This window comes from Alishewanella sp. HH-ZS, from assembly GCF_001704375.1.
GTDB lineage: Bacteria > Pseudomonadota > Gammaproteobacteria > Enterobacterales > Alteromonadaceae > Alishewanella > Alishewanella aestuarii.
This window is the reverse complement of the sequence record NZ_LZEJ01000004.1, coordinates 56,976-113,966: the sequence shown is the minus strand read 5'-3', so window position 1 is coordinate 113,966 and position 56,991 is coordinate 56,976. Positions and strand designations below refer to the sequence as shown.

General features: G+C 49.6%; 59 protein-coding genes and 1 tRNA gene (2 of these 60 running past the window's edge). 47 read left to right on the top strand and 13 right to left on the bottom strand.

What is annotated here, in order from left to right:
- Nucleotides 1-6: the beginning of a DNA mismatch repair endonuclease MutH gene (gene mutH / locus A9165_RS02960; protein ID WP_065954859.1), read on the bottom strand. 672 nt of this gene lie to the left of the window's left edge; 6 of the gene's 678 nt are visible here — the first part of the coding sequence; its start codon is at nucleotides 4-6; its stop codon lies off the left edge, out of view.
- A gap of 380 nt (nucleotides 7-386) precedes the next feature.
- On the opposite strand from mutH, the gene rppH reads away from it, so the two are divergent.
- The 8 genes from rppH to A9165_RS02920 all read left to right on the top strand — a co-directional run bounded on the left by rppH (nucleotide 387) and on the right by A9165_RS02920 (nucleotide 7,988).
- Nucleotides 387-893, top strand: coding sequence for an RNA pyrophosphohydrolase (gene rppH, locus A9165_RS02955; protein ID WP_039925610.1), 507 nt, complete (start codon nucleotides 387-389; stop codon nucleotides 891-893).
- Nucleotides 894-919: 26 nt separating this feature from the next.
- Nucleotides 920-3,178: a phosphoenolpyruvate--protein phosphotransferase gene (gene ptsP / locus A9165_RS02950; RefSeq protein WP_065954858.1), complete on the top strand. Its 2,259-nt coding sequence runs from the start codon at nucleotides 920-922 to the stop codon at nucleotides 3,176-3,178.
- 150 nt (nucleotides 3,179-3,328) lie between these two features.
- Nucleotides 3,329-4,123 carry a sulfite exporter TauE/SafE family protein gene (locus tag A9165_RS02945; RefSeq protein ID WP_008609918.1) on the top strand — a complete coding sequence of 265 codons (795 nt, stop codon included), beginning with the start codon at nucleotides 3,329-3,331 and terminating at the stop codon, nucleotides 4,121-4,123.
- A gap of 30 nt (nucleotides 4,124-4,153) precedes the next feature.
- Complete coding sequence (gene lgt / locus A9165_RS02940) at nucleotides 4,154-4,963, top strand: prolipoprotein diacylglyceryl transferase (protein ID WP_065954857.1); 810 nt, start codon at nucleotides 4,154-4,156, stop codon at nucleotides 4,961-4,963.
- On the top strand, nucleotides 4,960-5,808 hold the full coding sequence (locus tag A9165_RS02935) for a thymidylate synthase (protein ID WP_065954856.1): 849 nt from the start codon (nucleotides 4,960-4,962) through the stop codon (nucleotides 5,806-5,808). Before lgt ends, A9165_RS02935 begins: the two co-directional genes overlap by 4 nt.
- A 69-nt stretch (nucleotides 5,809-5,877) precedes the next feature.
- The gene (locus A9165_RS02930) at nucleotides 5,878-6,501 is read left to right on the top strand and encodes a FlgO family outer membrane protein (RefSeq protein WP_008949738.1); all 624 of its coding nucleotides are present in this window, start codon (nucleotides 5,878-5,880) and stop codon (nucleotides 6,499-6,501) included.
- Complete coding sequence (locus A9165_RS02925) at nucleotides 6,498-7,157, top strand: FlgO family outer membrane protein (RefSeq protein ID WP_065954855.1); 660 nt, start codon at nucleotides 6,498-6,500, stop codon at nucleotides 7,155-7,157. Before A9165_RS02930 ends, A9165_RS02925 begins: the two co-directional genes overlap by 4 nt.
- 150 nt (nucleotides 7,158-7,307) lie before the next feature.
- Nucleotides 7,308-7,988, top strand: a complete 681-nt coding sequence (locus A9165_RS02920; RefSeq protein WP_065954854.1) for a FlgO family outer membrane protein — start codon at nucleotides 7,308-7,310, stop codon at nucleotides 7,986-7,988.
- Between the two features lie 4 nt (nucleotides 7,989-7,992).
- On the opposite strand, the gene A9165_RS02915 is transcribed toward A9165_RS02920, so the two are convergent.
- Nucleotides 7,993-8,067: transfer RNA gene (locus A9165_RS02915), tRNA-Arg, on the bottom strand.
- Nucleotides 8,068-8,121: 54 nt separating this feature from the next.
- Entirely contained in the window at nucleotides 8,122-9,264 is a 1,143-nt protein-coding gene (locus A9165_RS02910; RefSeq protein ID WP_065954866.1) for a flagellar assembly protein T N-terminal domain-containing protein, read from the bottom strand.
- Between the two features lie 210 nt (nucleotides 9,265-9,474).
- Here A9165_RS02910 and A9165_RS02905 point away from each other — a divergent pair, with 210 nt between their 5' ends.
- On the top strand, nucleotides 9,475-9,936 hold the full coding sequence (locus A9165_RS02905) for an LPP20 family lipoprotein (protein ID WP_065954853.1): 462 nt from the start codon (nucleotides 9,475-9,477) through the stop codon (nucleotides 9,934-9,936).
- A 6-nt stretch (nucleotides 9,937-9,942) separates the two neighbouring features.
- Here the strand turns inward: A9165_RS02905 and flgN are convergent, their stop codons facing one another.
- From flgN to flgA, 3 genes are all read right to left on the bottom strand, one after another.
- The gene (gene flgN / locus A9165_RS02900) at nucleotides 9,943-10,377 is read right to left on the bottom strand and encodes a flagellar export chaperone FlgN (protein WP_065954852.1); all 435 of its coding nucleotides are present in this window, start codon (nucleotides 10,375-10,377) and stop codon (nucleotides 9,943-9,945) included.
- Nucleotides 10,374-10,715: a flagellar biosynthesis anti-sigma factor FlgM gene (gene flgM / locus A9165_RS02895; RefSeq protein ID WP_008609927.1), complete on the bottom strand. Its 342-nt coding sequence runs from the start codon at nucleotides 10,713-10,715 to the stop codon at nucleotides 10,374-10,376. The genes flgN and flgM overlap by 4 nt, the downstream gene beginning before the upstream one ends.
- A gap of 84 nt (nucleotides 10,716-10,799) precedes the next feature.
- Nucleotides 10,800-11,501, bottom strand: a complete 702-nt coding sequence (flgA, locus tag A9165_RS02890) for a flagellar basal body P-ring formation chaperone FlgA (RefSeq protein ID WP_065954851.1) — start codon at nucleotides 11,499-11,501, stop codon at nucleotides 10,800-10,802.
- Nucleotides 11,502-11,628: 127 nt separating this feature from the next.
- Between flgA and A9165_RS02885 the strand changes: the two genes are divergently transcribed.
- From A9165_RS02885 to rffA, 28 genes are all read left to right on the top strand, one after another.
- A complete protein-coding gene (locus A9165_RS02885; RefSeq protein ID WP_008609929.1) occupies nucleotides 11,629-12,558 on the top strand; it encodes a chemotaxis protein CheV in 930 nt (309 codons plus the stop codon).
- A 16-nt stretch (nucleotides 12,559-12,574) separates the two neighbouring features.
- Nucleotides 12,575-13,408 (top strand): protein-glutamate O-methyltransferase CheR, encoded by an 834-nt coding sequence (locus A9165_RS02880; protein ID WP_065954850.1) that lies wholly within the window; start codon nucleotides 12,575-12,577, stop codon nucleotides 13,406-13,408.
- A gap of 63 nt (nucleotides 13,409-13,471) precedes the next feature.
- Nucleotides 13,472-13,873, top strand: coding sequence for a flagellar basal body rod protein FlgB (flgB, locus tag A9165_RS02875; RefSeq protein ID WP_008609931.1), 402 nt, complete (start codon nucleotides 13,472-13,474; stop codon nucleotides 13,871-13,873).
- Nucleotides 13,874-13,875: 2 nt separating this feature from the next.
- On the top strand, nucleotides 13,876-14,298 hold the full coding sequence (gene flgC / locus A9165_RS02870) for a flagellar basal body rod protein FlgC (RefSeq protein WP_065954849.1): 423 nt from the start codon (nucleotides 13,876-13,878) through the stop codon (nucleotides 14,296-14,298).
- A gap of 10 nt (nucleotides 14,299-14,308) precedes the next feature.
- Nucleotides 14,309-15,034 carry a flagellar hook assembly protein FlgD gene (locus A9165_RS02865; protein WP_065954848.1) on the top strand — a complete coding sequence of 242 codons (726 nt, stop codon included), beginning with the start codon at nucleotides 14,309-14,311 and terminating at the stop codon, nucleotides 15,032-15,034.
- 12 nt (nucleotides 15,035-15,046) lie between these two features.
- A complete protein-coding gene (gene flgE, locus A9165_RS02860; RefSeq protein WP_065954847.1) occupies nucleotides 15,047-16,351 on the top strand; it encodes a flagellar hook protein FlgE in 1,305 nt (434 codons plus the stop codon).
- Between the two features lie 185 nt (nucleotides 16,352-16,536).
- Nucleotides 16,537-17,283: a flagellar basal-body rod protein FlgF gene (gene flgF / locus A9165_RS02855; protein WP_065954846.1), complete on the top strand. Its 747-nt coding sequence runs from the start codon at nucleotides 16,537-16,539 to the stop codon at nucleotides 17,281-17,283.
- A gap of 69 nt (nucleotides 17,284-17,352) precedes the next feature.
- Complete coding sequence (gene flgG, locus A9165_RS02850) at nucleotides 17,353-18,141, top strand: flagellar basal-body rod protein FlgG (protein ID WP_065954845.1); 789 nt, start codon at nucleotides 17,353-17,355, stop codon at nucleotides 18,139-18,141.
- A gap of 11 nt (nucleotides 18,142-18,152) precedes the next feature.
- Nucleotides 18,153-18,833, top strand: a complete 681-nt coding sequence (gene flgH / locus A9165_RS02845) for a flagellar basal body L-ring protein FlgH (RefSeq protein ID WP_065954844.1) — start codon at nucleotides 18,153-18,155, stop codon at nucleotides 18,831-18,833.
- A 9-nt stretch (nucleotides 18,834-18,842) separates the two neighbouring features.
- Entirely contained in the window at nucleotides 18,843-19,946 is a 1,104-nt protein-coding gene (locus tag A9165_RS02840; protein ID WP_083216213.1) for a flagellar basal body P-ring protein FlgI, read from the top strand.
- A gap of 1 nt (nucleotide 19,947) precedes the next feature.
- Complete coding sequence (gene flgJ, locus A9165_RS02835) at nucleotides 19,948-21,069, top strand: flagellar assembly peptidoglycan hydrolase FlgJ (protein ID WP_008609939.1); 1,122 nt, start codon at nucleotides 19,948-19,950, stop codon at nucleotides 21,067-21,069.
- Nucleotides 21,070-21,103: 34 nt separating this feature from the next.
- The gene (gene flgK, locus A9165_RS02830; protein WP_065954843.1) at nucleotides 21,104-23,134 is read left to right on the top strand and encodes a flagellar hook-associated protein FlgK; all 2,031 of its coding nucleotides are present in this window, start codon (nucleotides 21,104-21,106) and stop codon (nucleotides 23,132-23,134) included.
- Between the two features lie 4 nt (nucleotides 23,135-23,138).
- Complete coding sequence (gene flgL, locus A9165_RS02825) at nucleotides 23,139-24,374, top strand: flagellar hook-associated protein FlgL (RefSeq protein WP_065954842.1); 1,236 nt, start codon at nucleotides 23,139-23,141, stop codon at nucleotides 24,372-24,374.
- Between the two features lie 166 nt (nucleotides 24,375-24,540).
- Nucleotides 24,541-25,368: a flagellin gene (locus A9165_RS02820; RefSeq protein WP_065954841.1), complete on the top strand. Its 828-nt coding sequence runs from the start codon at nucleotides 24,541-24,543 to the stop codon at nucleotides 25,366-25,368.
- A gap of 196 nt (nucleotides 25,369-25,564) precedes the next feature.
- Nucleotides 25,565-26,389 carry a flagellin gene (locus A9165_RS02815; RefSeq protein WP_065954840.1) on the top strand — a complete coding sequence of 275 codons (825 nt, stop codon included), beginning with the start codon at nucleotides 25,565-25,567 and terminating at the stop codon, nucleotides 26,387-26,389.
- A 65-nt stretch (nucleotides 26,390-26,454) separates the two neighbouring features.
- Nucleotides 26,455-27,282, top strand: a complete 828-nt coding sequence (locus A9165_RS02810; protein ID WP_065954839.1) for a flagellin — start codon at nucleotides 26,455-26,457, stop codon at nucleotides 27,280-27,282.
- 218 nt (nucleotides 27,283-27,500) lie between these two features.
- Nucleotides 27,501-28,325 (top strand): flagellin, encoded by an 825-nt coding sequence (locus tag A9165_RS02805; RefSeq protein ID WP_065954838.1) that lies wholly within the window; start codon nucleotides 27,501-27,503, stop codon nucleotides 28,323-28,325.
- Between the two features lie 67 nt (nucleotides 28,326-28,392).
- Complete coding sequence (locus tag A9165_RS02800; protein ID WP_065954837.1) at nucleotides 28,393-28,779, top strand: flagellar protein FlaG; 387 nt, start codon at nucleotides 28,393-28,395, stop codon at nucleotides 28,777-28,779.
- Between the two features lie 9 nt (nucleotides 28,780-28,788).
- Nucleotides 28,789-30,252, top strand: coding sequence for a flagellar filament capping protein FliD (fliD, locus tag A9165_RS02795; protein ID WP_065954836.1), 1,464 nt, complete (start codon nucleotides 28,789-28,791; stop codon nucleotides 30,250-30,252).
- Between the two features lie 11 nt (nucleotides 30,253-30,263).
- Entirely contained in the window at nucleotides 30,264-30,698 is a 435-nt protein-coding gene (fliS, locus tag A9165_RS02790; RefSeq protein WP_065954835.1) for a flagellar export chaperone FliS, read from the top strand.
- Nucleotides 30,698-31,006 (top strand): hypothetical protein, encoded by a 309-nt coding sequence (locus A9165_RS02785; RefSeq protein ID WP_065954834.1) that lies wholly within the window; start codon nucleotides 30,698-30,700, stop codon nucleotides 31,004-31,006. Before fliS ends, A9165_RS02785 begins: the two co-directional genes overlap by 1 nt.
- A gap of 21 nt (nucleotides 31,007-31,027) precedes the next feature.
- Nucleotides 31,028-33,844: a 6-hydroxymethylpterin diphosphokinase MptE-like protein gene (locus A9165_RS02780; protein WP_065954833.1), complete on the top strand. Its 2,817-nt coding sequence runs from the start codon at nucleotides 31,028-31,030 to the stop codon at nucleotides 33,842-33,844.
- Nucleotides 33,845-34,000: 156 nt separating this feature from the next.
- Nucleotides 34,001-35,914 (top strand): hypothetical protein, encoded by a 1,914-nt coding sequence (locus A9165_RS02775; protein WP_065954832.1) that lies wholly within the window; start codon nucleotides 34,001-34,003, stop codon nucleotides 35,912-35,914.
- A 17-nt stretch (nucleotides 35,915-35,931) separates the two neighbouring features.
- The gene (locus A9165_RS02770; protein ID WP_065954831.1) at nucleotides 35,932-36,789 is read left to right on the top strand and encodes a class I SAM-dependent methyltransferase; all 858 of its coding nucleotides are present in this window, start codon (nucleotides 35,932-35,934) and stop codon (nucleotides 36,787-36,789) included.
- An 18-nt stretch (nucleotides 36,790-36,807) separates the two neighbouring features.
- Nucleotides 36,808-37,572 (top strand): phytanoyl-CoA dioxygenase family protein, encoded by a 765-nt coding sequence (locus A9165_RS02765; RefSeq protein WP_065954830.1) that lies wholly within the window; start codon nucleotides 36,808-36,810, stop codon nucleotides 37,570-37,572.
- 3 nt (nucleotides 37,573-37,575) lie between these two features.
- A complete protein-coding gene (locus A9165_RS02760) occupies nucleotides 37,576-38,235 on the top strand; it encodes an acetyltransferase (RefSeq protein WP_065954829.1) in 660 nt (219 codons plus the stop codon).
- Nucleotides 38,232-38,906, top strand: coding sequence for a WbqC family protein (locus A9165_RS02755; protein ID WP_065954828.1), 675 nt, complete (start codon nucleotides 38,232-38,234; stop codon nucleotides 38,904-38,906). The genes A9165_RS02760 and A9165_RS02755 overlap by 4 nt, the downstream gene beginning before the upstream one ends.
- A gap of 12 nt (nucleotides 38,907-38,918) precedes the next feature.
- Nucleotides 38,919-40,049: a dTDP-4-amino-4,6-dideoxygalactose transaminase gene (gene rffA, locus A9165_RS02750; protein ID WP_065954827.1), complete on the top strand. Its 1,131-nt coding sequence runs from the start codon at nucleotides 38,919-38,921 to the stop codon at nucleotides 40,047-40,049.
- Nucleotides 40,050-40,077: 28 nt separating this feature from the next.
- On the opposite strand, the gene rfbA is transcribed toward rffA, so the two are convergent.
- The 7 genes from rfbA to pseB are packed head-to-tail and all read right to left on the bottom strand — an operon-like array spanning nucleotide 40,078 to nucleotide 46,372.
- On the bottom strand, nucleotides 40,078-40,950 hold the full coding sequence (gene rfbA / locus A9165_RS02745) for a glucose-1-phosphate thymidylyltransferase RfbA (protein WP_065954826.1): 873 nt from the start codon (nucleotides 40,948-40,950) through the stop codon (nucleotides 40,078-40,080).
- A gap of 30 nt (nucleotides 40,951-40,980) precedes the next feature.
- Entirely contained in the window at nucleotides 40,981-41,427 is a 447-nt protein-coding gene (locus A9165_RS02740) for a GNAT family N-acetyltransferase (protein ID WP_065954825.1), read from the bottom strand.
- 3 nt (nucleotides 41,428-41,430) lie between these two features.
- Nucleotides 41,431-42,480: a pseudaminic acid synthase gene (gene pseI / locus A9165_RS02735; protein ID WP_065954824.1), complete on the bottom strand. Its 1,050-nt coding sequence runs from the start codon at nucleotides 42,478-42,480 to the stop codon at nucleotides 41,431-41,433.
- Entirely contained in the window at nucleotides 42,480-43,511 is a 1,032-nt protein-coding gene (gene pseG / locus A9165_RS02730; protein WP_065954823.1) for a UDP-2,4-diacetamido-2,4,6-trideoxy-beta-L-altropyranose hydrolase, read from the bottom strand. Before pseG ends, pseI begins: the two co-directional genes overlap by 1 nt.
- A 1-nt stretch (nucleotide 43,512) precedes the next feature.
- Nucleotides 43,513-44,211 (bottom strand): pseudaminic acid cytidylyltransferase, encoded by a 699-nt coding sequence (pseF, locus tag A9165_RS02725; RefSeq protein ID WP_065954822.1) that lies wholly within the window; start codon nucleotides 44,209-44,211, stop codon nucleotides 43,513-43,515.
- A complete protein-coding gene (pseC, locus tag A9165_RS02720; RefSeq protein ID WP_065954821.1) occupies nucleotides 44,211-45,374 on the bottom strand; it encodes a UDP-4-amino-4,6-dideoxy-N-acetyl-beta-L-altrosamine transaminase in 1,164 nt (387 codons plus the stop codon). Before pseC ends, pseF begins: the two co-directional genes overlap by 1 nt.
- Nucleotides 45,371-46,372 carry a UDP-N-acetylglucosamine 4,6-dehydratase (inverting) gene (pseB, locus tag A9165_RS02715; protein WP_065954820.1) on the bottom strand — a complete coding sequence of 334 codons (1,002 nt, stop codon included), beginning with the start codon at nucleotides 46,370-46,372 and terminating at the stop codon, nucleotides 45,371-45,373. The genes pseC and pseB overlap by 4 nt, the downstream gene beginning before the upstream one ends.
- Nucleotides 46,373-46,569: 197 nt before the next feature.
- On the opposite strand from pseB, the gene A9165_RS02710 reads away from it, so the two are divergent.
- The 10 genes from A9165_RS02710 to fliJ form a co-directional block, all read left to right on the top strand.
- Complete coding sequence (locus A9165_RS02710) at nucleotides 46,570-47,364, top strand: flagellin (RefSeq protein ID WP_065954819.1); 795 nt, start codon at nucleotides 46,570-46,572, stop codon at nucleotides 47,362-47,364.
- A 131-nt stretch (nucleotides 47,365-47,495) separates the two neighbouring features.
- Nucleotides 47,496-48,986 (top strand): sigma-54 dependent transcriptional regulator, encoded by a 1,491-nt coding sequence (locus tag A9165_RS02705; protein WP_051030632.1) that lies wholly within the window; start codon nucleotides 47,496-47,498, stop codon nucleotides 48,984-48,986.
- A gap of 180 nt (nucleotides 48,987-49,166) precedes the next feature.
- A complete protein-coding gene (locus A9165_RS02700) occupies nucleotides 49,167-50,276 on the top strand; it encodes a PAS domain-containing sensor histidine kinase (protein WP_255365626.1) in 1,110 nt (369 codons plus the stop codon).
- Complete coding sequence (locus A9165_RS02695) at nucleotides 50,269-51,615, top strand: sigma-54 dependent transcriptional regulator (protein WP_065954818.1); 1,347 nt, start codon at nucleotides 50,269-50,271, stop codon at nucleotides 51,613-51,615. Before A9165_RS02700 ends, A9165_RS02695 begins: the two co-directional genes overlap by 8 nt.
- Before the next feature lie 50 nt (nucleotides 51,616-51,665).
- Nucleotides 51,666-52,004, top strand: coding sequence for a flagellar hook-basal body complex protein FliE (gene fliE / locus A9165_RS02690; protein ID WP_039925582.1), 339 nt, complete (start codon nucleotides 51,666-51,668; stop codon nucleotides 52,002-52,004).
- Between the two features lie 24 nt (nucleotides 52,005-52,028).
- Nucleotides 52,029-53,729, top strand: coding sequence for a flagellar basal-body MS-ring/collar protein FliF (gene fliF / locus A9165_RS02685; protein ID WP_008609976.1), 1,701 nt, complete (start codon nucleotides 52,029-52,031; stop codon nucleotides 53,727-53,729).
- Nucleotides 53,722-54,753, top strand: coding sequence for a flagellar motor switch protein FliG (gene fliG, locus A9165_RS02680; RefSeq protein WP_008609977.1), 1,032 nt, complete (start codon nucleotides 53,722-53,724; stop codon nucleotides 54,751-54,753). Before fliF ends, fliG begins: the two co-directional genes overlap by 8 nt.
- A 10-nt stretch (nucleotides 54,754-54,763) precedes the next feature.
- The gene (gene fliH, locus A9165_RS02675; RefSeq protein WP_065954817.1) at nucleotides 54,764-55,567 is read left to right on the top strand and encodes a flagellar assembly protein FliH; all 804 of its coding nucleotides are present in this window, start codon (nucleotides 54,764-54,766) and stop codon (nucleotides 55,565-55,567) included.
- A gap of 34 nt (nucleotides 55,568-55,601) precedes the next feature.
- On the top strand, nucleotides 55,602-56,945 hold the full coding sequence (gene fliI / locus A9165_RS02670) for a flagellar protein export ATPase FliI (RefSeq protein WP_065954816.1): 1,344 nt from the start codon (nucleotides 55,602-55,604) through the stop codon (nucleotides 56,943-56,945).
- Nucleotides 56,942-56,991, top strand: the beginning of a protein-coding gene (gene fliJ / locus A9165_RS02665; protein ID WP_008609981.1) for a flagellar export protein FliJ. The gene runs 403 nt beyond the window's last position; 50 of the gene's 453 nt are visible here — the first part of the coding sequence; the start codon lies at nucleotides 56,942-56,944; its stop codon lies beyond the right edge, outside the window. The genes fliI and fliJ overlap by 4 nt, the downstream gene beginning before the upstream one ends.

Sequence of the window (56,991 nt, the reverse complement as noted above, 5' to 3'; positions counted from 1 at the left end):
GGGCATATGACAATTCTTTGACTTAATGAATGATTACCCTAGCATTTTTTTACGTGGTCGGCTGCTTAAAAAGCCAACAAACTAACTTATGCACAGTCAGAATTTATAATCACACCTTGATTGATTCACTTAATGTTATGAATTTAATGGTAAAAAAGCATTTGTTTCGATACGTACTGCTAAAGTGTCTAAAGTTATTCAGTGATTAACTTAGGCTTATCCAGAGCGTTATGCACAGCAGCTGTGAAAAAACTCACAGCACCCTTGCTTATCTTCTGCTCATTGTGGATAAGTTGTGTGATGTTTGGCTGAAAATACCGTTTGCCGCCACGACAACTTTATGAAAGAATCCTTGTATAGCAGAAATTTAGATGCTTGAGGTTTGTGTGATCGATGCCGAGGGTTTCCGGCCCAATGTCGGCATAGTGATTTGTAACACCTTTGGACAGGTGTTTTGGGCGAAACGATACGGTCAGAATTCCTGGCAATATCCACAGGGTGGCATTGATGATGGCGAAACGCCGGAACAGGCCATGTACCGCGAACTGCACGAAGAAGTTGGGCTCAGGCCTGAAGATGTGGAAATTATAGCGACAACCAAACACTGGCTACGCTATAAGTTACCCAAGCGACTGATTCGTAAAGATAGTAACCCTGTGTGTATCGGGCAGAAGCAGAAGTGGTTTTTACTGCGGCTGACCTGTCGGGAAGAAGACGTCAATCTGGCGAAAACCAGTCACCCGGAGTTCGATAGCTGGCGTTGGGTCAGTTACTGGTATCCGGTTAGACAGGTGGTTTCCTTTAAACGGGAAGTCTATCGCAAGGTTATGAAAGAATTCGCTCCGGTCGCTTTGCCTTTTGTTCGTCGGGACAGCAGTAAACGTAAAGTATAAACAACCTTTAATGTGAAGAGGTTAGCATGCTAGGCCAGTTGCGGCGAATTGTTCAGGATGTGGCACAGGAGCCGATACTTAACAAGGCGCTCGCTGGCTTGGTAAGTAGTGTTAAGCATGCATTGGCAACCGAATGTTGTTCGGTTTATCTGGCTGATTATCAGCAACAGCACTTTATGCTGATGGCAACCGATGGTTTGAATCAGGATGCGGTCGGCAAAGTCTCCATTGGTTTTTCTGAAGGCTTGATTGGCTGGGTTGGCCAGCGTGAAGAGCCGATCAACCTGGCGCAGGCTCACCTGCATCCGCGTTTTAAAGTCACCCCCGAGGTCAGCGAGGATCGCTTTTCAGCTTTTCTTGGGTGTCCGATTATCCACCACCGCAAAGTATTAGGCGTACTGACGATCCAGCAATCAGCCGAGCGGGTATTTAGCGAAGATGAAGAGTCTTTTCTGGTTACCCTGGGCGTACAGTTGGCGTCGGTACTGGCTAACGCTGAGATGCGCGATGCGGCCAGTCGCAGTTCCGGTTATCAGCAGCAGGTTTCTCAGCTAGCTGGCTTGCCCGGTGCGCCCGGCATGGCCATTGGTCAGGCCTATGTGTTGCAACCTGCCAGTGATTTTGCGGCGATCTCGCTGAAAAAAGCCGAGGATCCGGAAAAAGAGCTGGCGCACTTTTACCGCGCTGTCAAAATCACCAAGGCGGAATTTAACCGGCTGGCCGAGCGTATGTCGCAGCATTTACCGGAAGATGCGCTGGCTATTTTTGATGTGTATCACCAACTGCTGGATGCCGCCAGCCTGGGACGGGAAATTGAAGCGCAGATTGCAGAGGGCTGGTGTGCAAAAAGCGCGCTAAAACGTGTGGTGGAGCGCTTTGCCCGCCAGTTTGATGATATGGAAGATCCCTATCTGCGCGAGCGCGGCCTGGATATCCGCGATCTGGGGCAGCGGGTATTGAATAATTTACTGGATACGGAACAGCGGCGTGCGAAACTACCCGAGCAGGTGGTGCTGGTCGCTGATGAAGTCACCGCAACCATGCTGGCGGAAATCCCGCGTGAACAACTGGTTGCAGTAGTGTCTTTACGTGGTTCGGTTAACTCACATGCTGCTATTATGGCCAGAGCACTGGGGATCCCGGCGGTAATGGGTGTCAGTGAGCTGCCGCTGTTGCATTGGCATGAGCAGAAACTGATTGTCGATGGTTATCAGGGGCTGATCCTGTTGTCGCCAACTGAGGCGTTGAGCAACGAATATTTACGCCTGATCAGTGAAGATCAGGCCATGCATGCCCGCTATCAGCAAGAAATCGCGCTGCCGTCACAATCACAATGTGGCGAACGTTTTAAGTTAATGGTCAACTCGGGTCTGGCGGTTGAGCTGGAGAATCAGCATGCGCAGTACACCGACGGCGTTGGTCTGTATCGAACCGAATTTCCTTTTATTATTCGCAGCCGCTTCCCAACCGAGCAAGAGCAAATCGAACTCTATGCCAAGGTGTTAAGCAGCTACCCGCAGAAAACGGTAGTGATGCGCACTCTGGATGTTGGGGGCGACAAGGCGTTACCTTATTTCAGTATTATTGAGGAGAATCCGTTTCTGGGGTGGCGGGGGATCCGTTTGACGCTGGATCATCCGGAAATTTTCCTGGTGCAGATCCGGGCGATGGTAAAAGCCAATGTCGGACAAGATAATCTACATATTTTATTGCCGATGGTGTCGGATCTGGCGGAAGTTGATGAAGCCATCCGACTGATCCGCCAAGCCTGCTTCGAGGTTGGTGACGAGTTAGGCATTGCGGTACCCCGGCCGAAAGTGGGGGTGATGATTGAAGTGCCTTCGGTACTTTATCTGTTGCCTGAGTTGGCGGCCCGGGTCGATTTTTGCTCCGTGGGTACCAACGATTTAACCCAATACTTATTAGCCGTTGACCGCAATAATGCCCGGGTGGCAAACCTGTATGATGCGCTGCATCCTGCCGTATTACGTGCCTTGAACCAATTAGGGCAACAGGCGCAGGCGCTGCAGTTTCCAATCAGTATTTGTGGTGAGCTTGGCGGTGAACCGGCTGGGGTCTTACTTTTGGCGGCGATGGGGTTTCGGCGCTTTAGTATGAACAGCAGCAATTTGGCGCGGATCAAATGGTTACTGCGCCGGGTAGAACTGTCTGAACTGGCGTTATTGCTGCCGGAAGTGCTGTGTTGTCATTCGCCAAAACAGGTACGGTTGCAGGTTCAACGTTTCCTCGAGCACAAGCAGTTGCTAACCCAGGTCAGAACCTGACAGTGCGGGAGCTAATGGTCAAGAAGCTGATAGCCCAGATGAATTTACGGTACCTCCAACCCGATAATGCTGACAAACAGAACGGCCAAGGCTCAACAAGCGCAGTCGCCTCTGCTACACTGGGCGTACTTTTCTAACTGAGTTGTCATTTTGCTATCCATTTTCCTGTTAACTGCCTTGTTGGGCGCACTGGTCGGGTTATTGGCCGGTTTGCTCGGTATCGGTGGCGGTTTGGTCATAGTGCCGGTGCTGGTGGTGATGCTGCCGGCTTTTGCAGTAGTGCCGGCTGAACATGCGATGTTGGTGGCCATTGCAACCTCGCTCGCTTCGATCATTATTACCTCCCTCTCGTCAGTGCGGGCGCATCACAAACGGAATAACGTCAGCTGGCATATCGCCGTGCCGGTGATGCTGGGGGCAGGGAGCGGCGCCTTATTGGTCGGCTATCTGGCGCACAATTTAAGTGGCAAGACGCTGCAACTTATTTTTGGTGTCGCTGTCGGTTTATTGGCGCTTAGAATGTTAAGTGCGCAAAGTGCCACCGGCAAGCTACCACTGCCGGCAAGGCCGCTGTTGGCCGTACTGTCGGCATTACTGGGCAGTTTCGCCGCCTTACTGGGGATTGGCGGTGGTGCGCTGATTGTGCCTATGCTGAACTATTTTAGTGTCGACATGCGCCGGGCTATCGGTTGTGCGGCGGCCAGCGGTATTGCGATAGCAGTATTTGGTACCGTCGGCTACGTCAGCGCAGGCTGGCAGCATTATAGCTTGCAGCAGGGCTTTATTGGTTATATCTATTTACCTGCATTACTGGGGGTAATCAGTACTTCGGTGTTTACCACCTCTGTCGGAGCCACGCTGACGCAGCGGTTGCCGGTGTTGACCATTAAGCGGGTATTTGGCGTATTTTTGTTACTGGTGGCGGCGCGGATGATACTGAGCTGAGATCGTCAACCGCATTAAAGTAGGGACATTATGACAACTGAAGTTTTTTACACCCATGCAATTAATCCGGTGGCACTTGACCTCGGGTTTTTGAAAATTCACTGGTATGGTGTGATGTATCTGGTGGCCTTTGCTATCGCCTGGTGGCTGGCGAATCGTCAGGCGGCGGAACCCGGTTCCGGCTGGGACAAGGAGCAAGTCAGCGATCTGTTGTTCTACGGCTTTCTCGGCGTGCTGCTGGGTGGCCGCCTGGGTTATATTCTGTTCTACCAGTTTAGTTATTTGCTGCAGGATCCGCTCTATCTGGTGCGGATCTGGGAAGGAGGCATGTCGTTCCATGGCGGCTTACTTGGGGTATTGGCGGCGATGGCACTGTTTGCCCGCAAATATCGCAAGTCTTACCTGGCTCTGGGCGATTTTGTTGCGCCATTGATCCCGCTTGGGCTGGCTGCAGGGCGGATCGGTAACTTTATCAACGGTGAATTATGGGGCCGGCCGACTGATGTGCCCTGGGCGATGGTTTTCCCTACCGGTGGTGACATCGGCCGCCATCCGTCACAACTCTATCATGTGGCGCTGGAAGGACTGTTGCTGTTTGCGATCATTATGCTGGTTCGCCGTGCTAAACCGGCAACCGGCACCCTGGGCGGCGTCTTTCTGGTCGGTTATGGTATGGCGCGCTTTACTGTCGAGTTTTTCCGTGAGCCGGATGCACATCTTGGCGTTTTATCCTTTGGTATGACGATGGGGCAGTGGCTATGCTTGCCGATGATGATTGCCGGCCTGGCAATTATTGTTTTCGCCCGCTCCCGTGCCGTGACTGCCGGAGCTAAAGCATGAAGCAGTATCTTCAATTATGTCAGCGGATCATTGAGCAGGGAACCTGGGTGGAGAATGCCCGCACCGGTACCCGCTGTTTAACCGTCGTTAATGCCGATCTGGAATATGATGTGGCAAATAATCAGTTTCCACTGCTGACTACCCGCAAAAGCTATTACAAGGCGGCGATTGCCGAGTTGCTGGGTTATTTGCGCGGCTATGACAGTGCGGCACAGTTCCGTGCACTTGGTTGCAATACCTGGAATGCCAATGCTAACGAAAATCGCGCCTGGCTGGCTAATCCACATCGTAAAGGTGAGGATGATATGGGGCGGGTGTACGGTGTGCAGGGCCGGCGTTGGCAGAAACCAGATGGTACCACCCTGGATCAGCTACAAAAGGTGGTGACTAATCTTAGTCAGCGTATTGATGACCGGGCAGAAATCCTGACCTTTTACAATCCGGGTGAGTTTGAATTAGGGTGTCTGCGGCCTTGTATGCATACCCATACCTTCAGCCTGCTTGGCGATACCCTGTATCTGACCTCCTACCAGCGTAGCTGTGATGTGCCGCTTGGCCTGAATTTTAATCAGGTACAATGCTTTGTGTTGCTGGCGCTAATGGCACAGATCACAGGTCTTAAACCGGGCAAGGTGTATCATAAGATCGTTAATGCCCATATTTATGAGAATCAACTGGAGCTGATGAAAATACAGCTGCAGCGCGAGCCTTACCCGTCACCGCGTTTGACTATAAACCCTGATATACGTAGCCTGGCCGATCTGGAAACCTGGGTCACACCGGATGATTTTGTGTTGCACGATTATCAGTGCCACCCGCCGATTAAATACCCTTTTAGCGTCTAGTCAAAAAATCATCTCTTGTTGTGGCCTGTTTTTTGCTTTAAGCAAGTTGATAACCAGCAAGAGGTGATTATGAACAAGTGTCTTGGCCTGCCGCTAGTGGCATTGCTTGCCAGCTGCGCGCATCAGCAACCTGAACCGACAGTGTCGATGCCGGTTCGTCAGGTCTCTGCCGTTGGCTTAAGCCCACAGCCCCTGGGTTTTTATACCCAGCGTCTGGCGGAACAGCTTTTTCAAACGCCTGCCGGACAACAACCTCAGTTGCGGCATAAAATTGCCATCAGTAGTTTTGTACCGGTGCGGCAATTGTCACTGGTCAATGCTGGTACAGAGCAAACGGATTTAGCCAATCAGCTGGCGGAAAGTCTACTCACCGAAGCGGTACAGCGCGGCTATGAAGTCGTCGATATCCGGTTACGTGCGGCGGTACTATTGCAACAGGATCATGAACAAGCCTTTTCCCGCTTATTACACGAGCTACAGCAACAACAGCAAGCCCGGGTGTTACTCAGTGGTACCTTTGTACCGCAGGAGGATGGCTGGATTGTTAATGCGCGGCTGATTGATATTCAAAGTCAGCAGGTGCTGGCTGCTGCCACCGACTATGTGCCAGATAATGTGTTGTGGAGTGCGGAGAAGATGCTGAAAAGAGGTAATTTTTTATATCGTAGCGATCGAATTGGAGAGCGCCCATGAACAAATCAGCTATCAGTGTCGCTATCTTGCTGGCATTGAGCGGTTGCGCCCAGCAAGCGGCACAACCCAAGGTAGTGCCAGAAAACGCGGTGTCAATGCGCGGTGACTTAGCAAGGCAAGAACGTATTTTACAGCAGAAGGCTTTTGCTGTTGAGTCTGCCCCGACGCAGCAGCGACAAACCCCGGTTATCACGCTGGACCATTATGCTCGTAATCTGGTACATGATTTGATGGCAAATCACCATCGGGTAGAAGAGCAAGCCATGGTCGCCGTGACGGATTTGGCATTTCTGGATTCTGATTTGCAGCACGGCTCGGTATTCACCAATCACCTGAGTGAAGCCATTATCTATGACTTGCATCTGTTTGGTGTGCCGGTACTGGATTTTAAAGTCACCGATTATATCCGGGTGACGGAGAAAGGTGACTTTGTACTGAGTCGTGATTTTAGCGAGTTATCGGCAGAGTTACCGATCAAATACGTGGTTACCGGTACTGTAACGCGGCATCAGGCTGGAGTGATGTTAAACGCCAGATTAATCCAGATTGACAACAAAAGAGTGATTTCGGCGGCTCGCACCTTTGTACCAGCGGCGGTTTATAACGCTATTCTGCAACAGCGTCAGGATAACAGTTTAAAATTAAAACAGGGTTGATTGCCGGTGTTGTACCGGTAATACGAAATCTGAGTAGTTAACATCAATACGCTCTGCACAAACCTCGTTATTTTTCTGAGGCTTTGCTAAAGTTTAAGCCAAGGCTGCCGACAAGTAGAGGTTAGCCTAATCTGGGGTCAGGAGCGTATGATGAAAAGCAACTATCTGGCATTGCTTGCCGGTGCCGTCTTGCTAAGCGGCTGTTACAGTTACCAAAGATCGGAGTGTGATAGCAAAGGCAATTGCCGGACTGAGGTCCGCCGCCAGGTACAGGACCAGTCAGCGGCCGATCGGGTTATGCCGGTATCTTCCGGTCAGACGACCAGCCCGCTTCGGCAAAATGGCTGGATGGTGCCGCATCAGTATGTCACCAGTTTAAATGCCAACAAGCAACTCAATGACTATGTGGCACAAATGGCCATGCAACTTGTTGAGACTTTCCATTATTTCCCTGTAGAGTCACGGGTTGCTGTGGCGTCTTTCGTCGATCTGGATAGTGAGTTAAATCGCACTAATGTCCTAGGTAACCAGCTGGCAGAAGCCTTTATTCATCAGTTCCAGCAATTTGGTATCCAGGTAGTGGATTTCAAAACGACTCGGGATATTCAGGTGACACCCAGCGGCGATTTTGTCTTCAGCCGGCAGCATAGTCAGCTTGATATGATGCAGCAGATTGATTATGTGTTATCCGGAACTATGGTGTTCTTGCCTCGTGGTATCATGATTAATGCCCGGGTAATCAATTTCCGCACTAAGGTTGTGGCAGCGAGTTCGCAGCAGCTGATCCCGCATTTTGTGGTTAGCTCGCTGTATCCGCAAATACTGCGCTAGGAGATGGCCGCCCCAACAGGAATCGAACCTGTAACTGCCCCTTAGGAGGGGGCCGTTATATCCATTTAACTATGGGGCGGGCGGCGCAGAGTCTAACAGACTGAAAAGATTCTGTGAATCTTTTCGATGGCGGCTAGTTTGCCGCCAGACTGACGATATCACCAGTTTGAATATGATTGAGTAATTGTTGTGACGGCGACGCTGCCCAAGCGCCATCTGGCGTCACTTCAGTTAGCAGCAGTTGCAGTGGACTGTGTAATAAGCGGCGTATCTGGGCATCCTGAGGATCACGTTGTAACTGAATAATCTGGATCTGGTCACCAACCTTTAAACCATGATTGGTGCCCAATGCGATCTGAATTTGTTGTTGGCGAACCTGTCGGATTTGGGTGAGTAAAGGCTGGCATTGCAGTTGTTGACTAATATCCTGTGCAGCAGTGCGCAATACCTGATCAATTTTCTGCCCATATGGCATCTGCCAGAATGCCATGCTGTGGCTGCCTGGGGTTGACTCTGCCGATGGCCAATAGCTGCCCGTACGATACTCCTGTTGATAGCGCACCCGGCGTTCAAAGGTGTCATATAGCCAAAGTTCAAAGGCAAAGAAACGCTCATGTTGCGCGCTTTGCCAGAATTTATGTAATGGTCTTCCCAGCGACAAATCGTTAATACTAGCCAGAAGCACAAATTGATGACCTCGGGCAAAAAGCGCATCTGCGCTAGCCTGATCTAGCATTTGTAACGGAATAATTTGGGGTGCGGGTTCAATCACTAAAGCAGGTGCATAGTCGCGGAGGTGGCGTTGTAGCTGCTTACTGCTGTCACTACCTAGCTGAAACAGCTGACCGATGATCGCATCCTGGCGTGCCTGAAGTTGCACGTCACTGACCAGTAACGGTATCCGGTATTGCCCCCGGCAAGCTTTACCCTCGGCTACGATATGGGCTTTCAGTGTTATTGTTACCTGGTTTTTACTTTGAACCTCCGACAGCAATTGCACCTCCTTCAGCTCGGCAGCACTACTAAGCGTGATCTGACTATGCTGCATAATGCCTTGAATCACCTGCTGCTGGCTTTGTAAACGAGCGCCGGCAAACAGGCTGGCACGTTGCAGAGCGTCTTCGATAGCTGCGCGTCGGGCGCTGTTCAAATCGCCACGCTCTATAGCGGCTTGCCCGGTCGCTTCATACCAGTTAGCCAGAGCGGCCGTATTCAACCCCAGACTGAGACAGCCCACAGCTGCCAGGATCGCGCCTTTGATTATTTTCAGTTTCATAACAAACCTGTTAATCACCACGTTGGTAATAACATGTATAAAGCAAAGTTTATGCCTAACTGGCATTTTTTTTGCTAATAACAATACAGCAGTTTGGAACGCATGCTGTTTCAGTGCAAGCTGGCGGTGTGTATTGGTTAACAGTAGGGCTCTCAAACTGTGCTGTCGTGAGTAGTTTGGCAGTGCAGGCTAAGACTAAAGGTAACTATTATGAACAGGTTAGGTATTGTTTTGCTCGGCGGTGTGCTCGTTACGGCTGGCTGTAGTCAGTTTGCCGATCGTCATATTGAGTACCAGCATGAGACACCAGTTAGCTTCCCAGTGATTACTGCGCTGGGTGCAGCGCCAATATCGTTACAGCAGGGCAGTAACGAGACGCAAAAGATGCTGCTGGCTATGCGGGCGTCAAAGCTTGAGGCCTATCGTGAGTTGGCGGAGCGGGTATATGGTCAAAGAATTGACAGCCAGAATACCGTCAGTGCTATGGTGGCAAAGAATGATATACTTGAAGCTTCAGTTCAGGGCTTGATCCGTGGTGCCAGGGTAGTGAAAAGCTATGCTGTAGATGATACTTACGTGACGGAGCTGGAGCTCAATTTTGCCGAAGTGTATGCCACCTTGCAACATACTCAACCAAAACAAAGTATCCGGAGTGTGCGCTACCTGTGGTAGCGCTGGTCAGGCTTTAATGCCTGGCCCTTTATTTTCAACAGCCGGTTGGCCTTTACTGGTATAAGTCAGGCCGGATTTGCCTTTCGCGCCCAATAATTCATTCTTAAAGCGTTGCAAAATAAGCTGGCTTTGCTCCAGCGCTTGCTGATTAACGGCGGTTTGAGCTTTGCAGTTGGCTAGTTTTTGTTCCAGCAGTGAACGTTGTTCCAAAAACCAGGCTTCAGTTTTTATCGCTGCTAGCTCTGGCAGTGTCGCAAGTTCAGCATCAGTGGCACTAATTTGTGTTAACAGCGCCGTTTTCTCGGCAATAACCTGCTCTAAGGTTTCAACCTGTCTTTCAGCGAGAGCGGTTAGTTCATTTTTTAAAAGCAGCAACAGCGCATCTAATTGCGCTGCTTGCTTGGTCAGGACAGTGATGATGGGCTCGTAGCTACTGTTCATTTGCGGTCGAATAAATCGCCTTCAAATTGCATAATGCGTTTCGCCAGCATCTCAACATTCACTTTATATTTGCCTTCGGCGATGGCTTGTTTGATTTTATTTACCCGCTCTTGGTCAATACCAGAGCTGTTAGCGGCTTTTTCCTGTAATTTGGAAAATTGCTGTGCCTGTGGGGTAATGGATACCGAATCCTGCTTTTGTACTGCCTGATTGCTGGCATTTTGTTGCACCGCCGTTTGCTGGCGTTGAACTAATTGCTCAGTGCTACCGGCATTGCCGGCCTTGTCAGTTTTGACCTGCGGTGCATTTTGCTGCAGGTTGTTGATATTTATAGCCATATTAGAACCTCATCACCTTAAACACAGTCCTTATGCTTAGGTTAACGGCAGTTTGCCTCTAAACTTTAGCACTTTTTTCAGAATTTAAAACCGGACCTTTACCTGATTGACACCGGTCACTTCGGTGCTAATGGCACGGCCAGATTGTTGATTACGCACCTGGATTACGTCACCCAGGGTACCATCCTGTTGTGCAACGCCTGTGGCGGATACGGCAAGGCCACCTTGGCTGATTTCTATTGTAACAATATCTCCCCGGCATACAAGACAAAGATCCTGTAAACTAAGGATTTGGCCCGCACTCAGGCTGCGTTTATTGCGACTGCCGGCAACTGCTGCGGTATCCTGCACGATATTGCCACGTACCAACCGACGTTCCCGGCGTTGCACTTCCAGCATATCGGCAGTGATGACGGTTCCTGGAGCAATATTTTGTCTGCTGACGACCAAGGTTAACCATTCCGTCAGCCGGGCGGGCAGAAACAACTGCCAGCTAGTTGGCTCAGTACAACTAATCTGTACCGTAGTTTGGCGCGGGTTGGCATTGGCCGGCAGACTGATTTGTGGCTGATGGGCGCAGTCTTTACTGCCAATCCGGCTATCAAGTGCCGTGACGTGGATTTCGCTCTCCAGCTCATCGACTGCCCATGCCGTTTGCAGCCAGTCCTTTACCGCATCAGTCAGTTGCGATGGACTAAATTGTTGCACTTGCGCCTGACACCAGGGACTGATGCTGAAGGCAAGTAGCAGGATGCCGCTGCGGATAAAATTTTCGTACTTTTTCATATGGTTTGGCTATGCTTTACGAATAAAGGGTTATAACATGCCTTAAGTTAGACAGCGCCGTACTTTTGACTACGACGTTACCACGATATGCAAATACCAAGCCGTTTGGCTGCCTAAGGAGAGCTTGATGTCCAGTATTCTCGATTCCGTTAACCAACGTACGCAGCTGGTTGGGCAGAACCGCCTGGAGTTATTGCTCTTTAAGCTCAATGGTCGCCAGCGCTACGGTATTAATGTGTTTAAAGTGCGGGAAGTTTTGCAATGTCCAAAGCTTACGGCTATGCCGAAGCGAAATCCTTTTGTGCGTGGTATTGCTCATATTCGCGGGCAAACGATTTCCGTGATTGATTTAAGCCTGGCAACCGGTGGTAAGGCAATCGCCGATTTATCGACCGCCTTTATTATCATTTCCGAGTACAACCGCTCGGTACAGGGGTTTCTGGTCAGTGGGGTAGAGCGTATTGTTAATACGAATTGGGAATCGATTATGCCACCACCCAAGGGTACCAGTGGCAAGCAAAGTTACCTGACCGCGGTGACCGAAATTGATAAAGAGTTAGTTGAGATCCTAGACGTTGAAAAAATCCTCGAAGAGATTTCCCCTTCGCCGACGATGATTCATGATGAGGCTGTTACCCAAAGTATTACTACTGATCTGGGAGGGCGGGTGATTTTAATCGCCGATGATTCTGCAGTCGCCCGTAATCAGGTAAAACGGTCATTAGAACCACTGGGTGTCAGAATGCATTTGGTCAATAACGGTCGCGAGGCGCTGACTTATTTACAGCAGCAGGCGAAAGAGTGTCAGGAGTCAATTACTGAAAAAGTTGGCTTGTTGATCTCTGATATTGAGATGCCGGAAATGGACGGCTACACCCTGACTGCAGAAGTGAAAGCTGACCCTAAACTGCGCCGTCTGCACGTTATTCTGCACACCTCGCTAAGTGGCGTTTTTAATCAGCAGATGGTTCAAAAAGTGGGGGCTGAAGACTTTATCGCCAAGTTTAACCCAGACGAGCTCGCGCAATCGGTACAGAAGTGGTTACATGTAGATTAAAAGCTGAGGACGTTGCGTGACAGATAAACAATTACAGGAATCTGAATACCGGCAATTCCGGGATTTTCTGGAGCAACAGTGTGGCATCGTATTGGGTGATAATAAGCAATATCTGGTGAAAAGCCGTTTAGCACCATTGATGCAACGTTTCAGCATTAGCACCCTCTCTGAATTGCTCAACAAAACTATGAACCCGTTTGAACGGCAGTTGCGTTCGGCTGTTATTGACGCTATGACCACTAATGAGACTTTGTGGTTTCGAGATACCTATCCTTATGAGTTGTTAAAGAGCCAAATTTTTCCGGAGCTGGAAAAAACTTGCCGCAGTGTCAAAATTTGGTCAGCAGCCAGTTCTTCCGGTCAGGAGCCGTATTCTATTTCCATGACTGTGCTGGAATACCAGCAAGGCCGGCCCAATGCCTTTCCTGCCGGGGTAAGTATTTTAGGCACGGATATTTCTAACACTATGTTAGAACACTGCCAGCGTGCCGAATATGATGGCTTGGCTTTAGCTCGTGGTTTATCACCGGAGCGGCGTAGCCGTTTTTTTGAAGACAGCGGCAAAGGTATGATGCGGATCAAGGAGCAAGTGAAAAAAAACGTCAGTTTCCGGCACCTTAACCTGCTCGATAGCTACACCTTACTGGGCAAGTTCGACATTATATTTTGTCGCAACGTGCTGATTTATTTCTCTCCTGAAGTTAAAGCGAAAATTATTCGCCAGTTTTCGCAGGCACTAAACAGCCGTGGTCACTTAATCCTTGGTGCTTCAGAATCCTTGTCCAGCCTGAACGAGGATTTTGAAATGTTACGTTGTAATCCTGGCATTATCTACCGCAAAAAAACCTGACCTTTCAATTTGGCCTGCTTTTTGCTTCCTCATGTTTAACGTGTAACAAGAGGTGGCAAGAAAATGGCTATCAGCTTTGACAAAGCCTTTGGCATGCACCCGGATGCATTATTAACCCGGGATCGGCGTGCACAGGTGCTTTCAGAAAATATCGCTAATGCAGATACGCCGGGCTATAAGGCTAAAGATCTGGATTTCCAGCAGGCACTTAACAACGCGCAGTCGCGACAGAGCCGTCCGGTGAGTCGCACGCACGAAGGGCATTTTGCCATCTCTACCCAAAGCCGGCAGGAAGTAAAATTTCGTAACCCGGATCAACCGGATACCGGCGATGGTAATAGTGTGGACGTGCATCATGAGCGGAATGCGATGATGCAGAATGCTATTCAGTATCAAACCAGCTTGCAGTTTTTAAACAGCAGAATCAGTGGCCTGAAAAAGGCTATCACAGGTACGGGACAATAATCATGAGCTTATTTAAAGTTTTCGATATTGCCAGTTCCGGTATGACTGCGCAGTCAGTACGGATGAATACCACGGCCAGCAATATGGCAAATGCCAATAGTGTCAGTAGCAGTATTGATCAGGTTTATAAAGGCCGGCATCCGGTCTTTGCTGCGGAGCTGTCGGAGGCCAGGCGGCAACAAGATGCCGGTAGCGGCGTAAAAGTGCTGGGTATCGTCGAGTCTGACGCGCCACCGGTGATGGAGTATGCGCCTAATCATCCGCTGGCGGACGAAAATGGCTTTGTCTACAAGCCGAACGTTAACATCATGGAAGAAATGGCGAATATGATTTCCGCTTCCCGCTCCTATGAAACGAACGTCCAGACGGCAGACGCCGCCAAGCAAATGCTCATGCGCACCCTGCGTTTAGGGCAGTCTGGTTAAGGAGTAATGGATGAACAGCGTAAGTAACAATTCAGCACTGAATAACCTGTACTGGGAAGAAAAACCTAAAGTACAGGACCGTAATAATGGCGCATTAACTCAGGCGGATTTCTTTGCACTGCTAACGCAGCAACTGGCTTATCAGGATCCAACCAAACCGGTTGAGAATGATCAGATGATTGCGCAAATGACCAACTTTACTACTGCCGATGGGATAGGAAAGTTAAACGAGAACTTTTCTAATTTGGCACAGAGTATGACGTCTAATCAGGCACTGCAAGCGTCGTCTCTGGTGGGACGTTCAGTGTTGACGCAATCTAACCAAATCGTGTTTACCGGTGATAGCCTGGCACGTGGCGTTATTGATTTAGAGCGGCCCGCCAGCTCGCTAAGAGTAATGGTAGAGAATGAGAAAGGCGAGCTGATCCAAAGTTTTAGCGTAGAGAACCCTAAGATGGGCCGTAACAGCTTTATCTGGGATGGCACCTATTTACCTTCGGGCGAAAGTAGCGCTGATCGGATTGACGGAGAGTTGTCAGAGCGGGTCAGAGCCGGCACTTACAGGCTAAAAGTCGAAGCCAGTTACAGTGACGGTACCCGCGCCAGTATTCCGGCGAATGTCTACACGCCGGTCGGTAGTGTCAGTATGAACACTAATGGTAAAGGCATCATGCTGAATCTACTGGGACTTGGTGCGGTGAAACTGGGTGATGTGTTAGAAGTATCTTACGGTTAAGCGAGGTTTGTTATGAGTTTTAATATTGCACTAAGCGGCCTGGCTGCCGCACAAAAAGATCTGGATGTTACAGCGAACAATATTGCCAACGTAAATACCACGGGCTTTAAGGAATCTCGTGCCGAGTTCGCTGATGTTTATGCCACTTCTATTTTTGCTTCCGGGCGCACCAAGGTTGGTGACGGTGTAACGACAGCTGTCGTTGCGCAGCAGTTTAACCAGGGCGCTCTGCAGTTTACTAACAATTCACTGGATCTGGCGATCACCGGCGAAGGCTTTTTTGCGACGACGCCAGATCGTGTATCCCGGGATATGACCTATAGCCGGGCAGGGGCCTTTAAGCTAAATAAAGATAACTTTATTGTTGATAATAAAGGTAACTTTCTCCAGGGGTTTTCGGTCGATCCAGTAACAGGTGAAAATCAATCGGTAAGCCTTAGTACAACAGCGCCGATTTCGATCCCGACTTCAGCCGGAGCGCCAAGAGCGACCAACAATATTTTCCTGAGTATGAATGTTGACTCCCGGGAAATAGCTAAAGATCCGCTGGTGCCCTTTAACGCCACTGACCGCTCTACCTATAACCATTCGACGTCGGTAACTGTTTATGACAGTCTGGGTGAAGCTCATACGGTAACGACTTACTTCAGAAAAACACCAACCACACCACCAGCGAATGCCGAGTGGGAAACTTTTGTGGTGTGGGATGGTATTACGGCAACTCCGTTCCAAGGGGATAACGTTGTTTTTGACTCCAGCGGTAATTTTGTCACGCCACCAGTGCCGACCATAACGTTACCTGCGGCACAGTTGAATGATCCTTTGCTCGGTTATCTGACCAACGGCGCACAATTTGCCGCTGATGTTGTGGTCAATTTCCGGGATGCGTCTGGCGTGCGACTGCCTACACAGTATGCTGCAGCTTTCGATGTCACCAACCTGAGTCAGGACGGCACGACTGTTGGTTTCCTGACCGGGGTGGATATCGATGCCTTTGGCCGGGTACTGGCCAGTTACAGTAACGGTGACTCGTCCTACCTGGCGCAAGTAACGCTGGTGCGTTTTGCTAATGTGCAGGGCTTAAAGCAGGTTGGTAATACATCATGGAAGCAGTCTATCACCTCGGGTGAACCCATTGCCGGACAGGCGAATATTGGCACCTTCGGCGCCGTGAATGCCTCCGCGCTGGAGCAGTCGAACGTTAACCTGACGACTGAGCTTGTTGATCTGATTACGGCGCAGCGTAACTTCCAGGCTAACTCGAGGGCGTTGGAAGTGAACAGCCAGTTGCAGCAGAATATCCTGCAGATCCGGTAAGTTTCTAGTCGCCAGGGTATCAGATACCCGTCAAGCAACACCCCGGCATCGTGCCGGGGTGTTTTTTTCACTCTCCCTATTTTTGTCAGCCTGGCTTGTTCTGTTTCCAGTTGGCACTGTTATTGCTTGTGTTAGTGCAATAAATATCACATTAACCCCTCGACAGTTGCTATACGGAGTCTGTTATGGATCGTTTGCTCTATATCGCCATGAGCGGTGCCAAAGAAAATATGCATGGCATCAGTGTCAGGGCCAATAATCTGGCGAATACCGGGACCGTTGGCTTTAAAGCTGATTTTGAACAAGCCCGATCAATGCAGGCTTTTGGCGCCGGCTTGCCGACCCGGGTGTTTTCGATGACCGAGCGGCCTGGTCAAAACTTTGACAGCGGCGCCCTGATTATTACCGAGCGCGAGCTGGATATCGCGATCCAGGGTGATGGCTGGTTTGCGGTACAGGACAAAAACGGTAACGAAGCCTACACCCGTGCCGGTAACTTGCAGTTAACTCCCGACGGTATGCTACGCACCGCCAATGGTCATCCGGTGTTAGGTGAGGATGGTCCTATTCTGCTGCCCTTACCCCTTGCCAAAATGGAAATTGGTCAGGATGGTACGGTAAGTGCCAGAGTCCAGGGTGCACCGGCCAATGTGTTGGAAATAGTGGGCCGGATCAAGCTGGTTGACACCGAATACCGGGCGGTAGAAAAGGGCAACGATGGCCTATTCCGGCGTAAGGATGGCGAGTTAGCACAAGAGAGTGCCGCAGTAACTTTACTGCACGGTGCCTATGAGGGCAGCAATGTTAATGCGGTATCCGAAATGACCACCATGATCAGTTTGCAGCGCCAATTTGAACTGCAAGTGAAAATGATGAAAAAAGCGGAACAGATGGACCAGCAGCAGAATCAGCTACTGCGGATCATCGGCTAATTATTTTTCACAACGGCCGCTATTACAGCTGCCGTTGCCGTTAACAGGGTTTAGGCCCGGGAGGTACAAATGCATCCGGCTTTGTGGATCAGTAAAACCGGTCTCGACGCAAAACAGCGCGATATCTCGGTTATTTCTAATAACCTGGCGAATGCCAGTACTGTCGGCTTTAAGAAAAGCCGGGCGATTTTTGAAGATTTGTTGTATCAGAATATTAATCAGCCCGGCGGACGCTCGTCGCAAAACTCTGAGCTGCCAAATGGCTTAATGATTGGCGCCGGTACCAAGGTAGTGGCGACTCAAAAGAGTTTTACCCAGGGTAATATGATTACCACGGAAAACAGCCTGGACTTGATGATCCAGGGCCATGGTTTTTTTGAGGTACTGATGCCGGATGGCACCATTTCGTATAGCCGTAATGGTCAGTTTACCGTTGACGGAGACGGCAATATGGTGACCTCCGGTGCCGGTTATCAGGTACAGCCGAACATTGTGATCCCACCGGATGCGACCGCCATCATGGTATCGCAGGACGGTGAGGTGTCTGTGCGGTTGGCCGGCCAGGTAGAAAACGCTGTCTTGGGACAGTTGACGGTGACCAACTTTATTAACCCGGCAGGCTTAGAGCCGATTGGCCAGAACCTGTTTAAGGAAACCCCGGCCAGCGGAGATCCGGTGCAGGGTATTCCGGGCCTGGAAGGGCTTGGTATCATTGTGCAAGGCGCGTTGGAAACCTCCAACGTCAATGTCACGGAAGAGCTGGTGAGCTTGATTGAAAGTCAGCGGGTGTACGAGATGAACTCGAAAGTCATTTCTACCGTCGACCAGATGCTTGGTTTTGTGATTCAGCAATTATAACGGGGGCTAAGATGCGTAACGTTGCTTACTTGATAGGGCTCAGTTTTCTGTTATTGCTAACCGGGTGTGCGGCAACACAGGAAGCCAAACCTGATGATCCTTTTTTTGCGCCCTTGCCACCTGAGCCAGCGCCGCGGCCGGTGCTGCGTAATGGTTCGCTGTTTACGCAAAGTCATTCGAATAGTCTGTATACCGATAATCGTGCGCGGCATGAAGGCGATATTATTACCGTAGTGCTGCGCGAGCGCACCCAGGCTTCAAAGAATGCCAAGACCGAGAGTAAAAAAGACAGTAACGTCGCCTTTGAGCCGATCAATATCGCGGGTCGCAATGCCTCAATCGGTGGTAACGTGTTGCAGTTTGGTTCCAGTAGTAATCAGGATTTTAAAGGCGATGCCAAAGCGAATCAAAGTAACAGCCTGGTAGGGGATATCTCGGTCAATGTGTTGCAGGTGCTGGCCAATGGTAATCTGGTGATCCGCGGCGAAAAGTGGTTAACCTTAAATACCGGCAAAGAGTACATCCGGCTGACCGGTGTGATCCGGCCACAGGACGTCGATGTGAATAATACGGTTGAGTCCACCAAGATCGCTAATGCCCGCATTGAATACAGTGGCACGGGCGCGCATCATCATGGCCAGTCTCCCGGTTGGTTAAGTCGGTTTTTCAATGGCCCGCTGTGGCCGTTTTAGGAGCAGCACATGCGTAGTGCTAATGTTGTCACTGTCTGTTTGTTGCTGCTAGCCAGCTGTTTGCCGCTGGCGGCACAGAGTGCCCGGATCAAAGATGTCGCCGATATCGAAGGCGTGCGTTCAAACCAACTGGTGGGATACGGACTGGTAGTGGGGTTGCCCGGCACCGGTGAGCAAAGCCCCTTTACTGAACAAAGTTTTCGTACCATGTTGGCAAACTTTGGCATTAATTTGCCGGCCGGTGGCCGCACGCAAATCAAGAACGTGGCTGCCGTTGCGGTTCACGCCGAATTACCACCCTTTGCCAAACCAGGACAGAGTATTGATATTACCGTTTCGTCCGTGGGCAGTGCCAAGAGCTTACGTGGCGGCACCTTGCTGCAAACCTTTTTAACCGGCCTGGACGGCAATGTCTATGCGGTAGCACAGGGTAGTCTGATTGTCAGCGGCCTGGGGGCTGAAGGGCTGGACGGTTCACGCATCGTCGTTAATACCCCGACAGTCGGGCGTATTCCGAATGGTGCCGTGGTCGAGCGCGAAGTAGAGTCGCCCTTTGGCAATGGCGATTTTATTACCTTTAATCTGAAACGCCCCGATTTTACTACCGCTAAGCGGCTGGCTGAGACCATTAATGGCTTTATGGGACCGGAAACGGCGTTTTCACTGGACGCCTCTTCGGTAAGGGTGCGGGCGCCACGGGATATTAGTCAGCGCGTATCCTATTTAGCGACCCTGGAAAATCTGACCTTTCAACCGGCGGATCAGGCAGCCAAGATCATTATTAATTCCCGCACTGGTACCATTGTGATTGGTAAAGATGTGCGCTTGTTCCCGGCGGCAGTGACCCATGGTGGTTTAACCGTCACCATTGAAGAAAATCCGCAGGTCTCCCAACCCAATCCCTTTAGCGATGGTGAAACGGTAGTGGTAGAAGACAGCATTATTAATGTTAATCCGCAAAACTCCCGGATGTTTAAGTTTGATCCCGGCGTGACGCTGGATGAGTTAGTGCGTACCGTCAATGCGGTAGGTGCGGCGCCCGGCGATCTGATGGCGATTCTGGAAGCCTTAAAAGAAGCCGGTGCCATTCATGGTGAATTGGTGGTGATCTAAGATGGACAGCGGCAAGCTTCAGCACTCCTATCATGATCTGCAAAGTTTGCAGCAGATCCGCACCGCGTCCCGCAGTGATGAACAGGGGGCGCTGCGTCAGGCTGCCGAACAGTTTGAAGCCATTTTCTTTAATATGCTGCTGAAAAGTATGCGCCAGGCAAATAAAGCGTTTGAAGCCGAGGGGCTGATGAACAGTCAGACCACCGAGTTTTACCGCGATATGCATGATAACCAGCTGGCAACTGATCTGGCACAAAAAGGCGGGCTGGGGCTGGCCGAGCTGTTAGTGCAACAGTTAGATCCGGCTGCGGCAGCCAAGCAACGTAAAGCTGTCGAGTTACTGATGCCCGGGCAGCGTGCGGAAAGCCTGAGCATGCCACAGGCGCAACAGTATCAGGACAGCTCAGATTTGGGACTGTTACAAGCTCAGGCTGCGGCACAGCTAACACAAAGTGGCGTATTACAGCCGGGACGGCGGGATGAGTCGGTACTGGCGCCATTACTGGAAAAGCTGGAATTACAGCGCGCTGAGCGCGCAAAACAGCAAGCACAAAAAGCGGCAGCTAATCAGGCAAAGAGCGAGGTGGCGCCGACGAACCACTGGCAGATTGAATCGCCCACCGACTTTATCCGTGCGCTACTACCGGCAGCCCGCAAAGCAGCCGGCGCCCTGGGCCTGGATCCTCTGGCGCTGATTGCGCAGGCGGCGTTGGAAACCGGTTGGGGTAAGCGAATGATCCGTACCAATGATGGCGAAAATAGCTTTAACCTGTTTGGCATTAAAGCCAGTCGCAACTGGCAGGGTGATACTGCTGTCGTCGATACTCTGGAGTACCGGCAGGGGGTGGCCCGTAAAGAGCAGGCAAAATTCCGCGCTTACAGCTCACCGGAGCAGAGCTTAAAGGACTATACTGATTTTATCAGTAACAGTGTCCGTTATCAGCAGGCGGTTGCCGTCGCAGCTGAGCCGGCCGCCTATTTCAGTGAGTTACAAGCTGCCGGCTACGCGACTGATCCGAACTATGCACAAAAAATTATGGCGGTTTACCGCAGTTCGGCATTTGAGCAAATTCGCGCTGAATTGGAAACGGCTCAAGAAGTTCCGGCTGCGGCCGATGAATAAGCTAGCGGCTTAGTCAAGACGCTGTGGAGAGAGAATGTCAGACAATCTGTTAAAAATTGGTAGTTCAGCGATCCGGGCCAGCAGCCTGCTGCTAAACACCACCAGTAACAACATTGCCAATATTAATACGCAGGGCTATGTGCGCCAACGCACCGAATTTGCGCCTGATCCACTGGGGATCGGTGTGGGTCGTGGCACGACTGAGCGACTGATTAGTGAGTTCACCGTCAAACAACTGCGCCGGGATACCTCGCAGTACTCCTTTGCACAGCAATATGTGTCTGAAGCAAACCGGATTGATGCCTTATTTTCTAATCCCGCCAATAGTATTGCCACTGGCATGAACGATTTGTTTGCTCAGTTGCAGAGTGCTAACAACGATCCGGTACAACCGGCCAGTCGTCAGCTGGTGATTGGTAGTGCGCAATCACTACTCAATCGCTTTGAAGGCATGTCCAAGCTATTAAAGGATCAAGAAACCTTTATTAATGACCAGTTCGATATTTACGTTAATGAAGCTAATGATCTGATTAAACAAATTGCGATTTACAACAAAGATATTGCTTCTTACGGCAATGGTACTACCCGGCAGCTGCCGCTGGAACTGCTCGACAAGCGCGACCTGGCAATCCTGAAGTTATCGGAAATGGTCGAAATTAACGTGCTGGACGCGGCAAACGGCGAAAAACTGGTATTTATGAATGACGGCCAGTCGTTGGTGGTAGAGCAGGGCGAGTTTCGATTGCTATCCTTGCGCGGTGATCCTGATCCATTGCGTAAAGAACTACAGTTACAGTTAAATTCTAACAGTAACGTTGTGCGCGATGTTAATTCCAAAGCCATAGGCGGCAAGCTTGGCGCTTTGGTGGCGTTTCGGGAAGAAATTCTTGACCCAACCCAGATCCAACTGGGTCAGCTTGCTCTCTCTTTGGGGGATGCGCTAAATAATCAAAACAAGCTTGGCATGACGCTAAACGGCACCCTCGGCGGTGACTTATTCCGACTGCCGGTATCCAATGGTTTAGCCTATCGCAATAACACTGGTGAGATGGCGATCCGGGTTGGTTTAGAAGCCGGGCAAGGCAAAAAACTGCCGCCCAATGACTTTTTGGTTACTGTTACCGGCGCTAACGAAATTACCGTGCAAGCCGTTGATAGCAGAGGGCAGGTGATTCCGGGCTCAGATAAGGTTATCGGTGGTCTGGATTTAACCGCAAACCTGACGCTTAATTCCGCCAGTATGCCGCCTGGTGATGATCTCTACGGTCTTGAAATCAATATTTTTATTGGTGCCGGCGGTGCAGCAGTGGGTGATCGGTTTTTGTTAAAACCATTACAGGAATCGGCCAGTCAGCTGCAACTAGCAACCAACAGAGGTGAAGATATTGCACTGGCCAGTCCGGTACGGGGTGGTTTTGATGTCGCAAACCTGGGCAATGGCCGAGTCGAGCAGCTTGTAGTAACTAATACTGATACCGCAACGCCCTTTATCGGTAATTTACCGTTGAACCTGGTGTTCACCGGCAGTGACACCTTTGAGATTTACGACAATACACTGCCGGTGCCAAACCTGTTAGGCACTGCCACCTTTAGCAACAATAATTATAATAATGTTCTGGCGCAAGCGGGTCTTGCCGGTACCTACGGCTTTGATTTCAATATCAGCGGCGTACCACGCGCCGGCGATCGTTTTACACTGGAGTTCAACCAGAACGGCTTTAGTGACAACCGCAACGGCCTGGCGCTGGTTGGGCTACAAACAGCAGAAACTACCCGGCGTAATGCCGTATCGGCTGCCAACGCGGTTAATGAATACAGCTTTAACCAATCTTATGGCACTATGGTAGGCAGTATCGGGGAACGAACCCGACAGGGACGTACGCTGGAAGAGGCTAACGCGGCTATTCTGGAACAAACGACACTGTGGTACGAGTCTTTGTCAGGCGTCAGTTTGGACGAGGAAGCGGCTAACCTGGTGCGCTTCCAGCAAACTTATGCTGCGGCAGCCAGGATCTTATCAACGTCGCAAACCATTTTTGATACCCTGTTACAGGCAGTGAGGTAAGAGTATGCGGTTAACCTTTAATATGCAGTTCGCGCAGAGTCTGAATGGGATCCTCAACACTCAGAAGAAGATGTCGATTGCTGAGCAGCAATTAACCAAGCAAACCCGCATTTTAAGTCCGGCAGATGATCCTGCTGCCTCTGCTAAAGTACTAGGTTTAGATCAGAACTTGTCGCAAATTGAGCAGTTTCAAACTAACAGTGTGCTGTTAAAAAATGGCTTGGCGTTACAGGAGACCATTCTGACTAATATGCGTGTCAATTTTGATCGGATAAGTCAGTTAGCGATTGCATCTGGTAATGGTACTTTTACTATTGCTGAACGCCAAGCTGTCGCTTTAGAGTTAGAGAACATTCAAACCGAATTTTTCGATCTGATGAATACTCGTGATTCTGATGGTGGTTATATATTCGCTGGTTTCCAAGATAAGTCACCGGCGTATGAATTAAATGCTACGACCGGTCGTTATGAATTTAGAGGTGATGATGGTAGCCGCAGATTGCAAATTTCACCATCGATTAGTCTTTCCGGAAGAGACAGTGGCAAGCAGATCTTTGATGACGTCTTCGGACGTTTCAAACCTGATAATCCGGTAGTGATATCAGGTACTCCTGATTCTGTAGCTTTACGTGTTAATAACCAGCAGATTTTCGATCAATTTTATAGAGAGAAATACGACAGTCAGAACCCGGCGAACAATTTATATAGTTTGCAGATTGATGCCGGAAGCAATTATCAAGTACTGAATAATGGTGCTCCTTTAACACCACCAGTGAACGGAGTCTTTGTCTCTGGAGAGCCTATCAGGTTCTCAGGTTTGGAGTTACGTGTCGATGGCGCTGCCGCAGCTCCTGGACAAATTGATTTTACTTTGCCGACACCTGAGAAGAGAAATATTCTCGATACACTTAATGATTTTATCACTGCACTCCGAGACCCATCTGTGACTGGTGTCAATTTCAATGAAGCAATAGCTGATGTGTTAGTTCAAACTGACAACAGCGCGAGAAACGTCGATAATACTCTTGCCAGTATAGGTGGCCGTGTGAATGTACTTGATAGCGTGTTCTCAAGTAATGAAGACCTAATTATCAACAATAAAGGCTATAAAGCCGACATTTCCGAGGTCGATTTTGCTGCTGCTTTGACAGAGATTAAACGTCAAGAAATAGCGTTGCAGGCTGCCTCTACAGTATTTAGTAAAATAGGTACGACGACCCTATTTGATTATTTACGTTAATACCTCTATGCCCGATTTATCAACAATTGGGCGTAGAAGCAAATCGGAAATATGGAAAGTTTTTCTAAAGTTTCTCTCAGACTAACCGATAACTAATTAACACGGCAACGCTAGACAAAAACATGTGCTGGTTGCGCTAGAACGGTCAGAATGAGAGGAAATAATCATGGCTCTATATGTAAACACCAACATTAGTTCATTAAACGCCCAGCGCCAGTTATTTAACTCTGGCAACGCTCTGGACACTGCATTTAAACGTTTATCTTCAGGTTTTCGTATTAACAGTGCTGCGGATGATGCGGCAGGGTTACAAATTTCAAATCGCCTTACCAGCCAAATTAATGGTCTAGATCAGGCCTCTCGTAATGCTAATGATGGTATTTCTTTGGCTCAGGTAGCTGAGGGGGCAATGGAAGAGATCACTAACTCCCTGCAGCGTATCCGTACTCTTGCGATTCAGTCGCAGAACGGTATCAATAGCTCGACAGATCGGGCAGCACTGCAGAAAGAAGTTACTCAGCTAAAACTGGAAATCAGCCGGGTGGCATCAACGACTCAATTTGGTACTCAGAACTTACTTACAGGTGGTTTTTCTGCAACATTTCTCGTGGGTGCTAATGCAGGCCAGAATATTGATATTAAATTGTCTCGCGCTGGTGGTTATGGTACTAACGCTCTGGGTTTAAGCGCACTGAGCGTATCATCAGTTGGTGGTGCGTCAGGAGCATTAGCTTTAATCGATACAGCAATTGGTGTTATTGACGGAACTCGTGCTGACTTAGGTGCGATTCAAAACCGTTTTCAAGCGACTATTCGCAACCTAACTAATATCTCTGAAAATGTTTCAGGCGCGCGCAGCCGGATCCGTGACACTGATTTTGCCAAAGAAACGGCGGAACTAACGCGGACACAGATCCTGCAGCAAACAAGCACCACTGTGTTAGCGCAGGCCAACCAGCGGCCACAGGCAGCATTAAGCTTATTGCAGGGCTAATAAAATGATTAGGATAAAAGGCCGCTTAAATGCGGCTTTTTTATTTTTTAAATAAAAATGAGTGATTAAACGCAATTTTCATAAATTAGCTAAAGTATTTCTTTTTCTTTCCGATACATAAGTAACACGAAAATACAGGAATGTCGTCTAGATGGCGAGTGCTGTTAGTGTTTAGTTAAGTAATAGGAGAGTTAAAATGGCTTTATACGTGAATACCAATACTTCGTCTCTGAATGCGCAGCGTCAGTTGTTTAACTCAGGTAATGCACTTGACACAGCTTTTAAACGTCTGTCATCAGGTTTTCGGATTAATAGTGCAGCAGATGATGCCGCAGGTTTACAAATATCTAACCGCCTAACCAGCCAGATTAATGGTCTAGACCAAGCGTCGCGTAATGCAAATGATGGTATCTCCTTAGCACAGGTAGCTGAGGGGGCAATGGAGGAGATCACTAACTCCCTGCAGCGTATCCGTACTTTGGCGATTCAATCGCAGAACGGTATCAATAGTTCGACAGATCGGGCTGCACTACAGAAAGAGGTTACTCAACTAAAACTGGAAATTAGCCGGGTGGCATCAACGACTCAATTTGGTGTTACAAACCTGTTATCAGGTGGTTTTTCAGCGAAGTTTTTGGTTGGTGCAAATGCCGGACAAAATATTGAAATTAAACTATCTCGAACTGGAGGGTATGGAACTAACGCGCTCGGTTTAAGTGCTCTAAGTGTTTCTTCAGTTAGTGGTGCGTCCGGCGCATTGGCTCTGATTGATACAGCGATAGGTGTCATTGACGGAACTCGCGCAGATTTGGGTGCGATTCAGAACCGGTTTCAGGCGACTATCCGTAACTTAACAAATATTTCTGAGAACGTGTCGGGAGCTCGCAGCCGCATTCGCGATACTGATTTTGCGAAGGAAACAGCGGAATTAACACGGACACAGATCTTGCAACAAACCAGTACTACTGTGTTGGCACAAGCCAACCAGCGACCACAGGCCGCGCTGAGTTTGCTACAGTAACTGGTTTAGTCTGATGGGCCGCCTTACGGCGGCTTGCTACATTCTGACGGAGAGGGAATTGCAGTATGTCTTTAGTTGTGAATACCAATCAGTCATCTCTAATATCAAAGCGGTTATTGAGTAACGCTACCTCAGGGTTAACAACAAGTTTCGAGCGCTTAACTTCAGGGTTACGAATTAATCGAGCCGCAGATGATGCAGCAGGTTTAGTGATCAGTAACGTGCTCACTAGTCAAGTAAATGGCTTAGAGCAGGCAGTACGCAACGCTAATGATGCGATCTCTCTGGTACAGGTTACCGAAGGCGCGCTGGATGAGATTAGCATTAGTTTACAACGGATGAGAGTTTTAACAATCCAATCGGAGAATGCTATTAACAGTGCAGCGGATAAAATCGCACTACAGCAAGAATATGATCAACTGGCAGCCTCAATTCAAAATATCGCTGATAACACGGAATTCGGTGGTTTGAAGATATTGGACGGTACGAGTCAATTCTTCATCTTTCAAATCGGAGCCAATGCCGGGCAAAAAATTGCTATTGATTTGTCTAATGGTTACGGTAGCGGTGTGACGGGGCTTAACGTTGCAGCGGTGCAGTTAGGTACAGATGATGCAGCCGGCTCGCTTAATAGGCTTGATGCAGCAATATTAAGCATTGACAGTGCTCGTACTGAGCTTGGCGCTTGGCAAAATGTGTTAGGCACGACCATACGTAATTTGACCAATATCAGTGAAAATGTGTCAGCGTCGCGCAGCAGGATCCGTGATACTGATTACGCACGTGAAACCACCGAGTTAACGCGGACGCAAATTATTCAGCAAAGTAGTACCTCTGTCTTAGCACAGGCCAACCAAAGGCCTCAAGCTGCCTTAAGTGTGCTGAATAACTAAATTAAAGCCACCTTAAAGTGGCTTTATCTTTTTGTAAAATCTAGCTTTTACTTTTTTTCGCAAAAAAAATAAAAAAAAATGAGTTTTTTTCTAAAGTTTTAAATATCGCGGTCGATATACAAGTTAAGCCAAGTTGCAGCTTGGCTCAGTTAACGGGATACCCGTATTTTTAACATCGGTTGAAAGTGGCAATGCTACGGACAACTAAGGAGTGACTCATGGCTTTATATGTAAATACCAATACCTCATCGCTGAATGCTCAGCGTCAGTTGTTTAACTCAGGTAACAATCTAGACAATGCATTTAAGCGTTTATCTTCAGGTTTCCGGATTAATAGTGCTGCAGATGACGCCGCCGGTTTACAGATTTCAAACCGTTTAACTAGCCAGGTAAATGGTCTAGATCAGGCTGCACGTAATGCCAACGATGGTATTTCAGTTGCTCAGGTAGCTGAAGGCGCAATGGAAGAAATAACAAGCTCACTACAGCGTATTCGTACCTTGGCTATTCAGTCTCAAAACGGTATAAACAGCTCAACAGATCGTGCTGCGTTACAAAAAGAAGTAACGCAATTAAAGGCTGAAATGAGCCGTGTTGCTTCTGTGACTCAATTTGGTTCTCAAAATCTGTTGAATGGTTCATATTCTGCTAAGTTTTTAGTCGGTGCTAATGCTGGCCAAAACATTGAGATTAAATTATCTCGAGCAGGCGGCTATGGCACTAATGCTTTAGGTTTAAGTGCTCTAAGTGTTTCTTCAGTTACAGGAGCTTCTGCTGCTATAGCTCTGGTTGATACGGCGATTGGTATCATCGATGGCACCCGAGCTGACTTGGGTGCGATTCAAAACCGTTTCCAATCTACTATCCGTAACTTAACCAATATCTCTGAAAACGTATCAGGCGCCCGCAGCCGGATCCGCGATACAGACTTTGCCCGCGAAACCGCCGAGCTGACTCGTCAGCAGATCCTGCAACAGACTAGCACTACCGTGCTGGCTCAGGCAAATCAGCGGCCACAGGCAGCTTTATCGTTATTGGGTTAAACTAATACGCGTATGGTGAGAAACTTGAGTAAAGTTCTCACCATACGTGTCGATAAGGAGTCTGGATATGAGTAACGTTGATGCAAGTGGATCGTTGGGTTTTAGTTATATGCCAGCTGCCGATAAAGTTTCCAAAGTAGTCGTTGCTGATCCAAAAATAGTTGATGACGAAACTGGAAAATTTGCTAAAGGTGGCGCACAGCGGATAAGCAAAGCTGAACTGCAGCAAGCGGTAGATGTTGTTAACCAAGCCGTTGCGTTGGAGCAGCGTTCTTTAAGCTTTTCAATCGACGATGTTTCGGGCCGTTCTGTGATTAAAGTGGTAGACTTTGAAACAGAAGAGCTGATTAAACAGATCCCGTCAGAGGAGCTATTAAAAGTGGCGCAAGACATTAAACGGCTTCAGGAAGAAATGGGACAGTCGATTGGTCTGTTAATCGACAATAGAGTGTAGAGGTGATTTATGTCAGGTATTAATTTTTTAGGCTCCGCCTCCGGTTTGCCTTTGGAAGAGTTGGTTTCTACTTTGGTAAAGGTAGAGCGTGATAGTAAACTAAGCCGGATTAATACGACAAAAAGAACTCTAGACACATCATTGTCAGGTGTCGGTCAGTTGAAATCTGCTTTATCGGCGTTTCAGGACGCGGTAAAAAAGCTGGGTGGAAACACCCTAAATACCCGTATTGCAACTGTTACACAGCCTACACAAAACAAAACTTACCTGGAAGCCTCTGCTTCGAGCACGGCAGCGGCTGCCAGTTTTGATATCAAAGTGAATCAACTTGCATCGGGCAGCCGGTTGGAGAGTACGGATGGCGCTTTTTCATCAGCAAGCGATGTCGTCTCTACAACAAACGGCATTCTTACCTTTGCGGCAAATGGTAAAAGTTTTGAAGTTGAAGTGACTGCTGGCATGACGTTGAATGAATTGCGGCAAAAAATTAACGCCAAAGGCGATAACTTTGGTGTCAACGCCAATATTATCAACGCGGGTGGTGCCACCGGAACCAAGCTGGTATTAACCTCGAATGAAACTGGCAGCGGTAATGATTTGGTTATAACTAACAATAACGCTGAGCTTGATAATTTATCTACGGTAGCAACGGGTGCCACGGCAGGTATAAGCGCGACTCTGGCTGCTCAGGATGCAATTATTGAAATCGATGGTATTGCCACATCAAGCGCCAGTAACACCTTCACCAACATTATTCAGGATGTAACACTTACCGTTAAGGCGGTCACTCCAGCCGGCAACAACGCCAGCTTGAACATCGCGACAGATACCGCCAGTGCTGAAGAAAATATCCAGAATTTTATAAACAACTACAATGTGTTAGTTGATCAGATTGCTGGTCTGACCAGAAAGCGTACTTTAGGGGCTGATGGTAAAACTATAACCGCTGAGGGGGGCGCTCTAGCGACCGATCAACTACCGAAAAATATTATGTCTCAATTGCGTGGTTTGTTAGGTAATGTTGTCGGTGGTGCTGATGATTCACTCTCAACATTATATTCATTAGGAATCACTTTTCGGAGCGATGGTAAGCTTGAAATATCAAGTAGTTCTGAGTTCGGTTCCGACTCTGGACGTACCCGTTTTAACAGAGCGCTGAACGAGAATTTCGATAATGTAGCGAAGTTATTTGGCAGCGAGCAAGGTTTAAGCGCAACTCTCGATAGCTTTCTGAAAGAATTTACACAAGCTGGCGGTATTATTGCAACCAAAGAAAACTCCCTTAATACACAAATTGACAAAAATACTAAAGATTTAGAGGCTGCTAACCGATATATAGCTAGCTTCGAGCAAACTCTGCGTAGACGTTATACTGCATTAGACGCGCTTTTAGGCTCTATGCAGAATATGGCTTCTACTGTAACTGCCCAGCTGTCAAGTTTGCCTGGATTTGTAACCAATAAATCGAATTAGTGGAGCATCTTATGAGTTACGGAATTAAAGCCTATAAAGCGGTGGGAATTAAAGATGATCTGGCGGTAGCCGATCCACATCGTGTTATTCAACTGCTAATGCAAGGCGCGCTGGAAAATATGGCCAAAGCGAAAGGCTGTATTGATCGCAAAGACTTCGCCGGTAAGTCAGAAGCCATTTCTAAAGCTATCAATATTATTTCTGCCTTGCAGGGGTGTTTGGATATGAGCGCCGGTGAAATCTCAGACAACCTGTTTTCCTTGTACGACTTTATGCTCAATCACCTTATTCAGGCCAGCCGGGATAAAAGCATCAGCAAGCTGGATGAAGTCATGGAAATTTTACTAACCATTAAAAGTGCCTGGGATCAAATTCCGGTAAGCGATCGTGAGAAGGGTTACCAGTTGCAGGCGCAGAAAAATCAGCAGTTAGCTGTTGGTGCCTGATGCCGGCAACCCAAACCATTAAACAACAGTGCGCAGCCCTGCGCGCCGACATCGATAGCCTGATACAGCAACCCGACTACGATGTAGCCAGGGTTGCTGATTTAGTTGAGCAATTAAATCAACACTTATGCCAAAGTGTTCCCCCGCAGGACAATATTGAGTCTTTTGCCCTGTTTCTGCAGCAAAACCTTGACTGGCTACAGGCAACAATGGCAAAACTGTCAGCAGATAGAGATGCTGTAGCTGGCAATATGTTAGAAATAAAAAAGGGCCAACGCGCCCGGCATAGCTACGGCCAACATAACTAACAATTAACATCAGGCACTTGCATGCTGAAGTACATTAATTACCAGCTGGACTCCGATGATGCTGCTCAGGCGGCATCTGAACAAAAAGTCGCTGCCGGCATCAGGCTGCGCTTTAATAACAATCTTCAGGCGCTATCTCAGTATAGTCCCTCCCTGGTGCCGATAATTCAGCAACACAGTATGCAGCAGTATTCGGTATTTTGTACCCGTGCTGCAGAGCTGAATATTGTCGATTTTGCTACCGGCCGTGTCTGGTACAGCGAGACGCCCGCTGCCGAAGTCTCGCACGAAGTCGACAGCTTTTGCCGCAACGCGCCTTATGTTGAATTTGATACTGCAGCCTTACCAACGCAGGCAGATCAACCATGGCCGGTAGAGGCTTTACCGCAACAGCCTGATGTGGTGGTTATGCTGGGCTTGGGGCTGGGTTATCAGATAAATGCTTTGTTGCAAAAAGCCAGGGTTAAGTACCTTATTGTGTACGAGCCCAATGTAGATACGTTGATTTGCTCAGTGCAGGCTAATGATTGGCAGCAGTTATTTGCTGCGGCAGAAGCGGCAGGTACGCAGATTTTTCTGCAATTGGAAAATGACGGCAGCTCGGTGGCAGAAGACCTGGCAGAACTGCGCAGCGTAGCAGGTTTTAGCCGTGTTTATGTATACCGGCATTACTGCCATCCGGTGATGGATAAAGTAGCCGAATATTTATTTGCTCACAGCGGCCAGCCGGAGCAGTTGCTGGGTAGTACGGCACAGTTTTTGGCCTACGAGGATTTTAATGATTATATCGCTGAGCGCAGCGTTAACGTGTTGGGTAATCAACAGCCGCATGCCGCGGCGCCGGCTGATGAGTTATACCGGCGTAATATGGCGGCACTGCAAAAGTTTTACCCCAAAGTACATGCTGAAATTGACAAGCACCAAAGCCGGCATTGGCAAGCGGTAACCGATGACAATGGCAAAAGCAATTTATATCATCCGCAGCGCAAAGCGTTTTTTTATCAGGATCTTGATGCAGAGTCTGCCCGTTTGCTGGAGCATTTTACCCGGCAGCCGTATAAAGATGATGTGTTGTTAGGCCAGACCTCTGTTGATAAATTCAGCCACTACATTCATTACTCGCATATTGCGCAAACCCAGCCGCTGATTAATAAACAACTGCAACAGAAAATTCAGTTACCGCCAGAGGTCGACTCACTGATTATTTTCGGTGTAGGTTTGGGTAAACATATCCAGTTACTGACCGAACAATATCAAATCAGCAATCTGTATATTTGTGAGCCTAATTTAGATTTTTTTGCTGCCAGTCTTAAGGTAACCGATTGGGCCGCTATATTTGATCGGGCAGAGCAAAATGGCCTGCGGATATACCTGAACCTGGGCGGCGATGGCTCAACCTATTTTTATGATCTGATGGCGCAGTTTTACCAGGTTGGCGCTTATTCTATTGCCAATACCTATATGTTTTGCTCTTACTTCAACCAGAAAATGCATAAGGCGATTGCCGATTTACGCGCCGAATTAAAGGTCGTGCTGGCGCTGGGCGAATACTATGATCATTGCCGTTACGGTATTGCGCATACCTACAACAGTGTGGCAAAGCAGCATAAGTTTTTACAGTACGACAATAGCAGCTACCGTAATTTGCCGGCACTGAACCTGCCGGTATTTGTGGTGGGTAATGGGCCGTCGTTAGACAACAGCTTTAGCTATTTGCAGGAACATCGCGACAAAGTGGTGTTAATCAGTTGCGGTACCGCTTTATATTCATTGTATAAAAAAGGCATTAAGCCGGACTTTCATGCAGAGGTGGAGCAAAACCGCTCTACTTTCTGCTGGATAGGGCAAGTGAAAGATGCGGATTATTTAAAGGATATCCGGCTGATCAGTGTTAACGGTATTCATCCTGATACGGCAGATCTGTTTAAAGAAACCTTGCTGTGTTTTAAAGACGGCGAGTCATCGACGAATTTCTTTGATGTCCGGCTGAAAAAGCAGGGCGTGCAGGTAGCGTCGCTGAGTTATGCCTATCCTACGGTAACCAATCTGGTGCTTAATTACGCGCTAAGGCTGGGCTTTAAAGTATTTTATCTGTTTGGTGTCGACCTGGGTTACGCCGATGTACGCCAGCATCATTCTCAGGCATCGGCCTATTACCGCAACGACGGCTCAGAAGTGTATGACTACCAGAAAGCTCATGGTGGCGGCATGCCGGCAAAGGGTAACTTTTTGCCTTATGTGTTTACCAAACCTGAATTTGATATGTCGCGCAAACTGCTGGAACAGGCTATCAGCAAAGCCGGACGCAAAGTCGAGATCTACAACTGCAGCAACGGCGTGAAGATTGATGGTGCCGTGCCGCTGCAGCCGGATAACATTTTATTCAGTGACTTACCCAAACACAAAGACCAGGTGCTGCAGCAGCTTATCGATACGGCGTACTACGCCGATTTATCACCTTATGCCAAGCCGATATTTGCTCAAATCGACTTTGCTGCTTTTCGCCGCACTATTGCTGCTTGGCTGGCGCTGTTTGACGAAGAGATCACCACACAAGAACAGGCCAAAGCCTTTATTGCCGGACAATGGCGCTTGTTGCAAAGCGCCGCGCGTGACCCGTCAGATCCAACCTTTTATTTGTTCTACGGCAGCACTAATTACTTCGGCGGCCTGATGACAAAAGTTGCCTCCTGTATCAGTGATGATACGCCGGAGATTTTGCCGGTGTTTCATCAGGTTATGCAGGTATGGCGTGATTATGTGCAAAGCGGCGGTGAGCAGTTTGAGCAGCAGCCGTTAAAGTTTGACGATGTGGATGTGCAGTATTTATTTAAATAGTTGCGGGTGCTATTTTTTTGACGCCGGCAACACCACGCCGGCCTGAGAATAATGCGGACTCCGGTTTGCTAAGCGCCTACAGCCAGTGCTAATCATGGCGCTATCTTTGCATAGCTACAGGATATTTTAGCCGGTTGATTAAACGGGATCCGACAGATGGTCGCAGCAGATGTAACGCACGGCATTTTTTTTATCGACATTCAACAGCAAGAGTTACCCTGTGTTGAAACAGAAATCGTTTTCCCCGCCCGGACAGTAATATGGCTGCAGTTGCAGCTTGATAACTACATTGAGCCTGTACTTAACACGTTGCGCCGGCATTATCAGCGTTTTACCAGCTTAAGTATTGCCACCAACAGCATGCTGGTTAAAACGCAACTGGAGCAATTCTTTCCTGAGTTATGCCGCAGGGTACAATATAGCGAGCAAAACCTGCAGCAGTTAACTGTGGGCGATACCGCGCAGCTGGCGGCCTGTGGCACAGCGTTGCCGGCGTTTGCTATCACGCTGTCAGAGCCGCTGCTTAGCCCGGCATTAGCGCGGTTGAAAGACTACTTTATGCTTGACGCCCGCATTACCGATATTGCCGATATTGATACCATCAGCAGCTTAACCGATGAACTGATACAGCAGTTGTCGGTACAGCAGTGTGCTTTTTCGGCTTTTGTACAGATAAGGTTGCTAAGCTATTACTCAGAGCAGCTAAATCATTACGGTAATGCTTATTTTAAAAGCCTCGCGTTGGGCCTTGGCGACCAACATTGTGATCTTCAGGCGCTGTGGGCCTTGGTGTCTGACCGGCGATTCTCAGTCACAGAGCAGTTCTTTATCTATAACCAGATAGCGTCATTGGATTTTAACGGTAAAACCAAAGACAAATCTGATTTTGCCATGCGCCTGGCGGGCTATCAAAGCATAGTACGCGCTATGTGCCATGCTATTAATTTGCGCGAACCTTTTATCGATATAACCCGGCGCGATACTAAGTTGGTATTTGTATTTCTGGCGCAGTTTCTCGGCATCAGGCATGCGCCCAGTAAAATTGCGCTGGATATCATAAAAGATTTATCCGCACTGGGTATTCAGGCGGTGATGATTGATAGCTGTGAACTGATGCCCAGGCAAGGGTCTGTCCCCTGGTTCGGTGCGGCTTATGCGAACAGAGCGAACTTTAACACCGAGCTTATTGAGTACGAAGGCGTCAGTTTCAACTATGTGCAGTTGTCAGACAACATGCCCAATGCGAATGAAATGCTCAGTGTGCTGAATTTAGTCAACTCTTACCGGCCTTATTTCTGTGTCACGGTAGGCGAAAGTATCGTTGCCGATATGTGTAGTCAATTGGTACCCAATGTTGTCGTGCCTACAGTTGCCAGATTACCGCATACTTTAAGTCAGTTCCGTCTGGCCGATCCCAGCATATCCCGCGACGGCGTAACGATTACTGATACTGACTTTCTGCAAGGGATCCTCGATTACAGGATGGTACCGAAAATCAGCCGCTCAGATGCGGCTAAGCCATCGTTGAGTGACGGACCTTTTAATATCGCTATTATCGGCAACCGGTTGGATATTGAGCTCAAAGATGAATTCTTCCGTTTCCTCACTACCTTGCTGCCGTTCAATGTACGTTTTATCTTTATTGGTGAGTTTGCTAATTACCCGGATTGGTGTCAGAAGTATGCTTTTTTGTTGCAGCATGCCGAGTCTAAAGGGTTTCAAAGTGAACTGACTACCGTTCTGGCCGGCTGCCATGCCTTTTTGAACTATCCCCGGGTCGGTGGCGGACATTCGGCCTTGTATGCCATGCGGGCCGGTTTGCCGGTGCTAACGTTAAAGCATTGTGATGTATATTCTGTGGCTGGTAGCGGTTTTGACTCCTATGCCGATATTAAGCAGGAGATACTGCAGCTGATAGCCTCAGAAGACTATCTGCAGCAGCAATCACTACAAGCATTGCAAAAAGCTGCGGCTATTGTAGAGCAACGCTCCGACATTACTGAGCTGATCACTATGCTATCTTCAAGCCCGCTGTTTAACCGGCCCGGCTTTGTACACACCGATTTATGATAAGGAAGGGGTAAGCTGTGACTAAAGTAAACTTAACTGAGCAGATGGCACAGGTGCTGGAGTCGAATCGCTATGTGCACGCTTTTTTGGTTGAAAAAGACGAGTACAACAAAAGCCCGCATTTCCGGCCGGAAAATAAGCGTAAAGTACGCAATATCATTCAGGGTATTTGTAACAGCTTACCGCAGCGTCAGCGCATGATTGATTTTGGTTGTGGCACCGGTTTTGTTATCGGACTAAGCCACGATTTGTTTACTGAAGTGGTTGGGGTAGATATTACGCAGCAGATGATGGCACAGGTAGATCTGACACCCGGCAACATTAGCTTGTGCGAAGCTTTAGCCGAGTCGACGCCTTTCCCGGACAATCACTTTGATTTTGCCACTGCGTACTCCTTTATGGATCACCTGTTTGACTACAAAACGTTTTTACAGGAAGCCTTTCGGGTGTTGAAACCCGGCAGCGTGTTCTACACCGATCTTAATCCAAACCGTGAGTTTATTCTGGCGATGGAAAAAACTGCAAGCCTAGCGCAGCAACAGCTGTTCTCCGGCCAAATTCAGCGCGAGATTAAAGGCGCCCTGCATAATGGCGAGCATTATCACAGCCAGTTTGGCATGGATGCGGCTAAGCTGGAGCTGGCAGAGCCCGGTAAAACGGTGAACAAAGGCTTTTTAGCCAGTGAAGTGATGCAGGTGGCAGCAGACATTGGTTTTAGCTCATGCAAAGTAGAATTTGAGTGGTTTGTTAACCAGGGCGAATGGGTTAATCAGAAACCGGACGGACAGGCACAACTGATTGAAGAGTATCTGCTGTCGATGCGCCCGCTGTCTGATCAGCTGTATAAGTATCTTCGTTTTGTGATGACGAAATAACGCCGGTAGGTAACGCAGATGGACTTAAGTTCGCTACAGCAGCAATTTGACCAGCAAGGTGTGGTCGTTATTCCACAAGTACTGGATAAAGCCTGGCTCAATGCCCTGCAACAAGAGCTGGAAGCCGCTATTGCTGAAGATACGCAGCAACGGCCGGATGTGTTTGACGCCGGTATGGTACACAACTGCATGACCCGCGGTAAGCAGATGTGTGCCGTGCTGGATCACCCGCTGCTGAATCACTACATTAAGGCGTTGTTTACACCGCATTGTATTATTTACGCTTACCAGTCATCCAGCCTGACACCCGGTCAGGGTAATTACGGCAGCCGGGTGCATGTCGACTGCCCGCGCTGGATAGACAACTACATCACCAATGTTGGTGTTATTTTACCCCTGAACGACTTTACCCTGCAAAACGGCGCCACCTGGTATTTGCCGGGCTCACACCGGCTGGCAGAGCTGCCCTCTGAGACATTATTTTATCAGCAGGCAAAACGGCTGCTGTGTCAGGCCGGCGATATGGTTATTTTTAATGCCAGGCTGGTGCATGCTGCCGGCGTAAATCAGGATAATTATACGCGGCATGCGCTAACCATCAATTTATGCCGGCCTTATATGCGCCAGCGCTTTGACTTCCCCAGGCTATTAACCCGGCAGCAAATTGACAGCCTGGGTGAGGATGGCCGCCGCCTTGTTGGTATGAATGTTCGCATGCCGGTTAGCCTGGATGAGTTTTATTTACCGCCTGAACAGCGGCTGTATAAACCCGGGCAGGAATAGCTGATGCAGCATGTAATTGTTTTCGGTACGGGGCCGCTGGCGCGCTTACTGCACCATCTGATAGAAACCACTACTCAGGATGAAGTGGTGGCGTTTACGGTAGACGCCGCTTATAAGACCTATGGGCAGTTTGAAGGTAAGCCGGTATACGCTTATCAGGAACTGGAGCAGCATATTGCTACAGACAACATTAAACTACTCTGTGCTGTCGGTTATAGCGACATGCGTGCCAGGCAGCAGCTGTTTTTGCGTTTAAAAGCCGACGGCCGGCGCTTTTACAGCTATATCAGCCCCGCGGCTGTGGTAGACAGCACCGTGGTGTTGGGCGACAACAGCGTGATTATGGCCAACGTGGTAATTGAGCCGTTTTGTGTACTGGGTGACAACAATCTGTTGTGGTCGTCCAGCACCTTGTGCCACGACAGCACTGTTGGCAGCCACAATTTTGTTGCCGCCGGCACTACTATTGGCGGTTGTTGCCGGATTGGCGATCTGTGTTTTTTCGGCTTTAACACTGTTGTGATCCAGCAACTGCATATAGCTGACGAGTCGCTTATCGGCGCATCCGCGCTGGTATTGCACGACACCGTATTGGCCGGCAAATATATCGGCAGTCCGGCGCGGGTGGTGAGCACACATCAGGATACAGGGATCCGGCTATGACCACTGTTGCGGTTTGCCAGTCAAATTATATGCCGTGGAAAGGTTACTTTGACATGATCCGCCGCGCGGACTATTTCGTGTTTTACGACATAGTGCAGTACACCAAGAACGACTGGCGTAACCGCAATAAAATTCAAACGCCGGCCGGCCCGCAGTGGTTAACCGTGCCGGTATTGCACCGCCATTTAGGGCAGCCGATTAATCAAATTGAACTGGCCGGCAGCAGTTGGCAAGCCAAGCATTGGAAAACCCTGCAGCAAAATTACCGCAAAGCGGCTTATTTTGACCATTATGCCGCACAGCTCGAAGACTTTTATCGCCGCGATTGGCGCTATCTTTCAGATCTTAATCAAAGCTTTATTACGTTGTTGTGTGAGCTGCTGCAGATAAAAACCATCCTGGTTAACGCCGGGTCTCTGCAACTCAGTACAGAGCGGAATCAGCGTCTGCTGGACATTTGTCAGCATTTTAACGCCACACACTACCTCAGCGGTCCGGCTGCGCAAGCTTATCTGAACACTGAGCTGTTTAAGCAACAGGGTATAAGCGTGCAGTGGATGCAATACCAGCATTATCCGCCTTACCCACAGTTGCAGCAGCCGTTTGAGCATGCGGTAACGGTACTGGATTTACTGTTTAACACCGGGCCGGATGCCTTAGCGTATTTATAAAGTGAGAATGCCATGATCCCATTTAACTGGCCGTACATGACAGGTAAAGAGCTGCACTATATTTCGGAAGCGCACTTTAACGGCAAGTTGGCCGGTGACGGTCCTTTTACCAAGCAGTGCCACAACTGGCTGGAGCAAAACAGTGGCAGTGCCAAAGCGCTGTTGACCAACTCCTGCACCGCGGCGCTGGAGATGGCGGCATTATTACTGGATATTAAGCCCGGCGATGAAGTGATCATGCCGTCCTATACCTTTGTCTCAACTGCTAACGCCTTTGTACTGCGTGGTGCCTGTCCGGTGTTTGTTGATATCCGGCCGGATACGTTAAACATTGATGAAACCCTGATTGAAGCGGCGATTACCGGCAAAACCAAAGCCATAGTACCGGTGCACTATGCCGGTGTGGCCTGTGAGATGGATACTATTTGTGCCATTGCCGGCCGGCACGGGCTTAAGGTGGTAGAAGATGCCGCTCAGGGCGTCATGGCCAGATATAAGGGCCGGGCGTTGGGCAGCATCGGCGCCATGGGGGCGTACAGTTTTCACGAAACCAAAAATATTATTTCCGGTGAAGGCGGCGCTTTACTGGTTAATGATGCGCAGTTGATTTTGCGGGCAGAAATTATCCGTGAAAAGGGCACTAACCGTAGCCAGTTTTTCCGCGGTGAGATTGATAAATACACCTGGCATGATTACGGTTCATCTTTTTTACCCGGCGAGCTGATTTCTGCCTTTCTCTGGGCGCAGTTGGAGCAGGCGCAAGCGATAACGGCCAGCCGGATGCAAAGCTGGCAGTTGTACCACAGCTTGTTGCAACCGCTGGCTGCTGCGGGCTTACTCAGACGGCCGGTGATACCGGCTGATTGTGAGCATAATGCGCACATGTACTATGTGCTGTTGTCGCCGGAAATTGAGCGGCAAAAGGTGCTGGACGTAATGAAACAGCAAGGTGTGCATGCGGTGTTTCACTATGTACCGCTGCATTCTTCAACTGCAGGGCAGCGGTTTGGCCGTGTGCACGGTACTATGACGTACACCGACAGCCTGCCGCAGGCGTTAATACGCTTACCGTTGTGGTGCGGGATCAGCGAGCAACAACAGCAATTGGTTATCGCAGCTTTAACGCAGGCGTTACAGCGCTGAACGGCGATAAGCCGGCAGAGTCGCAACGCTAAGGCGTTATTTTTAGCAGCTCAGTCAAATAATCTTTGTAGCTGCAATCGGGCATCGCCTGCAAACGCTGCAACACGTCATCATGCGACAGCCAGCCATTGAGGTGGGCGATTTCTTCCAGACAGGCAATTTGATAGCCCTGCCGTTTTTCGATGGTTTCGACAAAGGTAGAGGCTTCTGACAAGCTCTCATGGGTGCCGGTATCCAGCCAGGCAAAACCACGGCCAAGCAACTCAATTTTTAGTTGTTTGCGCTCCAGATAGGCCTGATTAACCGCAGTAATTTCCAGCTCACCACGCTTTGAAGGGCGCAGGGTTTTGGTAATGTCGACTACATTATTATCGTAAAAGTACAGCCCGGTAACGGCATATTTACTTTGCGGCTGCGCCGGTTTTTCTTCTATCGATTGCACCTGAAAGTCGGCGTCAAATTTAACCACGCCAAAACGCTCAGGGTCTTTTACCTGATAACCAAAAATCACCGCCCCGGGTAAACGGCCTTTGGCCTGATGGAGTTTGGGGGTAAAACCCTGGCCGTAAAAGATGTTGTCTCCCAGTACCAGACAAACGTCGTCATTGCCAATAAACGGCTCTGCAATTAAGAAGGCCTGAGCGATACCTTCAGGTTTATGCTGCACAGCATATTGCAGGCTGATACCAAATCTACTGCCATCGCCGAGCAGGCGTTGGAACGCGGCCTGCTGCTCTTGGGTGGAGATCAGCAAAATATCGCGGATACCGGCCAGCATTAATACCGATAACGAATAGTAAATCATCGGCTTGTTATGAATAGGCAACAACTGCTTGGAAATTCCCAGTGTAATAGGGTACAGCCGGCTGCCGGTGCCACCGGCCAGAAGAATTCCTTTCATAACATATCCTATTGCAGTGTAATGCGAATATTAATCCGGCGTCTGGTATGCATAATACAGAATGCCATTGTGAGTACTTTGATAGGTTAATCCGGCATGTTGCGCAACCTTTACTGATGCTGTATTGCCGGGCAGAATTTCAGCTACTATTGTTCCTGTTAGTTGGCTTACCAACAATTTAACCATAGCTTTAGCCAAGCCTTTGCCGCGATACTCCGCAGCGACTGTCCAGGAAATACGATGACTGCCTGCTGTTGAATCTACCCTGACAGTGCCGACAGGCTGATCGGCAAATTCTGCAATATAAAGCCGGCGTTGCGGATTACTCAGGCTTTGTTGTAACCAGTGCGTGTGCTGCTGCTCAGTAACCTGCTCCGGGTTAAGGCTGAACCGGCGTGTGTCGGCGTCATTACGCCAGTGCAATAGGCGTTCAGCGTCGGCCAAAGTGGCAAGGCGGAGCCGGACAGACGCCGTCATGTCTTAGATTAACTCCCAGCTTAGTGGGGTACCCATCGGCACATCTTGTTTGATCTGACGGCCAAGAAACTGTGGCAGGTACTTCGGTGCCAGGCCAAGCCCTGGCCGTACAGAGCGCAGGTTATCTGCAGTAAAAATATCACCGGCTTGCATATCTTTGGCAATATAGAGTGAGCGGCGGTGTACCCGTGAGGCAACTTCTTTGTCGGTACAGCCATAATGCACTTTACCTAATGCATCTTTCGCTTTACGGCATTCTGATACCAGCAGGCTGAATTCGGCCGGCTCCATGGAAAAAGCTGCATCAATGCCGCCTTCACTGCGGTCTAACACAAAGTGTTTTTCTATCACGGTTGCGCCCAGCGCCACGGCAGCGACGCTGACACCAATACCGGCGGTGTGATCAGATAAGCCGACCTGACAGCCAAACAGTGCCGCAAGGTGCGGAATAGTATGTAAGTTGGCGTCGATAGGGCGCGCCGGGTAATTACTGGTGCATTTAAGTAGAATGAGATCTTTACAGCCGTTGCTACGCAGCACCTCTACTGATTCTGCCAGTTCAGCTTGTGTTGCCATGCCGGTTGACATAATCACGGGCTTGCGGGTTTTCGCCACCGCTGTCAACAGACCATGATCGATATTTTCAAAGGATGCGATTTTGTAACAAGGCACATTAAGTGACTCAAGAAAATCTACTGCCGTTAAGTCAAACGGCGAGCTAAATGCCAACATTCCTTTGTTATTGGCATAATCAAAAATCGATTTATGCCACTCCCACGGTGTCATAGCAACTTTGTATAAGTTATACAGCGATTGACCTTGCCACAAGCTATTTTTATCAGCGATAAAAAACTCGCGCTCGTGCACATCCAGAGTAATGGTATCTGGTGTGTAGGTTTGCAGTTTGAGTGCATGTGCACCTGCTGCTGCGGCGGCATCCACTAGCGCCATCGCTTTTTCCAGTGATTGACCGTGATTACCAGACATTTCGGCAATGATAAAAGGGGGCTGATTTGACCCAACCAGACGGTTACCTATATTTATCTCTAACATTATCTATTCGCCACCACGTTTAATATTTGCTCTACCACTAAAGGCGTTCCGGCATTATCCGGTACCAGGTTTTTCGCCCGCAGGCCAATCTCGTCCAGCAGTGCTGGTTGGGACAGGTAATAGCATAGTTGCTCTGCAAAGAACTCTGCTGACATTTCAGCAGCCTGACCCAACCAGACACAGGCACCAAGCTTGTTCAGATACGCCGTTGTCGCCTGCTGATTTTCGGCAACGGTTACGACTAAGCCTGGCAGGCCACAAATACTCCTTTCCCAATGTGTGGTACCACCCGCACCCAGCATGAGTCGTGCTTTGCGCATCAGTGTTGCCATTGAAGTTGTCTGAATATGCAATTGCACATCAGGCAGGTTCGCCAGTTGCCGTTGCAACATAGCACGCCACGGATTATTTGCCCCAATCACTATATCGGCTGTTATACCCCGAGGCTTTAGCATTACTAGCGCATTAATTGCAATACTGGTTAGATTATCGGCATCACTCCCCCCGAAGCTGATCAATAAGTGGTTGGCCAAAGGTGTCGCGGACGCAGAATAGAATTCATCACGTAGCAAGGCGAACTTAGGACCGAGCAAAGTACGACAGTGAGCAGGAATAAGTCCCTGATAACGCAGGTGTTGGTCTGGTAGCAGATTTTGGTCAAGTAACAGCTCGCAGTCCAGCGCTCGGTTCGCCAGATCATCTATGACCATGACATACTGACAGCGTTGACGTAATAATTGGCAAAAAGTCGCAGTCAGTTGATAGTGATCTACTATCAATAAGCGGTAGTCGTGCTGCAACGCCGCCAACAGCAACTGACTCTCGTGTTCTTCGTTTAAAGGCTCTGATATTAGAGAAATAACATTAAAGCCTTGCTGTTGCAGCCAGGCAATTAAATGTCCGGATTCAACCCGACAGGCAAAATCACAAACCGCACCCCGTTGCTGTAACGCTTTTGCCAACGTCAGACAACGCATAATATGGCCACTGCCACGCGCTATTGAGGCATCAGCACGAAACAGTACGCGCATCTCAGCGACTTTCCTGTAGTAATATCTGATACAGCACTTCCGCGCGTCGCCAATCTTCGATAGTGTCGATATCTTGCACCAAATGGTCAGGTAAGACATACATACGGGAGCGCTCCCCGAATATCTTTTTGTTGCGATCTAACCAGGTATCCGCTTTAGCCCAATAAAGTTGTCCTGCATCGTGAAAAGTCGGTGGTAAATCTTGCGACCGTTTGCCGATGGCAAGTCGGTCGAATGGCGTGACTCCGCCCAGTTCGGTTTGTAGCAGAGCCCGCTGGATCGGGAAAGAAAAGCGGGCACTGGTAAAGACATAATCAGCTGCGGTGTCATGTAGCAGGTTTAGGCTCTGTTTTACAACGTCGGAGCTGAGTAAAGGTGCGGTAGCGTACAGGCAGGCGCAATGATCTAATTGCCAGTTCAGCTGTCTGAGTCTCAGAATGGCATCCCGGATCACCGCACTGGTACCGGTAGAGTCGTCCGCGAGGTTGGCGTCGCGGATAAAAGGAACTTCAGCGCCAAAGCGGACAGCGATGTCGGCAATTTCGCTATCGTCTGTCGATACCACAACTTTATCGACTACACCACTGGCGAGCGCTGCCTGGATCGGGTAGCTCAGCATAGGTTGGCCAGCAAAATTCTTAATGTTTTTGCGTGGGATGCGCTTGCTGCCGCCCCGGGCAGGGATAATTGCAACGTTCATCAGATGCTCTCTAGCAAGCTCTGCAAGGTGTTTATTACCAATTGTTGATCTTGCGAGGTTAAACCGGGAAACAGCGGCAAGGTCACAGCTTGTTGATAATATAGCTCGGCCTGCGGGCAGTAACCTGCTTTAAAACCAAGTTGCTGGTAGTAAGGCTGTAAGTAAATCGGAATGTAGTGCAAATGTCCGACGATGCCGTGTTGCCTTAGAAAACTGATACAGTCTCTATGTTGTGTTTTATCGATGTTAATCAGTCTAACGACATACAGGTGATAGCTACTGTAACTATCCGGTAGTTGTGTCAGAGGACAAACGCCAGGCATTGACGCAAAGGCCTGATCGTAAACTTTGGCCAACTGGTGGCGCGTATTGACGAAGGCCTCCAGTTTAGCAAACTGACTAAGACCAAGGGCCGCTTGCAGATCAGTTAAGCGATAGTTAAAACCCAGCAGTTGTTGCTGATAGTACCAAACGCCATGACTGGGCTCAGTCAGCTCTGAACTCTCAGAAGTGATACCATGGCTACGCAACATCTGCATTTTTCTGGCAAGTTTCGGATTATGCGTAGTCGCCATCCCACCTTCACCGCTGGTAATGATTTTTACCGGGTGAAAGCTAAACACACAAATATCGGAATAGCGGCAGTTGCCGATAACGTCATGCTGATAGCGAGCGCCGATCGCATGCGAGGCATCTTCGATGACATAGAATCCGTAGCGTTCAGCCAGGGCAGAAATTTGCTTCATCTCGCACGACTGGCCGGAAAAATGTACAGGTATCACAACCTTGGGTAAGGCGTTTTCTCTCTTAGCCAGTATTAACTTTTCTTCCAGCGCACTCACCGACATATTGCCGGTGTGTAACTCGATATCGACAAAATCGACATTGGCGCCACAATATAATGCGCAGTTAGCTGAGGCAACAAAAGAGTTAGGGGATGTCCAAACCCGATCACCAGGCCCCACGCCCAGTGCCAGACAGGCAAGATGTAAAGCGGAGGTGGCGCTATTTACTGCGACGGCAAACGGAACCTGGCAATAGTCTACAATGGCTTGTTCGAAGGCTGGAACCCTGGGGCCTTGTGTTAACCAATTTGACTGTAATACCTCTTGAACGGCTGCCAAATCCTCCGCATCGAGTTGTTGTTTGCCATAGGGAATCATAAGTCAGCTACCAGATTACAGTGTCGGATCTCATCGACACTTAAAAAGTGGGGGTTAGTGTCTGAGACGTATTCGAAGCCTTGCTGAACCAATTTACCCGATTCCCCCAGTGCGTTGGTGGTAAAATCATTACTGCGGTTAAAAAACTTTATTGCTGGTGCAATAACAAAATGGTCATTGAATTCGTAAGTATGGAATGACATATCTCCCGGACACATCATTTCATGCAGTTTTTCTCCGGGGCGTATCCCCACTAGCTTAATCGCTAATTGCGGTGCCATAGCTTTAGCCAGATCAATAATGCGGATTGATGGGATTTTAGGTACAAAAATTTCGCCACCGAGCATACGTTCAAAGTTCTTCAATACAAAATCTACACCTTGTTGTAAGGTGATCCAGAAGCGCGTCATCTCCTGGTGGGTGATCGGCAGATGATCGGCTCCCTTATTGATTAGTTGCTGAAAATAGGGCACGACAGAACCTCTTGAACCCACAACATTACCGTAGCGGACGACGGAAAATCGTGGTCGGCTGCCACCTGTCATGTTGTTTGCAGCGATAAAAAGCTTGTCGGATGCAAGTTTGGTTGCGCCATATAAATTGACGGGGTTGGCGGCCTTGTCCGTGGATAATGCGATAACTTTTTCAACATTAGTTTCTATGGCGGCATTAATGACATTTTCTGCGCCGTTAATATTGGTTCTGATACATTCAGTCGGATTATATTCCGCAGCAGGGACCTGCTTTAATGCCGCGGCATGGATCACATAGTCAACGCCATGCATAGCCCGGATCAACCGCTGTTCATCACGAACGTCGCCGATAAAGTAACGCATGCAGCTTTGGTGATATTTTTGCTGCATCTCATATTGCTTAAGCTCATCGCGGGAGAAAATAATGATTTTTTTCGGTTTGTAGCGGGCCAGCAAGGTCGCAGTGTATTTATGTCCGAAGGAACCGGTGCCGCCGGTAATCAGTATCGTTTTATTATCAAACATAGTCCGCCCTCTAACGTGGCTGTTGGCGCTGCCATCCTCTGTTAACTGAACGATAGCATAAATTATGCCGAAACCAATAAAAGTGTCAGTAAAATCAAGCTGCAATTACTTTTATCGTTGATATTTCATACAGCGCTGGTCGCCGCTGTGGTGATTGACTATACTTAAGGTTAAACACAGAGCGCGGGGCATGGCCAATGAAACTTAATACCTCAACGGGTCTGAATACGCTAAATCAGGCACAACTGCAGCAGGAAAATTTGTTAAAGAAACTGGCTAATGGTCGGCGGATAAACAGTGCGGCTGATGATGCCGCCGGTTTGCAGATTGCCAACCAGCTTAGTAGCAGTATTAACGCCAAAGCTCAGGGCGAACGCAATCTGTATGATGGTATCTCGTTATCCTGGGTTTATGAACAGGCATTGCAAGGGGTTAACGATAACTTTGCCGAGCTTGGCCGGATGGCTGTCGCCGCAGGAAACGGTATTTACGGCACCCAGGAGCGGCAGGCGCTACAAAAGGAAGCCAACGGTTTGTTGGATAACGCCCGACAAATTATTGATAACACGGAGTTTGCTGGTAAAAAGCTCTTCGGTGCCGATGCCAGTATCAATTTCGAATCTGGTAACGGGGCATTGAGTTTAACCGCTACTGATCTGGGCACGGCCTTGCAAAACCAGAACGCCTTTAATCTCGACCTGACCAATCCGGCGGGCGCCGCCCAGGCGCTGGGGCGCATTGAGCAGGCTCGCGATTTTATCGGTGCTTTGCAGGCAGAGGCAGGAGCGGAAGCGAATCGTTTTGCCGCCGCCGCCCGTAACTCATCAGGGCAGCAGGTTGCCGAATCTGCTGCCCGCAGCCGGATTGCTGATCTGGATTATGCCCGCGCCAGCAGTGACAGAGCGGCAGCCAATATTCTGACCCAAAGCTCAATCAATGTGGCCATGCAAGCCCGCATTTCCTCTGAGCGAGCGTTATCCTTACTAAGCTAGTTTCAGCACCGCGTTATCTGCTGGTTTTTTGACGTCGATTAAGCGTAAGCGTCAAAAAACCAGCATTTTACCTTGCAAGCCAGCGCTTAGCTTGTACAATGAAAATAAATAATCAGAAAAATCGCGCTGTTATGTCTCTCACACCACCGCTATATATCTTTGATTTACAGCCACAACGGGCTGAACGTTTATCTACTGTACTGAGCTTTGTGACCGAACCGCATCAGTTGCTCGGCGCCGATACTTTACAGGATAAATTGCAGCAACAGCCTGAGTCCGTAGTGATATTGGGAGCGACAGGTGTGGTTGAACCCGCGGTGCTGGTCCGGCAATTTCCGGCCTCGGCGTTTCTGGTGATTGGCGACGCCCTGTCTTATCTGCTCGAGCATGCCAATGTGGTTGGCGTATTAAGCGAGCCCTTTGTTTACAGCAGCCTGACACAGCTACTGCGCGATGCCCAGCAATATCACCGCCTGCTCCCCACCCATAAACAACCGGAATTACTGGCGAAGTTTGATGGCATGGTGGGGCAGACTGCCGCGATGCAAAAAGTGCGGTTCTTAATTCAGCAAGTAGCGAAAACCGAGGCCAATGTGCTGGTGCTCGGCCCCTCCGGTACCGGTAAAGAAGTGGTAGCGCGCAATATTCATTTACTGTCGAACCGTGCCAGCGGGCCCTTTGTGCCGATTAACTGTGGTGCTATACCGGCAGAACTGTTAGAAAGCGAGCTGTTCGGCCATGAAAAGGGCGCCTTTACCGGCGCGATTTCTACCCGCAAAGGCCGTTTCGAACTGGCGCAGGGTGGCACTCTGTTTTTAGATGAAATCGGCGATATGCCGCAGCCGATGCAGGTGAAATTACTGCGAGTATTGCAGGAGCGTATTTTTGAACGGGTAGGGGGCGCTCAGACTATCAAGGCGGATGTCAGAATTATTGCCGCCACCCACCGCGATCTGGAAACCATGATCGTTGATGGCAGTTTTCGCGAAGATCTGTATTATCGGCTGAATGTCTTTCCGATTGAAACACCGGCACTAAGCGAACGCGCTGATGACTTGCCGCTGCTGATTAACGAACTTTTGAACCGGCAATATCAGGCGCATCAGGCCCGGGTGAAATTTACCGAACGGGCGATTGAAAGCCTGAAGTTACATAGCTGGCCCGGTAACGTGCGTGAACTGGCCAACCTGCTGGAGCGGCTGGTGATTATGTATCCGGATCAGGTGGTAGATGTCGCTGAGTTGCCAAAAAAGTATCAGCATTTGGAAGTCGATTCCTATCAGCCGGTGTATCCGGAAGCACTGCAAGAGCGGGATTTACTGAATTCACTGTTCCAAAGCTCTGAACCCGAGCCTGATATTGACAATGACAATGTAGAGCAAACTGATAGCGCCGAGCTGCAGCTGATTTTTGCGCAAAGTTATGCGCAGCCGGTAATGCAGGATTTGCCCGCCGACGGTTTGGATTTAAAGGAGTTTTTGTCTGAGCTTGAGGTGCGGTTTATTTCACAGGCGTTAGAGCGCCATGATTATATTGTGGCCAGAGCTGCTGAAATCCTCGGTTTGCGTCGTACTACCCTAGTCGAAAAAATGCGCAAGTATAATCTGGGGAAAGAAGAGTAACGCCGCCGCTCTGGTGTCCAGTGTGAACAAAATCTAAGCAGTAAACGTCAACACGCCCTACCAGGTAAATCACGGTTGTCGTTTTTTTGACTCTAAATATCTATTCATAATCAATGCTTTATGCTTGGCACGCTCTCTGCATATACAGTCGTTATGCAAGGCTAGAGAGTATGTTGTGCTATGTCAAATCCTGTTTGTACTGTTGCCAAGGCAGATGCTGAGCCATCCGCTGACCAGACCCAGCCGTTGGTTATATCAAACGCTGCCCGTCTTGAACATATTCTGCGCGCCTTACCCTCGGGCGTCATTATCCTCGATGCCAAAGGTCGGGTTGCCGAAGCGAATCCTCAGGCCTGTAGCATGTTAGGCGAACCCTTGTTGGGGCAGAGCTGGTTACAGGTGATTGGTCGGGTATTTCAACCCCGCTCTGACGATGGTTTGGAGGTATCGCTAAAGGATGGCCGGCGCTTAAAGATCGCCATCAGCGCACTACACCCGGAGCCCGGGCAACTTATTGTTATGACGGATTTAACCGAGACCCGGGCTCTGCAGCACCGGCTGCATCATTTACAGCGCTTATCGACGCTCGGCAAGATGATGGCCACGTTGGCACACCAGATCCGTACCCCTTTATCCTCAGCAATGCTGTATGCCGAAAATCTGACTAACAGTAAACTGGCCGCGGCACAACGTGGCCAGTTTCAGCAGAAGCTGGTGTTACGGCTGCAGGAGTTAGAGCAGCAGGTAAACGATATGCTGCTGTTTGCCCGCTCTGGCAGTGCCCAGGCGGTGCAGCCGTTGCAGCTGAGCGCTTTGCTACAGCTGTTTCAGGAACGTAGCGAAACCCTATTGATGCAGCACCATGCCAGGCTGCAGCTGACAGCTCCAGACACTGAGGTGCAGTTGCTGGGGAATACGCAAACCCTGTGTGAAGCCCTGCTTAATCTGTTGCAAAACAGCTTGCAGGCCTGCACTGAACCTTGCCTGTTCCGCATTGAGGCTCGGCTGCGGGGAACTGAACTGGTGTTGCTGCTCAGCGATAACGGGCTGGGGATCCCGGATGCGATTCTGCCGCAAATCTTTGAGCCTTTTTTCAGTCAGAAAGCCGGAGGCTCCGGTCTTGGCCTGGCCGTGGTGCAGGCGGTATTGCAAAGCCACCATGGCCAGATTAGCTATCTTAAACCCGCACAGCGGCCGGCAGGGGCACTCAGCGGCGCCTGCTTTGAGCTGCGTTTACCTTGTCTGGCTGCCGATCTCATCCCGGCTGCACAGGAGATTGCCTATGTCTGAGCTTAATCTATTGATTGTTGAAGATGACAACGGCTTGCGCGAAGCCCTGACCGACACCCTGCTGCTGGCCGGCTTTACGCCGCTCAGCGTGGCAAGTGCCGAGGAAGCGTTATTGCTACTGCAAAAACAGCAGGTGCAGTTGGTTATTTCTGATGTCCAGCTCGGCTCGGTATCAGGTTTAAGTTTGCTGAAAACATTACGGCAGCAATACCCGCAGTTGCCGGTATTGTTGATGACCGCCTATGCCAGGGTGCAGGATGCGGTAGAGGCTATCCGCCTTGGGGCTATTGATTACCTGGCGAAGCCTTTTTCGCCGGAAGTGCTGGTTGCTATGGTTAGCCGTTATGTGCAGCCAGCAACGCAGAGTGCACAGCAGCCGGTAGTGGCCGATCCGCAAAGCCTGGCGCTGTTGCAACTGGCGCAAAAGGTTGCCAAAAGTGATGCCAGCGTGATGATTACCGGCCCCAGTGGTTCCGGTAAAGAGGTGTTGGCGCGTTATATCCATCAGCAATCTGGTCGCAGCCAGGCGCCTTTTATCGCGATTAACTGTGCGGCGATTCCGGAAAATATGCTGGAAGCAACCTTATTCGGCTATGAGAAAGGCGCCTTTACCGGAGCGGTGCAGGCATGTCCCGGTAAGTTCGAGCAGGCCAATGGTGGCACCTTGCTGCTGGATGAAGTGACAGAAATGCCGCTTAACCTGCAGGCTAAACTGTTACGGGTGTTGCAGGAGCGAGAGGTTGAGCGTCTTGGTGGTCGCAAGGTACTAAAACTGGATTTACGGATCTTAGCCACCAGTAACCGGGATCTGCGTCAGGCAGTAGCGGAAGGTATACTGCGCGAAGACCTCTACTACCGGTTAAATGTTTTTCCACTTGGCTGGCCAGCGCTAGCCGCGCGGCCGGGCGATATTCTGCCACTAGCCAGTTTTTTACTGGCGCGCTATGCCAAACAGCACGGCAAGGCTACACCAGCTTTCAGCGAGGACGCAGAGCTGCGACTGCTCAGCTATCATTGGCCGGGTAATGTCCGGGAACTGGATAATGTGATACAGCGGGCGCTGATCCTGCAAACTGGCCCGCAAGTCACCGAGCACGATATTCTGCTGGAAGATCTGCCCTTTGTTCCTAGCATAGCGCTTGACGACCATACTGAGCTGCCCGCAAGCGACAGCAACTTTAAAAGCGAACTGCATCAACAGGAGCATAAGCTGATATTGGCAACGCTGCGTGCCTGCGACAACAGACGTAAAGAGGCGGCGGCCCGGCTTGGTATCAGTGATCGTACCCTGCGCTATAAACTAGCCAGAATGCGCGAGCATGGTATAGAGGTGGCATAACCCTTGCTTTAGTCCCTGTCAGAAGCAGCAAATTTTTGACAGGCACTATTATGCAAATCAAAGGTCAGGCGTTATACGCACAAATGCAGTCCATGGCCAGCCAGGCCAGAGCCTTACCGGCAGACGCTAAACCTGCCATGGATATCGCGCCGGTTAATGGTAGCCAGTCTGATTTTACTACCCTATTTAAAAATGCCTTGGGCAACGTTAATACTCTGCAGCAACAGGCCGGTGCTATGCGCAATGCTGTTGAGCTGGGCGATCCCCGGGTATCGCTGGCGCAGGCCATGATTGCCTCGCAAAAATCTTCGTTAGCTTTTGAAGCCACGGTGCAGGTTCGCAACAAGTTGGTCGAAGCTTACAAAGAAATCATGTCGATGCCGGTTTAAATTGGCGCCTGTTAGGAGAGTATTGTGGCAGAAAATCAATCAACAGAGCTGGCGCTGAGCAACACTGACTTTAACCCGGAGCCGGCCGCACAACCAAAAACCGGTATCATGGGCGCCTTCAATAGCGGTGGCGACTTGATGCGGCAATTGACGCTGGTGATCGCGCTGACGATCTGTCTGGCGATTGCCATTCTGATTATTTTGTGGGCCAGAGCGCCGGAACTGCGGCCACTGGGTACCTATAGCACTCAGGAATTAATCCAAACGCTGGATCATCTGGATGCGCAGAAGTTTAAGTACAAACTGGAAGGTAATGTCATTCTGGTTCCGGAGAATACACTGCAACAGGTACGGCTTAGTTTATCCCGCGCCGGTATGAGTAACGAACCGTCTTTGGGTACGGAGTTTTTATTGCAGGACAGTGGCTTTGGCGTCAGTCAGCGGCTGGAAATGGAGCGTTTGAAGCATAGTCGCGAGCAACAGTTAGCCCGCACCATTGAAGAGCTGCAAAGTGTGGCTCGTGCTCGCGTATTACTGGCAATCCCGAAAGAAAATGTGTTCGCCCGCCAACAAGCACAGCCGTCGGCGACCGTGCTGGTAACAGCGCGCGGCGGGCGGGTGATCCGAGACAGCGAAGTGGATGCGATTGTTGATCTGGTCGCCTCTGCGGTACAAGGGCTGGCACCCAGCCGTGTCACTGTGACCGATCAGAATGGCCGCTTATTAAATTCCGGTTCTATTGATGGCAGCGCAGCACGCAACCGCCGCGAACTGGAGATCCAACGTAGCCGCGAAGACGAATACCGTCAGAAGGTTGACTCTATCCTGATGCCTGTGCTGGGCGTAGGTAACTACACCGCGCAGGTTGATCTGGTCATGGACTTTACTGCCGTAGAGCAAACGCAAAAACGCTTTAACCCGGATCTGCCGGCAGTGCGCAGTGAAATGATTATTGAGGAAAACAGTGTCGGTGGTGGCAGCAGTGGTATTCCCGGTGCGCTGTCCAATCAACCACCGATGCCGTCCGCTATTCCTGAACAAGCAACAGGTACGGCATCACAAGCCGTAGTACCAGGGCGGAATAGTCGTGAAGCGACCCGTAATTTTGAGCTGGATACTACCATCAGCCATACCAGTCAACAAAGCGGCGTGATCCGCCGGCTGAGTGTCTCAGTCGCCGTTGACTATAAAGCCGCTACTGCCGAGGATGGCTCGGTTGCGATGACACCCCGCAGCCAGGCGGAACTGGAAAATATCCGGCGTTTATTGCAAGGTGGGGTTGGCTTTGACGCCCAGCGTGGTGATACTATCGAAGTCATTGCCGTACCCTTTGTACGTGAAGCTGTCGATGCTGACGTCAGTACACCTTTCTATCTGGAGGACTGGTTCCTGCAAGTGGTGAAGGTCGTAGTCGGTGGTTTGCTGGTGATCGTGATTATGTTGGCGATTGTCAGACCTATGCTGCAAAAACTGATGAATCCGGCAGATACCAGCGATACTTATGACGAGCATTCATTATCACAGGGCTTGGATCTGGGCGATGATTTTGATGCCACTGCCTCGGTGTTTGACGATAAAGCGGTGGGCTTTGCCCCGGATGGTACCCTAATGTTACCTGACTTACATGGTGATGAAGATTTGTTACGCGCAGTGCGGGCTCTGGTTGCCAATGAACCTGAACTGTCCTCTTTGGTCGTCAAGAACTGGTTAGCTGAAGATGAGTGAGAAAAAAGCCGTTAAAGAATTTGATATCAGCAAGCTTGACGGTGTTGAGAAAGCTGCCATCCTGCTGCTGAGCTTATCAGAAGAAGATGCTGCCCAGATCCTGAAACATCTGGAGCCGAAGCAGGTACAGAAAGTGGGTTTGGCGATGGCACAAACCACTGATCTGAATCAGGCCAAAATTGCCGCGGTGCACCGGCGCTTTATTGAGCAGATCCAGAACTTCAGTACCATTGGCTTCCAAAGCGAGGAATTTATCAAGCGTGCTCTGACAGCAGCGCTGGGTGAGGAAAAAGCCGCTAATCTGATAGACCAAATCGTATTAGGCGGTGGCGCCCGCGGTCTGGACTCGCTGAAGTGGATGGATTCAAAACAGGTTGCCAATATTATCCGCAATGAGCACCCGCAGATCCAAACCATTGTTTTATCCTATCTGGAGCCGGAGCAGTCAGCCGAAATTCTATCCCAGTTCCCGGAGAAGGTGCGGCTGGATCTGACGATGCGGATCGCCAACCTGGAAGAGGTACAACCGGCGGCGTTACAAGAATTAAACGAAATTATGGAGAAACAGTTTGCTGGTCAGGCCGGTACCCAGACCGCGAAGATGGGTGGCCTGAAAGCGGCTGCCGATATTCTGAACTATCTGGATACCAACCTGGAAGGTCAGCTGATGGATGCTATCCGTGAGCATGACGAGGAAATGGCACAACAAATTCAGGATCTGATGTTTGTGTTTGAAAACCTGATTGATGTCGATGATCGTGGTATTCAGACGATACTGCGGGAAGTGCAGCAAGATGTGCTGATGAAAGCACTGAAGGGCACGGACGAGAATCTGAAAGAGAAAATCTTCAAAAACATGTCGAAACGCGCAGCTGAGCTGTTACAGGATGATCTGGAAGCCATGGGGCCGGTGCGCGTCAGCGAAGTGGAAACGGCGCAAAAAGAAATTCTGTCGATTGCCCGTCGCTTATCTGATGCCGGTGAAATTATGCTCGGTGGCGGTGGCGGTGAAGAATTCCTCTAAGGCCAGCTGAATGAGTAACCAAGATGCGTTCCGTTACAAGAAACCGTTCTCACCAGACGCAGAGGTCGAAGATCTGCTGCGTGCCTGGCAGACGCTGGATCTGACTGCCGAGGTGGAGCAGGATGAGACCACCAACGCACTGAACCTGAAACGGCCGACCTCGTCAGTGGTAGCCCAGGAAGAAGACAGCAGCGAAATCAAGCCGCTTACTGCGGATGAGATTGAACAGATCCGGCAGGCTGCGTATGAAGAAGGTGTAGCTCAGGGTAAAGAAGAAGGCTTTAGTCAGGGTTATCAGGACGGACGTTTGCAAGGTCTGCAGGATGGCACGGCGCAGGGATTGGCTGAGGGTAAGAAACAAGGCCTGATGGCAGTGCAACCGGAAATTGATGAAAAACTGGGCCAGCTGACCTTGCTGCTGGACCAGCTACAACAACCGTTGGCCGGTTTGAACCAGCAGGTAGAGCAGAGCTTGCTGGAGTTAGCCCTGGCAATGGCCAAGGCGGTGATTGGGGTCGAGGTCAAGACCAATCCGCAGGTGATCCTATTGGCTATACAGGAAGCAACGGCCGCATTACCACTGAAAACCGAACTGATGCGGATTAAATTACATCCTGATGATCTCGCCATTATCCGTAGTCATTACAGTGACGAGCAAATACAAGCCCAACACTGGCAACTGCTGGCCGATCCCTTGCTTGAGCGCGGTAGTTGCCTGGTCGAAGCTGAAAAAACCAGTGTTGACAGAAGTTTGACGCAACGCATTAACAGCAGTCTGGAACACTTCCTGCATCAGGCCGATAACGAACACTAATCAGGCCCTCCGGCCGTTGTGACAGTGAGCTAAGATGGCTGAACCCGCTAAACTGCAGCAGTTTTTGCAGCAACAACATCAATTTATTCAATCCAGCAAGCCTGCGGTGTCCGGCCGTTTGGTGCGGGTCGTCGGTTTGACCCTGGAAGCCACCGGCTGCAGCGCTGCCATTGGTCAGGCGTGTTTAGTTGAGGGTGCCCGTGGCGATCTGCTGGCTGAAGTGGTTGGCTTTGCACAGGATAAAGTGTTTTTAATGCCGCAAGAGGATATCGAGGGCGTGGTACCGGGTGCCAGGGTAACTCCGTTACTGCAGTACAAAGGGGTACCTCTAAGTATGAGCTTATTGGGGCGGGTGATTGACGGTGTTGGCAGACCTCTGGACGGTAAAGGCCCCATCGCGGCGACGCAGTTTAGCAGTGGCAAAGGTAAAGCCATAAACCCTTTACACCGGCGTCCGATTAAACAGCCGCTGGATGTCGGCGTCCGCACTATCAATGCCATCCTGACAGTGGGAAAAGGCCAGCGTATGGGCCTGTTTGCCGGCTCTGGGGTCGGAAAGAGCGTACTGCTCGGCATGATGACCCGCGGCACTGCCGCAGATGTTATCGTGGTCGGGCTGGTCGGTGAGCGTGGTCGGGAGGTAAAAGAGTTTATCGATGAGATCCTGGGCGAAGACGGTAAAAGCCGGGCTGTGGTCGTGGCGGCGCCGGCAGATGTTTCGCCGCTGATGCGGCTAAAAGGCTGTGAAACCGCGGTTCAGGTTGCGGAGTACTTCCGGGACCAAGGGCTTGATGTGTTATTACTTATTGATTCAATTACCCGCTATGCCCAGGCCCAGCGTGAGATAGCTCTGGCGGTGGGCGAGCCGCCCGCGACTAAAGGTTATCCTCCTTCGGTGTTTGCCAAATTACCGGCACTGGTGGAGCGGGCTGGTAACGGCTCCGGCCATCAGGGCTCAATTACGGCCTTTTACACGGTATTATCTGAAGGCGATGATTTACAGGATCCGATTGCCGATGCGTCACGGGCGATCCTGGATGGCCATATCGTGTTATCGCGACAACTTGCTGACGCTGGACACTTTCCTGCCATCGATATTGAGAAGTCAATTAGCCGGGTGATGCCGGCCGTTACCAGTGAAGAGCATCAGTTACTGGCGCGTAGCATTAAGCAACTCTATGCCAGCTATCAGCAAAGTAAAGATCTGATCGCTATCGGCGCCTATGTTCGCGGTAGTGATCCTCAGTTGGATCTGGCGATCCAATTGTTACCGCGGATCAATCAGTTCCTGCAGCAGGGGATGAAGGATGTCGTACCTTACGATGATTGTCTCAGTGCATTAAGCCAGCTGGCGCCGAATCAACGGGGTAGAACATGAGCAGTAAGCTAGCGTTGTTGATCAAAGTTCAAAAAGAGCGCGAAGA

Coding starts and splice junctions, on each gene's coding strand:
- fliI (WP_065954816.1), top strand. CDS start 55,602: ATGGCTGAACCCGCTAAACTGCAGCAGTTTTTGCAGCAACAACATCAA.
- lgt (WP_065954857.1), top strand. CDS start 4,154: ATGACAACTGAAGTTTTTTACACCCATGCAATTAATCCGGTGGCACTT.
- A9165_RS02810 (WP_065954839.1), top strand. CDS start 26,455: ATGTCTTTAGTTGTGAATACCAATCAGTCATCTCTAATATCAAAGCGG.
- A9165_RS02785 (WP_065954834.1), top strand. CDS start 30,698: ATGCCGGCAACCCAAACCATTAAACAACAGTGCGCAGCCCTGCGCGCC.
- fliS (WP_065954835.1), top strand. CDS start 30,264: ATGAGTTACGGAATTAAAGCCTATAAAGCGGTGGGAATTAAAGATGAT.
- pseI (WP_065954824.1), bottom strand. CDS start 42,480: ATGTTAGAGATAAATATAGGTAACCGTCTGGTTGGGTCAAATCAGCCC.
- A9165_RS02935 (WP_065954856.1), top strand. CDS start 4,960: ATGAAGCAGTATCTTCAATTATGTCAGCGGATCATTGAGCAGGGAACC.
- rffA (WP_065954827.1), top strand. CDS start 38,919: ATGATCCCATTTAACTGGCCGTACATGACAGGTAAAGAGCTGCACTAT.
- flgN (WP_065954852.1), bottom strand. CDS start 10,377: ATGAACAGTAGCTACGAGCCCATCATCACTGTCCTGACCAAGCAAGCA.
- A9165_RS02740 (WP_065954825.1), bottom strand. CDS start 41,427: ATGACGGCGTCTGTCCGGCTCCGCCTTGCCACTTTGGCCGACGCTGAA.
- A9165_RS02820 (WP_065954841.1), top strand. CDS start 24,541: ATGGCTCTATATGTAAACACCAACATTAGTTCATTAAACGCCCAGCGC.
- A9165_RS02800 (WP_065954837.1), top strand. CDS start 28,393: ATGAGTAACGTTGATGCAAGTGGATCGTTGGGTTTTAGTTATATGCCA.
- A9165_RS02805 (WP_065954838.1), top strand. CDS start 27,501: ATGGCTTTATATGTAAATACCAATACCTCATCGCTGAATGCTCAGCGT.
- flgJ (WP_008609939.1), top strand. CDS start 19,948: ATGGACAGCGGCAAGCTTCAGCACTCCTATCATGATCTGCAAAGTTTG.
- flgM (WP_008609927.1), bottom strand. CDS start 10,715: ATGGCTATAAATATCAACAACCTGCAGCAAAATGCACCGCAGGTCAAA.
- A9165_RS02885 (WP_008609929.1), top strand. CDS start 11,629: ATGTCCAGTATTCTCGATTCCGTTAACCAACGTACGCAGCTGGTTGGG.
- pseB (WP_065954820.1), bottom strand. CDS start 46,372: ATGTTTGATAATAAAACGATACTGATTACCGGCGGCACCGGTTCCTTC.
- A9165_RS02925 (WP_065954855.1), top strand. CDS start 6,498: ATGAACAAATCAGCTATCAGTGTCGCTATCTTGCTGGCATTGAGCGGT.
- fliH (WP_065954817.1), top strand. CDS start 54,764: ATGAGTAACCAAGATGCGTTCCGTTACAAGAAACCGTTCTCACCAGAC.
- A9165_RS02700 (WP_255365626.1), top strand. CDS start 49,167: ATGTCAAATCCTGTTTGTACTGTTGCCAAGGCAGATGCTGAGCCATCC.
- flgF (WP_065954846.1), top strand. CDS start 16,537: ATGGATCGTTTGCTCTATATCGCCATGAGCGGTGCCAAAGAAAATATG.
- flgE (WP_065954847.1), top strand. CDS start 15,047: ATGAGTTTTAATATTGCACTAAGCGGCCTGGCTGCCGCACAAAAAGAT.
- A9165_RS02755 (WP_065954828.1), top strand. CDS start 38,232: ATGACCACTGTTGCGGTTTGCCAGTCAAATTATATGCCGTGGAAAGGT.
- pseF (WP_065954822.1), bottom strand. CDS start 44,211: ATGAACGTTGCAATTATCCCTGCCCGGGGCGGCAGCAAGCGCATCCCA.
- A9165_RS02705 (WP_051030632.1), top strand. CDS start 47,496: ATGTCTCTCACACCACCGCTATATATCTTTGATTTACAGCCACAACGG.
- rfbA (WP_065954826.1), bottom strand. CDS start 40,950: ATGAAAGGAATTCTTCTGGCCGGTGGCACCGGCAGCCGGCTGTACCCT.
- A9165_RS02765 (WP_065954830.1), top strand. CDS start 36,808: ATGGACTTAAGTTCGCTACAGCAGCAATTTGACCAGCAAGGTGTGGTC.
- A9165_RS02775 (WP_065954832.1), top strand. CDS start 34,001: ATGGTCGCAGCAGATGTAACGCACGGCATTTTTTTTATCGACATTCAA.
- flgB (WP_008609931.1), top strand. CDS start 13,472: ATGGCTATCAGCTTTGACAAAGCCTTTGGCATGCACCCGGATGCATTA.
- A9165_RS02905 (WP_065954853.1), top strand. CDS start 9,475: ATGAACAGGTTAGGTATTGTTTTGCTCGGCGGTGTGCTCGTTACGGCT.
- A9165_RS02910 (WP_065954866.1), bottom strand. CDS start 9,264: ATGAAACTGAAAATAATCAAAGGCGCGATCCTGGCAGCTGTGGGCTGT.
- fliD (WP_065954836.1), top strand. CDS start 28,789: ATGTCAGGTATTAATTTTTTAGGCTCCGCCTCCGGTTTGCCTTTGGAA.
- flgH (WP_065954844.1), top strand. CDS start 18,153: ATGCGTAACGTTGCTTACTTGATAGGGCTCAGTTTTCTGTTATTGCTA.
- fliG (WP_008609977.1), top strand. CDS start 53,722: ATGAGTGAGAAAAAAGCCGTTAAAGAATTTGATATCAGCAAGCTTGAC.
- pseC (WP_065954821.1), bottom strand. CDS start 45,374: ATGATTCCCTATGGCAAACAACAACTCGATGCGGAGGATTTGGCAGCC.
- A9165_RS02710 (WP_065954819.1), top strand. CDS start 46,570: ATGAAACTTAATACCTCAACGGGTCTGAATACGCTAAATCAGGCACAA.
- A9165_RS02840 (WP_083216213.1), top strand. CDS start 18,843: ATGCGTAGTGCTAATGTTGTCACTGTCTGTTTGTTGCTGCTAGCCAGC.
- A9165_RS02695 (WP_065954818.1), top strand. CDS start 50,269: ATGTCTGAGCTTAATCTATTGATTGTTGAAGATGACAACGGCTTGCGC.
- A9165_RS02780 (WP_065954833.1), top strand. CDS start 31,028: ATGCTGAAGTACATTAATTACCAGCTGGACTCCGATGATGCTGCTCAG.
- A9165_RS02865 (WP_065954848.1), top strand. CDS start 14,309: ATGAACAGCGTAAGTAACAATTCAGCACTGAATAACCTGTACTGGGAA.
- A9165_RS02920 (WP_065954854.1), top strand. CDS start 7,308: ATGAAAAGCAACTATCTGGCATTGCTTGCCGGTGCCGTCTTGCTAAGC.
- A9165_RS02760 (WP_065954829.1), top strand. CDS start 37,576: ATGCAGCATGTAATTGTTTTCGGTACGGGGCCGCTGGCGCGCTTACTG.
- flgA (WP_065954851.1), bottom strand. CDS start 11,501: ATGAAAAAGTACGAAAATTTTATCCGCAGCGGCATCCTGCTACTTGCC.
- ptsP (WP_065954858.1), top strand. CDS start 920: ATGCTAGGCCAGTTGCGGCGAATTGTTCAGGATGTGGCACAGGAGCCG.
- flgG (WP_065954845.1), top strand. CDS start 17,353: ATGCATCCGGCTTTGTGGATCAGTAAAACCGGTCTCGACGCAAAACAG.
- A9165_RS02930 (WP_008949738.1), top strand. CDS start 5,878: ATGAACAAGTGTCTTGGCCTGCCGCTAGTGGCATTGCTTGCCAGCTGC.
- A9165_RS02815 (WP_065954840.1), top strand. CDS start 25,565: ATGGCTTTATACGTGAATACCAATACTTCGTCTCTGAATGCGCAGCGT.
- pseG (WP_065954823.1), bottom strand. CDS start 43,511: ATGCGCGTACTGTTTCGTGCTGATGCCTCAATAGCGCGTGGCAGTGGC.
- flgK (WP_065954843.1), top strand. CDS start 21,104: ATGTCAGACAATCTGTTAAAAATTGGTAGTTCAGCGATCCGGGCCAGC.
- flgC (WP_065954849.1), top strand. CDS start 13,876: ATGAGCTTATTTAAAGTTTTCGATATTGCCAGTTCCGGTATGACTGCG.
- flgL (WP_065954842.1), top strand. CDS start 23,139: ATGCGGTTAACCTTTAATATGCAGTTCGCGCAGAGTCTGAATGGGATC.
- fliE (WP_039925582.1), top strand. CDS start 51,666: ATGCAAATCAAAGGTCAGGCGTTATACGCACAAATGCAGTCCATGGCC.